Annotated in this window: 62 protein-coding genes (2 of these 62 cut by a window edge); 15 read left to right on the top strand and 47 right to left on the bottom strand. The window is 35.1% G+C overall.

The window, feature by feature from the left end; translation table 11 throughout:
- The 4 genes from Q2T76_RS00905 to Q2T76_RS00920 all read right to left on the bottom strand — a co-directional run.
- Positions 1-553, bottom strand: the beginning of a protein-coding gene (locus Q2T76_RS00905) for a UDP-N-acetylglucosamine 1-carboxyvinyltransferase (protein ID WP_302083228.1). It extends 710 nt beyond the left edge of the window; 553 of the gene's 1263 nt are visible here — the first part of the coding sequence; the start codon lies at positions 551-553; its stop codon lies beyond the left edge, outside the window.
- Between the two features lie 67 nt (positions 554-620).
- Positions 621-2234, bottom strand: a complete 1614-nt coding sequence (locus tag Q2T76_RS00910; RefSeq protein WP_302083230.1) for a CTP synthase — start codon at positions 2232-2234, stop codon at positions 621-623.
- A 163-nt stretch (positions 2235-2397) separates the two neighbouring features.
- Positions 2398-2976, bottom strand: coding sequence for a DNA-directed RNA polymerase subunit delta (gene rpoE / locus Q2T76_RS00915; RefSeq protein ID WP_302083897.1), 579 nt, complete (start codon positions 2974-2976; stop codon positions 2398-2400).
- Between the two features lie 56 nt (positions 2977-3032).
- A complete protein-coding gene (locus Q2T76_RS00920) occupies positions 3033-3467 on the bottom strand; it encodes a DUF1934 domain-containing protein (RefSeq protein ID WP_302083232.1) in 435 nt (144 codons plus the stop codon).
- 52 nt (positions 3468-3519) lie between these two features.
- On the opposite strand from Q2T76_RS00920, the gene Q2T76_RS00925 reads away from it, so the two are divergent.
- The 3 genes from Q2T76_RS00925 (at position 3520) to mscL (ending at position 6170) form a co-directional block, all read left to right on the top strand.
- Complete coding sequence (locus Q2T76_RS00925) at positions 3520-4332, top strand: lipoate--protein ligase family protein (protein ID WP_302083234.1); 813 nt, start codon at positions 3520-3522, stop codon at positions 4330-4332.
- A 13-nt stretch (positions 4333-4345) separates the two neighbouring features.
- Complete coding sequence (locus tag Q2T76_RS00930; RefSeq protein ID WP_302083899.1) at positions 4346-5659, top strand: HD domain-containing protein; 1314 nt, start codon at positions 4346-4348, stop codon at positions 5657-5659.
- A 118-nt stretch (positions 5660-5777) separates the two neighbouring features.
- Positions 5778-6170, top strand: a complete 393-nt coding sequence (gene mscL / locus Q2T76_RS00935; protein ID WP_302083236.1) for a large conductance mechanosensitive channel protein MscL — start codon at positions 5778-5780, stop codon at positions 6168-6170.
- Between the two features lie 24 nt (positions 6171-6194).
- Here the strand turns inward: mscL and Q2T76_RS00940 are convergent, their stop codons facing one another.
- The 4 genes from Q2T76_RS00940 to Q2T76_RS00955 all read right to left on the bottom strand — a co-directional run bounded on the left by Q2T76_RS00940 (position 6195) and on the right by Q2T76_RS00955 (position 10629).
- Complete coding sequence (locus Q2T76_RS00940) at positions 6195-7172, bottom strand: ribose-phosphate diphosphokinase (RefSeq protein ID WP_302083238.1); 978 nt, start codon at positions 7170-7172, stop codon at positions 6195-6197.
- Positions 7173-7184: 12 nt separating this feature from the next.
- On the bottom strand, positions 7185-8576 hold the full coding sequence (glmU, locus tag Q2T76_RS00945; protein ID WP_302083240.1) for a bifunctional UDP-N-acetylglucosamine diphosphorylase/glucosamine-1-phosphate N-acetyltransferase GlmU: 1392 nt from the start codon (positions 8574-8576) through the stop codon (positions 7185-7187).
- A gap of 103 nt (positions 8577-8679) precedes the next feature.
- The gene (purR, locus tag Q2T76_RS00950) at positions 8680-9519 is read right to left on the bottom strand and encodes a pur operon repressor (RefSeq protein ID WP_302083243.1); all 840 of its coding nucleotides are present in this window, start codon (positions 9517-9519) and stop codon (positions 8680-8682) included.
- A 111-nt stretch (positions 9520-9630) separates the two neighbouring features.
- On the bottom strand, positions 9631-10629 hold the full coding sequence (locus Q2T76_RS00955; RefSeq protein ID WP_302083245.1) for an acyltransferase: 999 nt from the start codon (positions 10627-10629) through the stop codon (positions 9631-9633).
- 196 nt (positions 10630-10825) lie between these two features.
- Between Q2T76_RS00955 and Q2T76_RS00960 the strand changes: the two genes are divergently transcribed.
- The 3 genes from Q2T76_RS00960 (at position 10826) to Q2T76_RS00970 (ending at position 11942) form a co-directional block, all read left to right on the top strand.
- On the top strand, positions 10826-11086 hold the full coding sequence (locus Q2T76_RS00960; protein WP_302083247.1) for a hypothetical protein: 261 nt from the start codon (positions 10826-10828) through the stop codon (positions 11084-11086).
- A 21-nt stretch (positions 11087-11107) separates the two neighbouring features.
- Complete coding sequence (locus tag Q2T76_RS00965) at positions 11108-11326, top strand: hypothetical protein (protein WP_302083249.1); 219 nt, start codon at positions 11108-11110, stop codon at positions 11324-11326.
- Positions 11327-11411: 85 nt separating this feature from the next.
- On the top strand, positions 11412-11942 hold the full coding sequence (locus tag Q2T76_RS00970) for a ClbS/DfsB family four-helix bundle protein (RefSeq protein ID WP_302083251.1): 531 nt from the start codon (positions 11412-11414) through the stop codon (positions 11940-11942).
- A 45-nt stretch (positions 11943-11987) separates the two neighbouring features.
- Here the strand turns inward: Q2T76_RS00970 and Q2T76_RS00975 are convergent, their stop codons facing one another.
- The 7 genes from Q2T76_RS00975 to Q2T76_RS01005 all read right to left on the bottom strand — a co-directional run bounded on the left by Q2T76_RS00975 (position 11988) and on the right by Q2T76_RS01005 (position 18364).
- Complete coding sequence (locus Q2T76_RS00975; protein ID WP_302083253.1) at positions 11988-12245, bottom strand: Veg family protein; 258 nt, start codon at positions 12243-12245, stop codon at positions 11988-11990.
- A gap of 71 nt (positions 12246-12316) precedes the next feature.
- Entirely contained in the window at positions 12317-13192 is an 876-nt protein-coding gene (gene rsmA / locus Q2T76_RS00980) for a 16S rRNA (adenine(1518)-N(6)/adenine(1519)-N(6))-dimethyltransferase RsmA (protein WP_302083255.1), read from the bottom strand.
- The gene (gene rnmV / locus Q2T76_RS00985) at positions 13189-13743 is read right to left on the bottom strand and encodes a ribonuclease M5 (RefSeq protein WP_302083257.1); all 555 of its coding nucleotides are present in this window, start codon (positions 13741-13743) and stop codon (positions 13189-13191) included. Before rnmV ends, rsmA begins: the two co-directional genes overlap by 4 nt.
- On the bottom strand, positions 13736-14512 hold the full coding sequence (locus Q2T76_RS00990; protein WP_302083900.1) for a TatD family hydrolase: 777 nt from the start codon (positions 14510-14512) through the stop codon (positions 13736-13738). Before Q2T76_RS00990 ends, rnmV begins: the two co-directional genes overlap by 8 nt.
- 1 nt (position 14513) lies before the next feature.
- Complete coding sequence (metG, locus tag Q2T76_RS00995; RefSeq protein WP_302083259.1) at positions 14514-16523, bottom strand: methionine--tRNA ligase; 2010 nt, start codon at positions 16521-16523, stop codon at positions 14514-14516.
- 72 nt (positions 16524-16595) lie between these two features.
- The gene (locus Q2T76_RS01000) at positions 16596-17429 is read right to left on the bottom strand and encodes a DUF72 domain-containing protein (RefSeq protein WP_302083261.1); all 834 of its coding nucleotides are present in this window, start codon (positions 17427-17429) and stop codon (positions 16596-16598) included.
- A gap of 8 nt (positions 17430-17437) precedes the next feature.
- Positions 17438-18364 (bottom strand): hypothetical protein, encoded by a 927-nt coding sequence (locus Q2T76_RS01005; RefSeq protein ID WP_302083263.1) that lies wholly within the window; start codon positions 18362-18364, stop codon positions 17438-17440.
- 101 nt (positions 18365-18465) lie between these two features.
- On the opposite strand from Q2T76_RS01005, the gene Q2T76_RS01010 reads away from it, so the two are divergent.
- Positions 18466-19362: a DegV family protein gene (locus Q2T76_RS01010; RefSeq protein WP_302083265.1), complete on the top strand. Its 897-nt coding sequence runs from the start codon at positions 18466-18468 to the stop codon at positions 19360-19362.
- A gap of 29 nt (positions 19363-19391) precedes the next feature.
- Here Q2T76_RS01010 and asnB read toward each other — a convergent pair whose 3' ends face one another.
- From asnB to trpS, 10 genes are all read right to left on the bottom strand, one after another.
- A complete protein-coding gene (asnB, locus tag Q2T76_RS01015) occupies positions 19392-21296 on the bottom strand; it encodes an asparagine synthase (glutamine-hydrolyzing) (RefSeq protein WP_302083267.1) in 1905 nt (634 codons plus the stop codon).
- A gap of 97 nt (positions 21297-21393) precedes the next feature.
- Positions 21394-22266, bottom strand: coding sequence for a hypothetical protein (locus Q2T76_RS01020; RefSeq protein WP_302083269.1), 873 nt, complete (start codon positions 22264-22266; stop codon positions 21394-21396).
- Positions 22263-23063 (bottom strand): YgcG family protein, encoded by an 801-nt coding sequence (locus Q2T76_RS01025; protein ID WP_302083271.1) that lies wholly within the window; start codon positions 23061-23063, stop codon positions 22263-22265. Before Q2T76_RS01025 ends, Q2T76_RS01020 begins: the two co-directional genes overlap by 4 nt.
- 2 nt (positions 23064-23065) lie before the next feature.
- The gene (locus Q2T76_RS01030) at positions 23066-23641 is read right to left on the bottom strand and encodes a LemA family protein (protein WP_302083273.1); all 576 of its coding nucleotides are present in this window, start codon (positions 23639-23641) and stop codon (positions 23066-23068) included.
- 30 nt (positions 23642-23671) lie between these two features.
- The gene (gene fetB / locus Q2T76_RS01035; RefSeq protein ID WP_302083275.1) at positions 23672-24433 is read right to left on the bottom strand and encodes an iron export ABC transporter permease subunit FetB; all 762 of its coding nucleotides are present in this window, start codon (positions 24431-24433) and stop codon (positions 23672-23674) included.
- Entirely contained in the window at positions 24433-25083 is a 651-nt protein-coding gene (locus Q2T76_RS01040; protein WP_302083277.1) for an ATP-binding cassette domain-containing protein, read from the bottom strand. Before Q2T76_RS01040 ends, fetB begins: the two co-directional genes overlap by 1 nt.
- An 89-nt stretch (positions 25084-25172) precedes the next feature.
- Positions 25173-25892: a DUF4811 domain-containing protein gene (locus Q2T76_RS01045; protein ID WP_302083279.1), complete on the bottom strand. Its 720-nt coding sequence runs from the start codon at positions 25890-25892 to the stop codon at positions 25173-25175.
- On the bottom strand, positions 25893-27344 hold the full coding sequence (locus Q2T76_RS01050) for an MDR family MFS transporter (protein WP_302083281.1): 1452 nt from the start codon (positions 27342-27344) through the stop codon (positions 25893-25895).
- Positions 27337-27798 carry a MarR family winged helix-turn-helix transcriptional regulator gene (locus Q2T76_RS01055; protein ID WP_302083283.1) on the bottom strand — a complete coding sequence of 154 codons (462 nt, stop codon included), beginning with the start codon at positions 27796-27798 and terminating at the stop codon, positions 27337-27339. Before Q2T76_RS01055 ends, Q2T76_RS01050 begins: the two co-directional genes overlap by 8 nt.
- A 95-nt stretch (positions 27799-27893) precedes the next feature.
- Complete coding sequence (trpS, locus tag Q2T76_RS01060; protein ID WP_302083285.1) at positions 27894-28907, bottom strand: tryptophan--tRNA ligase; 1014 nt, start codon at positions 28905-28907, stop codon at positions 27894-27896.
- Positions 28908-29182: 275 nt separating this feature from the next.
- Between trpS and helD the strand changes: the two genes are divergently transcribed.
- Positions 29183-31444 carry an RNA polymerase recycling motor HelD gene (gene helD, locus Q2T76_RS01065; protein WP_302083287.1) on the top strand — a complete coding sequence of 754 codons (2262 nt, stop codon included), beginning with the start codon at positions 29183-29185 and terminating at the stop codon, positions 31442-31444.
- A 22-nt stretch (positions 31445-31466) separates the two neighbouring features.
- On the opposite strand, the gene Q2T76_RS01070 is transcribed toward helD, so the two are convergent.
- From Q2T76_RS01070 to Q2T76_RS01095, 6 genes are all read right to left on the bottom strand, one after another.
- A complete protein-coding gene (locus Q2T76_RS01070; protein WP_302083289.1) occupies positions 31467-32132 on the bottom strand; it encodes a CPBP family glutamic-type intramembrane protease in 666 nt (221 codons plus the stop codon).
- Positions 32133-32240: 108 nt separating this feature from the next.
- Positions 32241-33098: an aldo/keto reductase gene (locus Q2T76_RS01075; protein ID WP_302083291.1), complete on the bottom strand. Its 858-nt coding sequence runs from the start codon at positions 33096-33098 to the stop codon at positions 32241-32243.
- A gap of 45 nt (positions 33099-33143) precedes the next feature.
- Complete coding sequence (locus Q2T76_RS01080) at positions 33144-33683, bottom strand: DUF1697 domain-containing protein (protein WP_302083294.1); 540 nt, start codon at positions 33681-33683, stop codon at positions 33144-33146.
- Positions 33683-34327, bottom strand: coding sequence for a YdeI/OmpD-associated family protein (locus Q2T76_RS01085; protein ID WP_302083295.1), 645 nt, complete (start codon positions 34325-34327; stop codon positions 33683-33685). The genes Q2T76_RS01080 and Q2T76_RS01085 overlap by 1 nt, the downstream gene beginning before the upstream one ends.
- Before the next feature lie 124 nt (positions 34328-34451).
- Positions 34452-36233: an ABC transporter ATP-binding protein gene (locus Q2T76_RS01090; RefSeq protein WP_302083297.1), complete on the bottom strand. Its 1782-nt coding sequence runs from the start codon at positions 36231-36233 to the stop codon at positions 34452-34454.
- The gene (locus tag Q2T76_RS01095; protein ID WP_302083299.1) at positions 36233-37945 is read right to left on the bottom strand and encodes an ABC transporter ATP-binding protein; all 1713 of its coding nucleotides are present in this window, start codon (positions 37943-37945) and stop codon (positions 36233-36235) included. The genes Q2T76_RS01090 and Q2T76_RS01095 overlap by 1 nt, the downstream gene beginning before the upstream one ends.
- A 278-nt stretch (positions 37946-38223) precedes the next feature.
- On the opposite strand from Q2T76_RS01095, the gene Q2T76_RS01100 reads away from it, so the two are divergent.
- Entirely contained in the window at positions 38224-39165 is a 942-nt protein-coding gene (locus tag Q2T76_RS01100; RefSeq protein ID WP_302083301.1) for a glycosyltransferase family 2 protein, read from the top strand.
- A gap of 11 nt (positions 39166-39176) precedes the next feature.
- Here the strand turns inward: Q2T76_RS01100 and Q2T76_RS01105 are convergent, their stop codons facing one another.
- Positions 39177-39458, bottom strand: a complete 282-nt coding sequence (locus Q2T76_RS01105; protein ID WP_302083303.1) for a hypothetical protein — start codon at positions 39456-39458, stop codon at positions 39177-39179.
- Positions 39459-39469: 11 nt separating this feature from the next.
- A complete protein-coding gene (locus tag Q2T76_RS01110; RefSeq protein WP_302083305.1) occupies positions 39470-39838 on the bottom strand; it encodes an iron chaperone in 369 nt (122 codons plus the stop codon).
- Between the two features lie 118 nt (positions 39839-39956).
- Between Q2T76_RS01110 and dhaS the strand changes: the two genes are divergently transcribed.
- The gene (gene dhaS, locus Q2T76_RS01115; protein ID WP_302083307.1) at positions 39957-40505 is read left to right on the top strand and encodes a dihydroxyacetone kinase transcriptional activator DhaS; all 549 of its coding nucleotides are present in this window, start codon (positions 39957-39959) and stop codon (positions 40503-40505) included.
- Here the strand turns inward: dhaS and Q2T76_RS01120 are convergent, their stop codons facing one another.
- The 5 genes from Q2T76_RS01120 to dhaK all read right to left on the bottom strand — a co-directional run bounded on the left by Q2T76_RS01120 (position 40506) and on the right by dhaK (position 44265).
- A complete protein-coding gene (locus Q2T76_RS01120; RefSeq protein WP_302083309.1) occupies positions 40506-41489 on the bottom strand; it encodes a dihydroxyacetone kinase subunit DhaK in 984 nt (327 codons plus the stop codon).
- A 72-nt stretch (positions 41490-41561) separates the two neighbouring features.
- Positions 41562-42281, bottom strand: a complete 720-nt coding sequence (locus Q2T76_RS01125; protein ID WP_302083311.1) for an MIP/aquaporin family protein — start codon at positions 42279-42281, stop codon at positions 41562-41564.
- A gap of 18 nt (positions 42282-42299) precedes the next feature.
- A complete protein-coding gene (gene dhaM / locus Q2T76_RS01130; protein ID WP_302083313.1) occupies positions 42300-42671 on the bottom strand; it encodes a dihydroxyacetone kinase phosphoryl donor subunit DhaM in 372 nt (123 codons plus the stop codon).
- A 15-nt stretch (positions 42672-42686) separates the two neighbouring features.
- Positions 42687-43265, bottom strand: a complete 579-nt coding sequence (dhaL, locus tag Q2T76_RS01135) for a dihydroxyacetone kinase subunit DhaL (protein WP_302083315.1) — start codon at positions 43263-43265, stop codon at positions 42687-42689.
- Positions 43255-44265 (bottom strand): dihydroxyacetone kinase subunit DhaK, encoded by a 1011-nt coding sequence (dhaK, locus tag Q2T76_RS01140; RefSeq protein WP_302083317.1) that lies wholly within the window; start codon positions 44263-44265, stop codon positions 43255-43257. The genes dhaL and dhaK overlap by 11 nt, the downstream gene beginning before the upstream one ends.
- Positions 44266-44452: 187 nt before the next feature.
- Here dhaK and Q2T76_RS01145 point away from each other — a divergent pair, with 187 nt between their 5' ends.
- Positions 44453-45007 carry a cysteine hydrolase family protein gene (locus tag Q2T76_RS01145; RefSeq protein WP_302083319.1) on the top strand — a complete coding sequence of 185 codons (555 nt, stop codon included), beginning with the start codon at positions 44453-44455 and terminating at the stop codon, positions 45005-45007.
- Positions 45008-45032: 25 nt separating this feature from the next.
- Here Q2T76_RS01145 and Q2T76_RS01150 read toward each other — a convergent pair whose 3' ends face one another.
- The 3 genes from Q2T76_RS01150 to Q2T76_RS01160 all read right to left on the bottom strand — a co-directional run bounded on the left by Q2T76_RS01150 (position 45033) and on the right by Q2T76_RS01160 (position 48980).
- Positions 45033-45779, bottom strand: a complete 747-nt coding sequence (locus tag Q2T76_RS01150; protein ID WP_302083321.1) for an SDR family NAD(P)-dependent oxidoreductase — start codon at positions 45777-45779, stop codon at positions 45033-45035.
- Between the two features lie 113 nt (positions 45780-45892).
- Positions 45893-48136, bottom strand: a complete 2244-nt coding sequence (locus Q2T76_RS01155; protein ID WP_302083323.1) for an excinuclease ABC subunit UvrA — start codon at positions 48134-48136, stop codon at positions 45893-45895.
- A 421-nt stretch (positions 48137-48557) separates the two neighbouring features.
- Positions 48558-48980: a MarR family winged helix-turn-helix transcriptional regulator gene (locus Q2T76_RS01160; RefSeq protein ID WP_302083325.1), complete on the bottom strand. Its 423-nt coding sequence runs from the start codon at positions 48978-48980 to the stop codon at positions 48558-48560.
- A gap of 111 nt (positions 48981-49091) precedes the next feature.
- Between Q2T76_RS01160 and alsS the strand changes: the two genes are divergently transcribed.
- Together alsS and budA are read left to right on the top strand one after the other, a co-directional pair.
- Complete coding sequence (gene alsS, locus Q2T76_RS01165; RefSeq protein WP_302083327.1) at positions 49092-50768, top strand: acetolactate synthase AlsS; 1677 nt, start codon at positions 49092-49094, stop codon at positions 50766-50768.
- Between the two features lie 15 nt (positions 50769-50783).
- On the top strand, positions 50784-51497 hold the full coding sequence (budA, locus tag Q2T76_RS01170) for an acetolactate decarboxylase (protein ID WP_302083329.1): 714 nt from the start codon (positions 50784-50786) through the stop codon (positions 51495-51497).
- A 13-nt stretch (positions 51498-51510) separates the two neighbouring features.
- On the opposite strand, the gene Q2T76_RS01175 is transcribed toward budA, so the two are convergent.
- The 3 genes from Q2T76_RS01175 to Q2T76_RS01185 are packed head-to-tail and all read right to left on the bottom strand — an operon-like array spanning position 51511 to position 53280.
- Positions 51511-52242, bottom strand: coding sequence for a DUF975 family protein (locus Q2T76_RS01175; protein WP_302083331.1), 732 nt, complete (start codon positions 52240-52242; stop codon positions 51511-51513).
- A gap of 31 nt (positions 52243-52273) precedes the next feature.
- Positions 52274-52735: a hypothetical protein gene (locus tag Q2T76_RS01180; protein ID WP_302083333.1), complete on the bottom strand. Its 462-nt coding sequence runs from the start codon at positions 52733-52735 to the stop codon at positions 52274-52276.
- Complete coding sequence (locus Q2T76_RS01185) at positions 52732-53280, bottom strand: DUF805 domain-containing protein (protein WP_302083335.1); 549 nt, start codon at positions 53278-53280, stop codon at positions 52732-52734. The genes Q2T76_RS01180 and Q2T76_RS01185 overlap by 4 nt, the downstream gene beginning before the upstream one ends.
- Before the next feature lie 126 nt (positions 53281-53406).
- Between Q2T76_RS01185 and Q2T76_RS01190 the strand changes: the two genes are divergently transcribed.
- Positions 53407-54258: a YitT family protein gene (locus tag Q2T76_RS01190; RefSeq protein WP_302083336.1), complete on the top strand. Its 852-nt coding sequence runs from the start codon at positions 53407-53409 to the stop codon at positions 54256-54258.
- A 49-nt stretch (positions 54259-54307) separates the two neighbouring features.
- Here the strand turns inward: Q2T76_RS01190 and Q2T76_RS01195 are convergent, their stop codons facing one another.
- On the bottom strand, positions 54308-55504 hold the full coding sequence (locus Q2T76_RS01195; protein ID WP_302083338.1) for an MFS transporter: 1197 nt from the start codon (positions 55502-55504) through the stop codon (positions 54308-54310).
- A 106-nt stretch (positions 55505-55610) separates the two neighbouring features.
- On the opposite strand from Q2T76_RS01195, the gene Q2T76_RS01200 reads away from it, so the two are divergent.
- Positions 55611-56231, top strand: a complete 621-nt coding sequence (locus Q2T76_RS01200; RefSeq protein ID WP_302083340.1) for a GyrI-like domain-containing protein — start codon at positions 55611-55613, stop codon at positions 56229-56231.
- A 97-nt stretch (positions 56232-56328) separates the two neighbouring features.
- Here Q2T76_RS01200 and ald read toward each other — a convergent pair whose 3' ends face one another.
- Positions 56329-57426, bottom strand: a complete 1098-nt coding sequence (ald, locus tag Q2T76_RS01205; protein ID WP_302083343.1) for an alanine dehydrogenase — start codon at positions 57424-57426, stop codon at positions 56329-56331.
- Positions 57427-57645: 219 nt separating this feature from the next.
- On the bottom strand, positions 57646-57671 hold the end of the coding sequence (locus Q2T76_RS01210; protein ID WP_302083345.1) for an APC family permease. 1330 nt of this gene lie beyond the right edge of the window; the window shows 26 of its 1356 coding nt (coding positions 1331-1356); its start codon lies off the right edge, out of view; its stop codon occupies positions 57646-57648.

Raw genomic sequence — 57671 nt, forward strand, 5'->3', positions numbered from 1 at the left:
TTTCAATTACTGTTGTTCCTTTAGCACGTACGGCCGCTAAAATAATATTGATAGTAGCTCCAACTGAAACCATATCTAAGAAAATCTTTGCTCCATGCAAACCATCTTTGGCTTCAATAACAATGTTTCCGTTTTTGTTTTCAACGGTTGCACCTAATGCTTCAAATCCTTTAATATGTTGATCAATTGGACGTGGTCCAATATCGTCTCCACCCGGAAGACCAACCACTGCCTTATTGAAGCGACCTAACAAAGCCCCCATAAAATAATATGACGCTCTTAATGAAGTCACTTTGTCATGAGGCAATGGTCCAAACTCCATTTTAGTTGGATCAATTGTCAAAATATCTTCATGGAACTCAGAGGTAACATTCATGTCACTTAAAATATCCATTAAGTTATAAACGTCACGAATTCGTGGAACACTGTCTAGAACTACTTTGGAATCAGACAAAATGGCAGCAGGAATAATCGCCACAGTACTGTTCTTGGCTCCACCGATTGTTACTTCTCCTGAAATTGTTTTCCCACCATGAATAATAATTTTTTGCATTTTCTAACTCAACTTAATAATATATTCTTCTCTAATTTAATATACCTATTTTTAGGACAACATACAATTAAAATTCTGAACTCTCAAGATTTGATGAAGCTCCAATGAAGGCTTTGAATAATCCTTCAGGACGACTTGGTCTTGATAAGAATTCTGGATGATATTGTGCCGCAACAAAGAATTTGTTATTTGGAATTTCTACGATTTCAACTAAACGGTCATCTGGTGACACACCAGAGAAAACAAATCCTTTGTCTTCAAATACTTGACGATAGTCGTTATTGAATTCATAACGATGACGATGACGTTCATTAATTTCATCTTGATTGTCATACAATGCTTTAGCTTTTGATCCATCTTTTAGCTTACATGGATATAGACCTAATCGTAAAGTTCCACCGATATTTTCTACACCATGTTGATCAGCCATCAAGTCAATAATCTTGTCCTCAGCATTCTCATCAACTTCACCACTAGTTGCATCCTTTAAGCCCACCACATCACGGGCAAATTCGATACATGCCATTTGCATACCTAGACAAATTCCCAAGAATGGTAAGTCGTTTTCTCTAGCATAGCGAATTGATTCAATCATACCTTCAAGACCACGATCACCAAATCCACCGGGAACGATTAATCCGTCGGTATCTTTAAGAATCTCAGCAACGTTATCTTTGTTAATATCTTCAGCTTTTACTTTAGTAATTTTAATATCTGAATTGTAGTAGAATCCAGCATGCTTCAAAGCTTCGGTTACAGAAATATAGGCATCTTGCAACTCAACATATTTTCCAACCAGGGTGATATTGGTAGTATGTTTCAAGTTCAACACACGTTGTTCCAAATTCTCCCAATCCTTCATGTCAGCTTTTGGAGTATCCAGATGCAAGTAATCACAGACAATATCGTCCATATCTTGTTTTTCAAGGTTCAATGGAATTGAATAAAGAGTATCTACGTCACGTGATTCGATAACTGCTTTTGGAGAAACATCACAGAAGGCAGCAATCTTTTCTTTCATTGATTCAGGAACTTCTTTTTCAGTTCTTACTACCAAAATATTAGGTTGAATACCTAATCCACGTAATTCTTTTACAGAATGTTGAGTTGGTTTAGTTTTCATTTCATCTGCTGCACGCAAGTATGGTAATAACGTTGTATGAATATAAATACAGTTATCACTACCTACTTCCGCTTTCATCTGACGAATTGCTTCTAGATATGGAAGTGATTCGATGTCACCAACTGTTCCACCAATTTCAGTAATAATTACATCCGAATCAGTGGTTGTGGCAGCACGCATGATTTTTTCTTTAATCATGTTGGTAATGTGAGGAATTACCTGAACAGTTGCTCCTTGGTAATCTCCACGACGTTCTTTTTTGATAACTTCTGAATAAATTTTTCCAGTCGTAACGTTGGAATATTTGTTCAAGTTGTTATCGATAAATCTTTCATAATGGCCCAAATCCAAATCGGTTTCAGTACCATCATCGGTTACAAATACTTCACCATGTTGATATGGTGACATAGTTCCAGGGTCGACATTTATATAGGGATCAAATTTTTGAACAGTAATTTTCAATCCTCTATTTTTCAATAATCTTCCTAATGAAGCTGCTACAATACCTTTTCCTAAGGATGAAACAACTCCTCCAGTAACAAAAATGTATTTAGTCATAATATCGATCCTTCCTTTATCTTAGTAAGGTGGCGTTTAGCTACTAACATAAAACAAGCTCCCTATTCAAAATGAACAGGGAGCTTGTTTACTTAAGCCTCTCATAAGAGCCCAAACAATATAATACGTGGGAATGAGTAATTCGTCAAATAAAATTTATTATTTATTCGTCGTCATCGTCTTCTTCATCCAAATCGATGTCTTCTTCTTCGTCATCATCGAATTCAGATAATTGCCCTTCAATTCCGTCTGGAAGATCGTCGCTCTTGTCGTCGTCATCTTCGTCGTCTAATGTTAGGTCGGTACTAGTAAACTTAGATAAGTCAGGACTATCACTGCTACCAACAGCTACATCATCGTCTTCGTCGTCTTCATCATCGTAGTCAACAACATCATCGTCTTCAGTTTCATCGTTCAAGAAGGCGTTAACTTTTGATCCTGTATTGATTGAAGGTTCGTCACCAACATCTTCAGGATGGTTAACTTCTTCATCAATTGAATCAACAGCATACCATTTACGTAATGCCCATACGTTGTCGCCTAATGAGATGAAACTACCATCATTATTTAAATCCGTATAGAATTGTGGAAGTTGTTCTCTAACATCCACATCTTTTTTCTCCAAGAATTCTTGGATCATATTTACCAAATCAGGAAAAGCAATAGCTTCTTCTTTTTGTTCAAGGATTGCGTATGCAACCTCAATCATTGATAATTCATCTTTGATTTGACCATCAAACATATCTAGTTTCACGGGTCCACGTCCTTTCAAACAGCCTTCTAATAATAGTAACCTATTTATACCGAAAAAATCAATCGTAAGTTATATTCTCCCAGCAATTCTTGCTGATTAAATAGTCGATAATTAATTTCAACTTGTCCTGATTCAAAATTTGAATCAATTTCAAATTTAATATCTTGTGTTTCAGCGACCATATTCGTTGTTCCATAGACAGTCTTATATAAGACTTCTTTTTCTTGTCCCTCTTGAAAATAAAAGTCGGACATATTCTGTCGGTCTTTGGATGAACGATTTAACAAAACTCCACCTTCGTTTAGTAAATCAAAGCGAATCAAAAAATCGCCTTCTGAATTACTATCCCAGAATTCGATCACGATTCGATCATCGTTTATCTGCATAGTCCCAGAATTTTCGATTAGATGGTTATTCACTTGTTCATCTTGAACTATCTTAGTTGTTAATTTTACTTGAATTTCTTGAGAACGACTCATTTCACTAAAACTTTCTTATATAATATAATTAGTTAACTATTAGGAGAATATTGTGTCAAATACTTTATTATTATACGACCAAGACTACAAACAACCAAATAAAATATATTTACCTTTTGCGGAAACCAATGCGCTCCTAAAAACTTTAGGTGAACAGCCAATAATTCATTTTTGGACGATGGACCAGACGGTTATTTTAGGAATGAGCGATCAACGTCTACCAAATTTGCCCGCTGGTTTATCATATCTGACTGAGCAAATTTATCCTTATTTCGTTCGCAATTCTGGTGGCTTAGCCGTTGTTTGCGACAGTGAAGTTTTAAATATCTCACTTTTCTTGCCGCGAAAAAAATATGATTTATCTATAAATGAAGCTTATCAATTGATGGCCGACTTAATCCAAGATACTTTCCCCGACAAGAAGATGGATGTCAAAGAAATCCCTGATTCTTATTGTCCTGGAGATTTTGATCTTAGTATTGATGGTAAGAAATTCGCGGGTATTTCTCAACGTCGAACAACTAACGGAATCGTCGTGATGATCTATTTAAGTATTACTGGCAATCAGGACAACAGAAGTAATCTGATTAAACATTTCTATGAAGTAAGTAACAATCCACCTAGTCAAAACTTTTCTTATCCAGAAGTTGACCCACAGGTAATGGATAACTTGGATCAGTTACTAGATGAGAAATTGAGCGTTGAGGAAGTAAAAGAAAAGATTCTCACTACATTAAGTCCTCAATATCAATTCGACTCACAGCAAGTTTCCTTGTATACTCAAACTAATGAGTATCAAGATTATTTAACTGCAGCACTCGAAGATTTGGCAATTCGCAACGAAAAAATTATTGATCAGAGGTAACACAATGGATAATATTATTTATTTGCCCCGTGAAAAAGTCTTTCGTGACCCGGTTCACAATTATATTCACATTGAACACCAAGTCATTCTTGATTTGATTAATACCAAAGAATTTCAGCGTTTACGAAGAATTAAGCAATTAGGAACTTCTTCTTTCACTTTTCATGGTGCTGAGCATACTCGTTTTGCTCACAGTTTGGGTGTCTACGAAATTACTCGTCAAATCTGTAACAATTTTCAAAGAAATTATCCTACCAAAACTGACGGTGATGGTTTGTGGAATGATGACGAACGTCTAGTAGCTCTCTGTGCTGCATTGTTACACGACGTTGGTCATGGTCCTTACTCACATTCATTTGAACATATTTTTCAAACTGATCATGAAAAATGGACCCAGAAAATCATTACTGGAAGAACTGATATTAACTCAGTTTTAACCAATGTTGCTCCTGATTTTCCACAAAGAGTCGCCAGCGTGATTGAAAAAACTTATCCAAATCCACAAGTCGTCCAGATGATTTCTAGTCAATTAGATGCCGATCGCATGGACTATTTACTTAGAGATGCTTACAATACAGGCACAAATTATGGAATGTTTGATTTAACCAGAATCTTACGAGTAATGCGCCCTTATAGAGATGGCATTGCCTTTGAAGCTGACGGTATGCACGCGGTTGAAGATTATATTTTATCCAGATTTCAAATGTATCAACAAATCTATTTCCACCCTGTTTCTCGAGGAATGGAAGTTGTGCTTACTAACTTATTGAAGTGTGCTAACTGCCTCTATGAAGAAGGCCAGATGGAAGGCTTTGATATGCCAAGTCTATTGATTCCATTCTTTGAAAAGAATGTTTCGATTGATGACTATCTAAAATTAGATGACGGTGTTTTGAATACATATTTCAACGTCTGGAGTAATCATCCTGATGAAACTCTTCGTGATTTAGCCAAAAGATTCTTAAATCGTCGCCCACTTAAATCTGTGAAATTCGACGATTCAAATAAGGAATTAGTGCCATTGATGGAGGACTTGGTTGAAAAATGTGGCTTCGATAAGGATTATTACACTGCTATCAATAGTAGTTCCGACGTGCCTTACGATGCCTTTAACGAACCAAAGACACCAATTGAAATTCTTCAAGAAGATGGACGTTTGGATGAACTATCGACCCTTAGCACTTTAGTTGCTTCAATTTCTGACAAAATTGAAATTGATGAACGCTTGTATTTCCCAAAGAAAATGTTGACTGCAACCCGTAACAGCATTTTTGACGAATATTACGATGAATTCCAATCACATATTAATAATGAAGAATTAGTTTAAAAAGTTCACAAAAGTGAACTTTTTTTATTTAACACCGCGAAGCTATTTTGCTATAATAATTTGCAGTGATTATTTTGCTATTATTCAAATGGTAATTATTTCTTAGGAGGAAAGTATAATGAAGGGATTTTTAAACGAATTTAAAGAGTTTATTTCAAAAGGTAGTGTCGTTGACTTGGCAGTTGGTGTTATTGTTGGTGGTGTTTTCAAGGACTTAACTAGTTCATTAGTTACCAACCTTATTAATCCGCTAATCGGAATTTTTCTTGGTCAAGTTGATCTATCCTCAATCGTTTGGAAAATTGGTGATGCTAATTTCAAAATTGGTGCCTTCATCAACTCAATCATCGAATTTCTTATTATCATGTTCGTTATCTTCCTTATTGTTAAGGCAATCAATAAGATGCGCTCAATTGGTAAGAAGAACGAAGAAGAGGAACAAGCAAACGTTAAAACAACTGATGATTATCTAATCGAAATTCGTGATTTATTAAAAGAAAATCAAAAATAAAAAAGACATCTTTCGATGTCTTTTTTATTTACTCTTAAATCTTGTTGCAAATAACGGACTTACTGGTTCATTGTTGTGAATTCGTAAAATCGCGTCCCCAATTAAAGGTCCAACTGAAATTTGAACCATTTTATCAATTTGTTTTTCTTCTGGTAAGTTAATTGAATCAGTTACAATCAATTGTTTGATTGGTGATTCAGTAATACGCTTGATGGCTGGTCCAGAAAGAACTGGATGTGTACAACATGCATAAACTTCTTTAGCTCCAGCATCAATCAACGCTTGTGATGCCAATGTTAGTGTTCCAGCAGTATCAATCATATCATCGATAATAATTGCACGTTTACCAGAAACATCCCCAATGATATTCATAACCTCAGCTACGTTAGCTTTGGGACGACGTTTGTCGATAATAGCAATCGGTGTCTTCAAGAACTCGGCTAGTTTTCTAGCACGAGTAACTCCACCATGATCGGGTGAAACAACTACTGCATCTTCTTCTAAACCTTGCTTCAAGAAATAGTCTGCCAATAATCCGGCTCCCATCAAATGGTCAACTGGAATATCGAAGAATCCTTGAATTTGAGCAGCATGTAAATCAAGTGCTAAGACACGGTCGACACCATCACGTTCCAACATATTAGCGACCAACTTAGCGGTGATTGGTTCACGTGAACGAGCTTTACGATCTTGTCGAGCATATCCATAATATGGAATAACTACGTTAATCATTGAAGCTGAAGCACGACGTAAAGCATCAACCATGATAAGAAGTTCCATCAAATTATCGTTGACGGGGTCTGAAGTTGATTGAACTAAAAATACTTCAGCACCACGAATACTTTCTTCAATATTAATTTGAATTTCACCATCACTGAATTTAGTAACTGATGATTTACCTAATTCGACACCCATTGATTGGGCAATCTTTTCAGCCAAAGGTTTGTTTGAGTTAAGAGCAAAAATTTTTAAGGGGCGAGTTTCGTTATTTGTCTTTTTCATAATATCTCCAAATTATTTATTCCATTCTTCACTGTCAGAAACTGATAGTCGTTGCCAGAAATCTTCCTTGTTAGTCTGTCTTTGTCTAGCAATTGCCATAGCATGATAAGGAACATCGTCAGTAATTGTTGATCCGGCCGCAATAAAGGCGTGGTCAGAAACTTTAACGGGACTAACAATATTAGAATTACTACCAATAAAGGTATGACTGCCAATTTCACTGTGGAATTTCTGCACACCGTCGAAGTTAACAAAAACCACTCCACAACCGACATTGATATCACTACCTAGGGTTGCATCACCAACATACGTTAGATGACCAATCTTAGTACGTGGACCTACTTGAACGTTCTTCAATTCACAGAAGTTTCCGATGTGAACATCTTCACCTAATTCTGTTGCTGGCCGTAAGTGACTATTGGGTCCGCAATTACTTCCATCTGCCATTTTTGATTCTTCGATTGTTGAACTTATAATTTTGATATTATTACCGATTTGTGAATCTTCAATTCGACTACCACTACCAATTAAACAGTTTGAGCCGATTGTTGTTTTACCAAAAATCTTTGTATTTGGTTCGACTACCGTATCACTACCAATTTCAACATCAATATCAATGTATGTATTAGTTGGATCAACGATGGTGACACCATTTCGCATGTGCTGTTCATTGATTCTTCGTTGCATCATAGCCTGTGTTCGACTCAAAGCCACTCGGTCATTAACACCCATAGATTCATCAAAATTATCCATTTGATAAGCGGCAATTTTTCCACCGACTTTTTTAATAATTTCGACAACATCAGGTAAGTAATACTCACTTTGAGCATTATTATTACCAACTTCATGTAGTCTTTGGAATAGTGTTTGATTATCGAAGCAATATACCCCAGTGTTAATCTCTTCAACTAGAGCTTCTTGTTCATTCGTATCTTTTTGTTCGACAATTTTGTCGACTTGTCCATCAGCTCCACGAATCACACGTCCATAACCAAATGGTTCAGAAGTCTTAGCAGTTAAGACTGTAACCTGTGCTTTTTGTTCCTCATGAAAACTGAAAAGTTTATCTAAAGTTTCTTTAGTAAATAATGGTGTATCACCACTAATCACTAAAGTAGTTCCAGTTTTTTCTTTCAAAAGATCTTCAGCCTGTAAAACCGCATGTCCAGTTCCTAATTGTTCCTCTTGAACTGCATAGTCACTGCGATCTCCCAAAACTGATTCAATTTGTTCATGGCCTTCTCCAACGATTGTAACCACTTTTTCAGGACTCAATGCTTCAACCTGAGTTAAAACATAATCAACCATTGGCTTTCCACAAACCGGGTGTAAAACCTTGTATAATTTGGATTTCATTCGCGTACCTTTACCGGCAGCTAAAATGATGACAAATCGATCATTCATGTAAAATATCTCCTAACATCAAAAAGGCTCGTTTTGATCAAATCTTTCCTTATAAATAATACCTTAGAAAGACATTTCTCTCAACAACGAGCCTTCAATTTAACTATGAAAAATTATCAGCGTTGACATTATCAAGGTAGTTACCTTTTTCAACCTGTAATTCTTGTTTTTCTGTATCAATTTTTTTAACTTTGATTAATGAAGTTGTCTTGAAATCTAAGTTCTTCACTTCTTGTGGTGATTCAGCAAATACAGTGACACCAACTAATTCGGAATTAAATTCCTTAATCATTCCGTCCATTCCGCTGACAGTTCCCCCACCTTTCATAAAGTCATCAACGACTAGAACACGTGAGTTTTCGGCCAAACTACGTTTGGAAAGCTCCATTTTTTCAATTCGACTTGAAGAACCAGAGACGTAATTGACACTAACAGTTGAACCTTCAGTGATTTTTGAATCGCGGCGAACAATGACAAAAGGAACATTTAGATACATTGCAACACTTTGAGCAATCGGAATTCCTTTCGTAGCGACAGTCATAACCGCATCAACATTATCATTGGCATATTGAGTGGCAATAATTGCCCCAATTTTTCTCAATGTTTCTGGTGATCCCAAGATATCTGAAAGGTAAACATAACCACCTGGCAATAATCTTCTTGAATCAGAAACTGTTTCTACCATTTGATTAATAAAATCTTGAGCAACTTCTTTATTTACGGCTGGAGTATAAATAACCCCACCACCGGCACCTGGTAGTGTTTCTAAAAAGCCAATGCCTCGTTTTAAGAAAGTCTTCTTCACAATTCCTAAATCTTCGCTAATTGAAGACTTCGCTGAATCATAGCGTTTTGCAAAGTAAGTCAGTGGAATCAAAGTATGTGGATTACTTAAAAGATAATTTGTAATATCAATTAATCGTTCGCTTCTTCGTATTTTCATCAAAATCCCTCACAGATTATGTCTTTTGATGACAATTATAAACTAATTTTACGAACATTTCACTCATAAATTAGTATTTATTCACGAAAAATCGAATAAAAAATCTTGCCCTTAGTAGGCAAGATCCAACCATTTGAATTCATTTAGTTTACGAAGTTTTAGTAATACAATCCCTAATGCCAATGACTCGAAGAAAACTAATGAAAAGTTTACTGTTCCTGTCACGTTTAGGAATGATTGATTTAAAAACATAAATGAAAATTGAGTTAAATACATCACCGAACTGATTTTTCTCATTTCAAAGGCGTAAGGAATATCCATCTTGATTGTTAACAATAGACTGAAAATAAAGTAGCAAATTACTGGGTAGATGAATAACTGATCGGTGGAGATTAAAAATCCCCGTTTCATATATAGTTCCACACCCCAAAGCATCAACGAAACCATTAATCCTAACCAATACACACCACGGTTAGAACGGATGCTATCTACTTTATCGCGAGCAATGATATCACCTACAGCAAAATAAATTGGTCCCATTAATAGTGTTACAGGTGGTGCTAAAACATCTTTAATATAGAAAACAATTGGATTGTTAACTTTCATAGTAAATGTCGCAACTGCCAAAAAGATTAATGCGGCTAAGAATGTTTTAAACCAAACGGCAAATTTTTTAAAGACTACAAAGTATAATACCGCAGCGATGATACATGCAGCTAAATACCATGATCCGCTGTACGTTGATTGTGTAGCAATATCGACTAGGAATTTGAACACATTACTTTCATCGAACACACCGGTCGTATTGCTGAACCAGGATTCCCAAACCCATTTCCAGTTAAAGAGTAACCAGAAAATAAAAATCAAGCCGATTCGTTTTGTATAGCTAGCGACTATTTCGTTAGTTTGAGTTTTATCTTTTTGAATCTTCTTACTAAGAAAGAATCCCGACGCCACAAAAAATAATGGGAATGCTAGACGTCCAATTCCTTGGAATAGTACGTCATTTATCATTGGATTAACATCTGAAAAAGCAGATGAGTTAATTCCAACAATAAAAATAGCCCCAATAAATTTCATTAAATCAATTCCGTCGTAATTTCTCTCCATAATTCTACACTCTCCTAAATATAATTTAACTCAATATTCATGAGTGCAAAGCTAACCATAAGCAAAATTTAATCATCTTAAAGAATAATTAATGATTTTACTTGACAATAGACCGTCGGTCTATTAATATAAAACTATAATCAAAAGTATAATCAAAAGTATAAAAATCGAATAAATTTAAGAATTGAGGATAATTATGAAATATATGGACGTTTTAGATAAAGTAAGTCAACAAAGTAACCAATCTACTGCTACTTGTGAGAAAGTTATTGATGCTTATCAAAAATACTGTGAAGTTGAAATTAAGCGACCCTTCAAAGAAGAAGTTGATGAACCAATGATTGATTGGATTACTGCTTCAACTAAAGAAAAACGTGACGATGTGACTGTTATTTTGCAAACTTTGGTAAAAGAAGTTAGAGCTACCATCAAGAACCACATTCCTTTTGTTAAATAATTTTTGAATGAGGAAAATGATATGAGTAAGTACGATTTATTGTGGCAAGAGATTCAAAAAGATGGTCGCCCAACATTTCGACTTTCCTTTTCAGGTATTGAAGAGTTAGGACACGTTCCCATCGATCATTCTTTTTTAAATGCTAAAAAAGAACTTCGTGATTATGGCTACGAAGTTGGAAAAATATCAATGAAAGACCAAACTGTAGTTTTTAATAAAATTGATCTTATTAAAGAATAATTAATGATTTTATTGGTAAACTTTGGTAAAAGAAGCTAGAATTAGTCTTAAGTTATCAAATAATTTGCAGAAGAGGTTATTGATTATGCCCCGACCAAAAACGAAAGAAGAATTAATCACCGCCAGCAATACCGGATTTGAGAAACTATTTGCTTTATTAGATTCCGCATCGCCAGAATCCCTTAATGGTGAATTTCATTTTGATTCCGAAAAAAATAAAGAAGCTCATTGGCAACGCGATAAAAACATTAAAGATGCTTTGTGTCATCTATACGAATGGCAAGAATTACTTATTAATTTTGTTACTGCCAATCAAAAAGGCATGGAAACTTCGTTCTTACCAGCAGGTTATAATTGGAAAACTTACGGTCAAATGAACATTGAGTTTCGAGATAAGCATCAAAAAACAACTTATGACGAAGCCGTTCAACTCCTTAAAAATAGTCATCGCGAATGTATGAATTTATTAAGTGATTTTTCAAACGACGAGCTCTTCTCCAAAGGAGTTTATAAATGGACTGGCGGAACTACATTAGGTAGCTATTTCACTTCCTCGACTTCAAGTCATTATGATTGGGCCACCAAGAAAATTCGCAAATATTTGAAATCCTTATAACAAAAAAAAGACTTCGTGTAAACGAAGTCTTTTTTATTATCTATTCTATTGTTCTGTAGCAACTTGATCACTTTCAAAAGTGATATCAATTGATTTTGTTAATAGATCAGCATAGCTATATGAAACACGTTCAAAAGCATTTTCGTCTTGATCTAAATCAACTACAAAGACTGAATGAAAAGTTTCAGCAAGTTTACCTTTACGGCGAATAACTTTTTTTCTTCCAGCTTGGGCTACAACTGTAAGGTTTTCTCCGATATGTTCATCAAGAGTATCCTTGATTTTAGCTAAAGATGTTGGCATATTATCACTCCCTCATGAGAAATATCTTAACATAAATTTAATAATTAAGCAATACCTCATCAGAAGTAATGTTACTTACCTAACAGATCAAACATTTCCTTAAATTTTTCGATTGGTAATTGTTCTGCTCTAGTGTTTTCTGGGATATCTAATTGCGCTAGAACTCCTCTAACTCTCTCTTTGACTGCATCAGTTCTGCCGAGCATATTCAATAAGTTATTCCACAAACTTTTTCTCTTTTGAGCAAAACATGAACGAACAAATTTATTGAATTCCTTGAAATTTTCAATCTGATATTTATTAGTTGTCATTTTTGTTAGGCTAACAACTGCTGAATCGATCTTTGGTTGAGGAAAGAAAGCTTTCTTTCCAATGATAATAGAAATTTTCGCATCCATTCGACTTTGCACACCAATACTTAGTGACCCATATTCGCGATGACCAGGAGTTGCCGTTACTCGTTCGGCAACTTCTTTTTGCATCATTAAAACTAAATTATCAAAAACAATTTCTTCATCAAGTAACTGTAAAAGAATTGGTGTCGTGATGTAATATGGCAAATTGGCTACCACTTTCACTGCTCCAGTGATTTGTTTTTCATTGATAAATTCTTTCAAATCAACTTTTAAGATATCTTGATTAATAATTTCAACATTTTGATAGTCCATTAAAGTATCAGCTAAAACTGGCAATAATGATTCATCAATTTCAAAAGCATAGACCATCTTTGCGCGTTGAGCGAGTTTCTCAGTTAAAGCTCCAATACCGGGTCCAATCTCAATAACTGTATCCGTGTCGGTTAGTTCAGCCGCATCACAAATTTGATCAATTGCTGTTTCACTAGTCAAAAAGTTTTGACCAAGTTGTTTCTTAGCTCTTAATTTGAATTTTTTAATGATTGCATTGGTTTTAATTGGATTAGCAATGCTCAATTTATTTTCGGTCATTTGGACTCCTGTGAAATAGCTTCTTTTAATTCTTCAATCGTAATATTGAATCGATTTACCTTGCTCAAGAATTGTTTTGAGTTTCCGTAGCCAATATGTAGTTTATCGCCCACTTCCTCACGCAACTTCTTGGATTCTGGATAACCAATTAGTTTTAAATCAATTAATTGTGAGCGTTCAATTTGAACAGAATTTTTCTTCGGTGTAGCAACATGATTAAGTGCATCAATCAAATCTTCTTTTGTAGCGTGCTCAACTCCCAAACTATGTCCTGAATGTTTAGGTACAGCTTTAGTCCGAGGTAAAAAAGCTTGCTTAGCATCCGGGATTTGCTCAATTATTTTCTGGCGGATTTTATTTCCATTAAAATCGGGATCGGTTAGTACAATCACCCCTCGATTTTTTTGTGCCAACTTAATCTGTTCAATCACTTCTTCGTCAATTGCGGAGCCTTTAGTTTCAATCGTATCAATTCCTTTGAAAAAGCTTCGCAAATGAATGGTGTCAGACTTGCCTTCGACCACGATTATTTCGTTAATTTCTTTATCCATTGATTTTAAAAATCTCACATGTATTTTGATAGGTTTGCTTAGCAATTTGTTCAATTGGTTCGTCACGTAACTTAGCAACGGCTTCTAGCACGTAACGCGTATAAGCCGGTTGATTTTGCTTGCCACGATATGGTTCTGGCGTTAAGTATGGTGCATCGGTTTCGAGCAACATTTTATCTAGCGGTGTTTGTTGTGCTGATTCATGCACTTCATGAGCATTCTTAAATGACACCACGCCACTATATGAAACATAAAACCCTAACGCTAAGAACTTCTGCAACCACTCTGGACTTCCATTAAAACTATGCATAATAACTGTTACATTGGTTAAGTCAGTTGTTTGAAAAATCTGATAAGCATCTTCATAGGCATCACGGCAATGAATTGAAACAGGCAATTTTAATTCATTAGCCAGTTCCAATTGTTTTTTAAAAGTTGCTTGTTGAATATCTTTACTTGGTGCATCATCCCAATGATAATCAAGACCAATCTCACCAATTGCTACTGCTTTTTCATTCTTAAGATTATCAATTAAATATTGTTGTGCTTGTTCATCATATTGGTCGGCAAACTCGGGATGCCAGCCAATAATGGCATACATATTATCGTGATTGTTAGCAAGCTTAACAGCCTGTTGATTCATCTCTAAGTTTGAACCAACATTGGCAATTTTATCAACATCAAGTTCTTTAGCATTCATGTTGTACTGCTCAAGGTCATCAAGAAATGGTGCATCATTTAAATGTGTATGCGAATCAAATAGCTTTATTTTATTCAACTTCTGCTCCATTTTCATGTGAATCTTCAACAACTACTAATTGAACTTTGCCATCTTTTTCGGATGAAAGTAACATTCCATTACTCATTTCACCACGAATCTTTCTTGGTTTTAAGTTCACTACTGCGACAACTTTTTTACCAACCAATTCTTCAAAGTTAGGATAGAACTCAGCAATTCCTGACAAGATTTGTCTAGTCTCACCCGAACCATCATCCAGTTGGAATTTCAAAAGCTTGTCTGCTTTTTCAACTTTAGCAACTTCTTTAATTTGAACTACTTTTAACTTAATTTTCGCAAAATCATCAAATTCGATTTCATCTGTTGAATTGGTTTGTTGATCTTGAGCTTTTTTAGCAGCTGACTTACTGATTTTTGCACCTCCTGATTTAGCTTGTTCTCTGGCCATTTCATCCTTAATATAGGCTACTTCTTCTTTAAGATCTAAACGAGGGAAAATTGGCTCACCTTTAGCAATTACTTTCTTACCAACCACGGTATTACCAAATTCAAGTTGATTATCAGTATCTAAATCTAATCCTAACTGAGTAAAAATCTTTTCAGGAGTTTGAGTCATGACTGGTGAAATCATTAGACCAACCAGTCTCAATACTTCAACTAAGTGTCCTAAAACTGAAGACAATTGTTCTTTGTTAGCTTCATCTTTTGCCAAAACCCAAGGTTCCGTTTCGTCGATGTATTTGTTAGCACGAGATATTAACTTCCAAACACCATCTAAAGCACTTGGAAACTGGAATTTATCCATTTGAACATGGTAGTCAGTAATCATGTCTGTTGCCATTTGTTCTAATTCTTTATCGAATTGTGTAAGAGTGGCAACTGATTGAATTTCTCCTCCATCATACTTATTAACCATTGTTATTGTACGATTTAACAAATTCCCTAAATCATTGGCAAGATCATAGTTGATTTTTTCAACAAAGTCTTCCGGAGTAAATGTACCATCATTACCAAATGGCATTGCACGCATCAAATAGTAACGTAATGCATCTAACCCGTAACGATTAACAATCATCTCAGGATAGACAACATTACCCTTCGACTTAGACATTTTGCCATCTTTCATTAATAGCCAACCGTGTCCAAAAACTTGTTTTGGTAGTGGTAAATCTAAAGCCATCAAAATAATTGGCCAATAAATAGTATGGAAACGAACAATTTCTTTTCCCACAAATTGCACATTGGCAGGCCAGTATTTCTGGAATAGTTCATCATTATCACTAGTGTATCCGAGCGCAGTAATATAGTTTAATAAGGCATCCACCCACACATAAACCACGTGTTTAGGATCACTAGGGATTTGAACTCCCCAGTTAAAACTTGTTCGTGACATTGCCAGGTCTTCAAGTCCAGGCTTGATAAAGTTATTAATCATTTCATTCATTCGAGAAGCTGGTTGAATGAATTCGGGATTGTCTTGATAATAGCGCAACAAGCGATCAGCATACTTACTCATCTTGAAGAAGTAGGTTGGTTCGGTAACTAATTGTACTTCGTGTCCTGATGGAGCCTTACCGCCAATAACCTTGCCTTGATCATCTTTGTAGACTTCAGCCAGTTGAGATTCAGTGAAATACTCTTCATCAGAAACTGAATACCAACCCGAATATTCTCCTAAATAGACATCCCCTTGATCAATCAATGTTTGAACAATTTTTTGAACAGCAACGATATGTTCTTCATCGGTAGTACGAATGAATTTGTCATTGGAAATGTCGAGTTTTTTCCAAAGTTCTTTGATATCCTTGGCCATTCCATCAACATATTCTTGAGGTGACATATTTTTTTCGGCAGCTTTTTGCTCAATTTTTAGTCCATGTTCATCAGTTCCCGTCAAAAAGAACACGTCAAATCCTTGATTACGTTTGTAACGTGCTAGGGTATCAGCGGCAATTGTCGTATATGAATTACCAATTGTTAGTTTTCCTGATGGATAATAAATTGGTGTGGTTACATAAAAAGTTGGTTTTGTTTCCGTCATAATTTTCTCCCGAGATAATAGTCGATTAAAATCGCTAATAATAATGAAATTATAGCATATTAACCAGCTTTATTAATGATTCTCATCCAATAAATTCAGTTGTTCATTTTGCATCATTCGATTCTTTATGCCAATAATTTTTTGAAATTCAATTGCGTTTTTGTTGGCGTGCAATCCACCATTATTGTTAAAAATAACCACAACTTTTTTTACTTTTTTAGAAACTTCTAACACTGCTTGCCCCAACTGTTTCAATTCTTCAGTTGAATAATCATAATTGGTTCTCGCCCCTGTTTCAAAACCAAGTTTCGTATTCCAACCAGCAGTATTACGACCGTGAAATCTGAAAAAGGCTAGTGAGTCATTAGTAATCGTCACGTCAAAAGGTACACGACTTTCGGTTACCTGTGGTTCATCAACAATTGCTAAAGTAACTTGATATTCTTTCATCAAATTAACCATTCGGTCATGATATTGTTCGTTATACCATCTTTGATTACGAAACTCGACTATTAAAGAAAAATCCTTTAGATAATCAAATATTCTTCGCAGGTATAAAATGTTTTCTTTTGACACATCAAAATAGCCTGGAAATTGTAATAAAATTCCAGTTAACTTATTCTTCAAAGGTGCCAGAGCTTGCTTCAAACTCTGGCACTCTTTTTCTATCTGTATTTCTGTTGCTTCACTCTGTTTGGTAATAACCTTACTGGCTTTAATGATAAATCGAAAGTCTTCATCGACATCATCATGCCACTTTTGCGTTACAGTTTCGTTTTTAATTCCATAAAAGAAACTATCAACTTCAACACATTCATAGAATTGCGAGTATTCCGGCAAAGTTATTTTTTTCTTATCCAGTAAGTCTGGATGTTGTGCCCAATTAGTTAAACCTACGGTTATCATCTATTCACCTATCGAATAATATAATCAATTTGATACTTGTCTAAAAGATCTGCCACTTTCATTTGGTATGTATTTTGGAAAAATTCAGGGGTTGTTTCTTGTTGTGTGAATTCAATGACTCCCGAATTTTGTAAATTACTTTTAGTTTCTAAAATATAAGGTCGCTGATTTTTTTGATTAACAAATTCTGTATGAACTAATTCAAAAATCTGATTTACTGCCAATCTCAATTGTCGCTGACTTAATACCGGAGTGACGGTTACAAACTGGTTGTGCAATAAATCAATATATCCGTACTTCTGAATTGATTCATCGAAATCTTTGAATAACTGAACCAAAGCACTGTGATATTGAGTCTTATTGGTAACTTCTGAGATGGATTCATTTATGGTTTGTGCTAGTTCATAGGCTTGTGGATATTTCTGATCAAAATATTGATTGTCCAACATGATAAGTGTCCGGTAAAGAATTAATTTCTCATCATCTACTGCTTGTCCATCGGCTGCCAATAACTCGCTAGTTCCTTGATTGAGTGAATCTTGAATTTCTTCATCACGAACTTTTTCAGCTTGCTCCCACTCGGAAATCAAGCGGTGATCAATCACTTCTTTTAGAGCCATTGCCGTAGTTTGTGCTTGCTGATTGAAACTGGCATCACTACTAAATAAATTGAACTCCATTTTAGAATAGTCACCAAAGTCTAATTTAATATGCAATAACTCGTGAATAAGCATATACTCAATATTAGGGGAATTGGTAATTTGAATTGTAATCACTTCACCGCTCACGCTGTGCTGTGATTGATTTAAATTCAAAAAACTATCTGTTTTTTCATTATCAACTTCAATTTCAATTTCTTTATCAGACAAGTCAATAATTTGTTGGTAGAGCTGATTAGCTCTGGTGGAAAAACTGTTAATATCAATCTTCTTCATTTTATTTCCTCTTTTTCTAGGAAAATTATATCATCTAGATTATAATTTTAACTATTATATATGGGGTAAACTAATTTTTATCTTTAAAAGGCGGTAACCAAATGTCTAAAATTGCAATTATAACTGATAGTTCATCATACCTAACAATTGATCAAGCTAAGGAACATAATATCGAAGTTCTTTCGATTCCAATTATCTGGAATGATCAAGAATACCGTGATATTATCGATCTTTCTTTTGATGATTTCTATAAAAAATTATCAACCGAGGAAAAACTTCCTTCAACTTCGACTCCTTCAATAGGAGCTCTTGATGAAAAAATCAACGAATTAAGAGATGCTGGCTACAATGAAATCATTGGAATATTTATTTCCAGTGGTATCAGTTCATTCGTCGCTAATGCAACTGTCTACGCACAAGAAAGAGAAGACGTGAATTTCAAAGTCTTCGATTCTCATGTGACTTGTGCTGGATTAGCTAATATGGCATTACTTGCCTCAAAAATGGTAGCAGACGATCATACTAGTGATGAAATCTTTGAAGCGCTGGCTAAACTTCGTGAAACGACTAATGTTCGTTTGATAGTTGATGATTTGAAACATCTCTCAAGAACTGGTCGTTTGAGTAATGCCGCAAGTTTCATTGGTGGCATTTTGAACATCAAACCAATTATTGGCATGGATGTTCAAGAAGCTGGTAAGGGTGAACTATCCGTTATCGAAAAAGAGCGTACTTATCTCAAAGCCTTCAAAAAAGTCCAACAAGATGTTGGTGAACAAATAAAAGATAAAGACTACACCGTTAGAGCAACTGTGATTGATGCTCACGATATTGAGAAGAGTAACGAATGGGTGGAAACTTTTGAAAAAGACTATCCTGACATGATTGTTGATACCAGTATCATTGGACCAGTTGTTGGTGTTCATACTGGTCAAGGTGCAATCTGTGTCATCTGGGGGCAAGATTGGGAAGAACTTGCCAATAGTTACAACAAATAAAAAAGCGTATCTAGTATACGCTTTTTTTATTATCCTAATTTTAAGTAATCTTCAACATTTATGAAATAAACTTTGTACCATGTTAAGAATGTGAAAATAGTCCAAATCTTACGACGACCATCCACTCGACCCGCTTTGTTATCATCCAACAAAGCGATAATTTTATCTTGATCAAAGAATTCTGAAACAAATCCTTCGCTGAATAAGTCTTTAACTTTTTGATAGTATTTATCGTCTCTTAACCACTGCTTGATTGGCACTGGGAATCCCAATTTTGGACGATCTGCCCACGCTTGTGGCAAATGTTTACCAGCAGCTTTTCTAAAGGCATACTTCGTATCATTTTTATTCATTAAATACTTAGTAGGTACTTGAGCAGCTGTTTCGGCAACCTTAGGATCTAAGAATGGAACTCGTAATTCCAAACTATGGGCCATTGACATCTTATCAGCTTTTTGAAGAATATCATTGAGCATGAAGTGGTGAAAGTCGATATATTGCATTTGTTTAACATTATCTAGCTTGCTAACTTTCTTGAAATCGGCTTGATAATTATCTTGAATAGTAGCATCGTTTCGATAATCCGCAGTTAGATATTGATTAACTTCATCAGATTGAAAAATACTTGGATCATGCAAATCATAAATCACTGATTGACCAGTATAGAATTTATTAGGACTGGCAAGATTCGTATACATATGAACTTGTCCAGGAAAATGTGGCATCTTTTTAATAACACTTGCTAGACCGTTTTTAAGTCCAGTTGGCAAATGAGTTAACCCAGAAGTTACTGACTTAATTGCTCCATTATGTGAATGCATTCCATAGTTGACATAGCCTGCAAATAATTCATCGGCACCTTCACCGGATAAAGCAACGGTTACTTTCTCACGAGCAAATTTCGTCAAAAACCAAAGTGGAACACATGAAGGATTACCGTCTGGTTCATCAAGATAGTATTGAATTTTATCGAAAGCTTCGAAGACGTCATCGCCACTAACCCGAGTTTCATTGAAGTTAAGGTCCAAGCTGTTAGCTAACTCTTTTGCAGCTGTTACTTCGTCATAAACTTCATTATCAAAACCAACACTAAATACTTCCTTTGGCTTCAAAACACTTGTTACGTAGCTACTGTCAACACCTTCAGATAGAAATGATCCCACAGGCACATCAGCAACATTGTGCAACTTGATTGATTCAGTTACTGATTCATCAATTTTTTTAACTTCTTCTTCAAATGACAAGTTTGAAGGATTGAATTCCACATCCCAATACTTCTCAATCTTCAAATCACCAGCTTCATAAGTGAAATAGTGACCTTCTGGAAAACGATACACTCCCTTGAAGAAAGTCTCATGCAAGTCATTATATTGATTCATCAAAAATGATTTGAGTGAGTCTTTATTTAATTCAGGATGAAAATCTGGATGAGCCATGAAGGTTTTTATTTCACTACTGAACATGAAAGTTCCATCATCTAAAATTGTGTAATACATTGGTTTGATACCAAAGAAATCGCGAGCACCAAAAAGCGTTTGTTTCTCTAAGTCATAGACTACAAAAACAAACATTCCACGAATCTTTTTAAGAACATCTTTGCCCCACTGTTCAAACCCATGCAAGATTGTTTCCGTGTCCGAATCAGTCTGGAAGGTATGACCCATCTCGACCAATTCTTTACGAACTGTTTGGTAATTATAGATTTCACCATTAAAAAAGATCAACTTACTGTGATCTTCATTGTAGATTGGTTGGTCACCTTTTGTTAAATCAATAATTGACAAGCGACGAAATCCCAGCGCCACTTGGTCATCAATATATTCACCGGAACCACTTGGTCCACGATGCTTAATGATATCCATTTGCTTATTTAAAACAGTTTTTTTCTTAGAAACTTCTAAATCCCCACCGACATAGCCAACAATTCCACACATATTCTTTTTCTCCACTTAAAATATAACTTAAATTATATTTTATCACGTTTTTAGGATCCAAACTATATCTCCGAATAAAAAGAGAGTGACATTATTGTCACTCTCCAATCTTCGAAAGTAAGAATCCTTCACGAACACTTGCTTTAATGGTAATAATTTTTGAAGGTTGTGCAAATTCTATTATTTCATTCATAATTGTCAATCCACCATTGATAACATCAACTGTTCCTGGTGGAATAACATCTAATTCTTTTAGTTCATTAACACTAAGTTGTTGTAGCTCAGTAATCTTGTCATTTATTTCTTGAGTGGGTACAAAATCATTTTGATTCAACAATTTGAATAGGACAATACTTGCGCCACCGAGCATTACCATCGGTTGATTAAAGTTCTTCAACCAGGTTAGCTTTTCTAACTGTTTCCGAATTTTTTGTTTTGCAGTTTGTTGCTCTGGCTTAGACACAGGAATATTACTAAAGAATTCATTAGTTACATTGACTCCACCAAAGTTAATACTGGTTTCACCAATCATTTCTTTATTAGTGACAGCAATTAACTCACTCGAGCCACCACCAATATCAGCAATAATTAAATCTGATAAATTGAGTTTGTGTTCTACTGCTAGGAAATCAAAGTACGCTTCTTGATCAGGTGGAATTATTTCAATTTCAACGCCAGTTTGCTGTTTGATTTCATCAATGAACTCCGACTTATTCTCGGCACTTCTTAATGCTGCCGTAGCAATAGCATAAACTTGTGCTTCTGGAACTTTTTCTAAGAAGTTATTAATGATTTGAACAATTTTTTCCGTGGTTTCTTGATTAATAATTCTTTTTTGACCAAGATCTTGAATTAATCTTTGCGGGATTCGCTCCAGCATCAATTCTTCAAAATCTTTTCCTTTAATCAAAAATTCTGCTGTTCTAATCGCATTGGAGCCAAATTCGATGATTGCAATTTTATTTTTCAAATTGAGGAACCTCCACCACCGGAACTTCCTCCACCGAAACCACCAAAGCCACCGCCACTTGAGCCACCGCTACTACCGCCAGAACTCCCAAAGCCACCACCGAAGTAGCCACCATAGAACATTCCTTGACGACGTCGACGTCTACCTCCGGGACCGGAGCCGCCACCAAAACCACCAAACAATGTAAGTATGATAATTCCCGCAAATATCCAAAAAGCATACTTGCCATCAATGCCATTATCTTCAACTTTTTCTCGATTCTTTTCTTTAGTGACTTTATAACCATATTCCTTGTCGACTAAAGTTGTCACAGCATTAAATACATGGCGTAAGGCATTATTGATTCTCGCCTTATCGTTTGATTTCAAATCATCTTTATACTTCTGAAGAATTTCACCAGTCTGAGCATCGGTTAATCCGCCTTCTAACCCATAGCCAACTTCGATTCTGACATTACGTTCACCATTATTTAGGGCGTACAAAATTAAGACACCATTATCTTCATCAGCATTACCAATACCCCATTTTTCAAACATGTCAGGGGCATATGAATCAATACTGTCACCATCGGTTGACTTAATTGCAGCCATAACAACTTGTGGCTGTTTCTTGGTGTCTTGATAATTTTCGGAAGTCGTTTCAACCAAATTTTTGGTTTTATCATCTAACAAATTGATTTCGTCATAATAATAAGCATTAGGTTTGTCAGGGATACTTGCTTTGGCATCCTTAATTCCAAAACCCAAACTCATCACGAGCATCATCAAAAATGCTAGCAGAAATGTCTTCTTTTTCATGATTAATTATTGAAATCCACTTTAGGATTTTCTTTAGCCTTATCACTAGCTTTGAAATATTCTTTTTGATGGAAACCATACATATTTGCAAAGATATTCTTAGGGAAGGTTACTACTGACTTATTGAAGTCACTAACTTTCTCATTGTATCTCTTACGTTCAGTAGCAATTCGATTTTCTGAACCTTCTAATTGAGTCATTAAAGTTGAGACATTCTTATTAGAATTCAATTCAGGATAATCTTCACGAATCACATTAATCAAAGTACCCACTGATTGATCTAACTGAGCACTAGCATCAGCTTTTTTGGCTGTGCTTGAAGCATTACTATAATTTTGACGAGCTTTAGCAATATCGCCAAAGACATCTTTTTCTTGTTTCATGCTTCCTTTGACAGAATTAACTAAGTTAGGAATCAAATCATAGCGACGATTCATAACGTTTTCTACCTGACTAGCTTGAGATTTCACATCTTGATTACTTTTGGCCAAGCTGTTATATGATGAAATTGAATAAATAACAATAACTGCCACTACAACCCCAACTGCTATCCAGATATTTCTCTTTGTTTTATTCATAATTTTTCTCCTACGAAATGTTGTACCTTATTATAATACAAGTTGGCTTTTTTCGTTATAAAACTTCTTGTAAGCAAAGTAACATGAAATTACTGAGGCAATACTGGTAGCCGATAAGAGCATGAAAGTTACCATAATTTGATATTTGATAGCTTTGACTGGATCAACTCCCGCAAAAATAAGTCCTGACATCATTCCGGGTAGACTAACCAATCCAACAGTTTTTGCTGAATCAATCGTAGGTGACATCCCTGTTTTGATACTATCTCTAAGAATATCCATCGAAGCTAATTTAGTAGTTGCTCCTAAAGCTAACTTTTCTAAAACTTGTTGGTGACGGTCTTTAAAAGTTGCAATCATATTCTTGTAGCAAAGACCAATTGCTACCATTGAATTACTGGCAATCATTCCTGAAATTGGCACCATTTGTTGAGGAATGAACTTGATTGAACCAGAGGCAACCAATACTCCAATCGTCACACCAGTACTCAAGACAATCGCTAATAATGAAATACCAAAGAGGTCAGGAATTCCCTTACCTCTTTTTTTAGCATTCCAAGCGGCATTAGTCACAATTACCGTCATCATTGCCAGAGTTAAAATCACATTGTTTGAACCAATCACATATTTTAAAACATATCCCACAACAAATAGTTGGATCACGGCTCTGACGACACCAATAATAATATCTTTATCAATCCCCAATTTTTCTTTGAAACCAAAATATAATGACACTAACACCAAAACAAATGATAGTGCTAGCGATAAGTTATTAACTGCTAAATTTTGCATTATTTATCCTCCACAATTCGACCATCTTCGACTTTAATTATCTTTCTAGAATCATCCAGCTCTTCTTGGTCATGGGTGATTGCTAAAATTGTTATGCCTTCATTCTTATTTAAGTCCATTACCAGACTATGGATTATGTTTTTATTCGTTTTATCCAGGCCAGTAGTGACCTCATCCAAAATCAAGACATCCGGTGTAAAGATAAGGTTACGAAGCAAAGCAATTCTTTGTTTTTGCCCACCGGAAAGATCAATTACTTTTTGATTTAAGAAACTCTCGTCCAAATTGGCTAATTTCAATTTTTGAACCATCAATTCTGAATCCGGTTCTTGTTCGCGAACTTTAAATGGAAATGCTAGATTATCAAAAACAGTTTCACCGAATAAAGTTGGCTGCTGAAAACAATATGAAACCTGTTTACGATAATCAGTAGCCTCGTAATCATCGATATTCTTATTGCGATACAATATCTCTCCACTAGTGGGACTAATCATGTCGGCTACTAACTTCATCAAGGTGCTTTTACCAGAACCAGAAGTTCCCGAGAAAGTTAGATAGTCACCCTCGTTAATAGTCAGATTAATATCTTTTAAAATTTTTGTGTCATTAACTGTGTAATTTATGTTATTTAGTTTAATAATTTCTGTCATTTTTCTTCTCCATTTTATTATTTTAATTTACCATAAATTGGAACAATTCTAAATAACAAAAAAAGCCCGACTTTTAAGTCGGACTTTTTTTATTTGATACTTTTAATTAATTCTTCCATTTTCATCATCTGGAACTGCTTAGTTGCATCCTTAACAACACGATCTTTTTGAACATCGGTCATTTGTGGATTTTGCATCATCGCAGCCATAACAGCTTTTTGAACATAAACTTTTCCGTCAGCTTTTAATTGAGCTTGGTAAGTTTTGCTCTTCATTTTCTTTTGTAAGACTTTGGCTTGATTTGTCGAAAGTACGAGCCAATCTTTGTTGACATAAAAAATATTCTTGCGAGCAATCAAAGTATGATCATTACCTGAGATACCAAACATGAATCTCATGAAATCATTTTTGTAAACACGATAAGTTGATTTTTGAACTAGCTGATTAGCATCAGTCGTCTTCACAACTTTATTGTCGACATATGACTCTGCCACAGTGTGCTTAGGCTTTTTTTGATTAGTATCTGTACGATAGATATAGACATTCTCTTTGCCTTTTGTACCAACTTGCTTGTATAACAACATATTCATACCTTTTTTAGGTGAGGCAGAAACGATATCAACAGTTCTATTTTCAACTACTTCTTTCATCCCCAAGTGATTGTGATCATTTAACATCATTAATGAAATGTTAGCAATAATCAAAACTAAGAAAATCCCCCCGAGAATATTACTCAAAGTTTTGTTTTGAAGATATACGAAACTAATAAAAGCTAAGAGAACAAATATTATTAAAGTGAAAATTATCATTTATTTAGCCTCCTTAGCAACTTTTTTATTCTTTAGTGTGAAAGTTAACCCTAAAGCAATTACACAGAAGAGAATTGCCACAATAAAGGCAGCGTGATAACCAGTTAATGTTGCATTAATCGCATCATTTTTATAGACCAAAGGAAGTTCTTTAAGCAGATGCTTAGCAGGCATATTATTAGTAGTAACGTTTGATAACACACTGATCAAGATAGCTGTTCCCATGGAAGAGAATACTTGTCTCGTAGTGTTATTTACCGCAGTACCATGACTGATTAAATTATTAGGCAATGAATTCATACCTGAAGTAGTAACAGGCATCATAACCATTGAAATACCAAACATTCTTACCGCGTACAAAACAGTTAAATATAGAGTTGAAGAATCTTTGGTTAAGAAAATAAATGGAATTGTACCTACTGTTAATAATGTCATACCAGTAATAGCTAGACGTTTAACACCAAATCTATCAAATGCTCGACCAGTAATAGGACTCATAATACCCATCATGACAGCTCCACCAAGTAAAGCTAATCCTGAATGGAAGGCCGATAATCCCTTAACGATTTGAAGGTACATTGGTAAAATCATTTCTACCCCGACCATTGCCATATTCGTAACTGATGATAGCGCTGCGGCAATGGTAAATTCACGGGAAGTAAATACTCGTAATTGTAAGAATGGTTTGTCCATCTTAAGTTGACGGTATCCAAAAATAACAATCAATACCAATCCAACTAAGATAGGAATAAGAACTTGCATTGATGACCAACCTTTGTCACCAACGGTTGAGAAACCATATAATAATGCTCCAAAACCAATTGTTGATAAGATGAATGACATCACATCAAGTTTTTCTTTATTAGTAGGAAGTACATTTTTCATGAAGAAAAATGCTCCAATGATTACTAGTGACACAATTGGAATAATCATTCCGAACAAATCACGCCATGATAAGTTATCGATTACCCATCCGGAAAGAGTTGGTCCAATTGCGGGTGCCAAACCAATAACAAGTCCAGCCATCCCCATGGCAACACCGCGTTTCTCGGCAGGGAAAATTGATAGCATAATTGTTTGTAGAAGTGGCATTGATAATCCAACACCCAAGGCTTGAACCAAACGTCCAATTAACATTATTGTGAAGTTGTCAGCAACAAAACAAATGATTGTTCCAATAAGAAATGTACTCATGGCTGATAGATATAACCACTTTGATTTGAAACGATTAATCAACCAAGCGCTGACCGGAATCATAACCCCATTCACCATCATGAATCCGGTGGTTAACCATTGAATTGTTGAAGTTGAAACATCAAATTCTTTCATTAGGGTTGGAAATGCGGTTGAAAGAATTGTTTGATTCAATACGGTACAAAACGTACCTATTAGAAGTAAGGCAACCATAAAAGTTCGGTTGTATGCCTTACCATCGATATCTGTATTACTCATTATTTTTACGTCCCCTCCATTTTGTTAACATATTATCTACTCTTAGTTTCTCGGAATTGAGAGCTGCTTTGTCCAGAAGTTCTTCAATTTCTTGACGTTCTTCTAAACTCAAATCCTCTAAGAGTTCGTTATCCCAAAAACTCAAAATCTCATTAAAATGCTTCGTGCACTTCGTTCCCGCTTCAGTTAATCTGACCTTTTTAAGACGCTTATTTTCCAGATTAACTTCCCTAGTAATCAGCTTCTTGGCTTCCAAGTCTTTTAGCGAACGAGCTACACTAGCCTCATCAAACTGAACAATGTCTCTAATTTCTTCTTGACTAATTCCTGGGTGGTGTTCTGCTACACCCATGATTGCCAATTCAATAATTTTAAAATTGTCATCCTTTGCGACTTGCTTTAAAAACATTGCTTTTTGACGAGCCAAATAAAAAATCCTTTGTCCTAATTCCACAAGCTTCTCCTTTTTTTGAAAACAGGATTATTTTACTCTTACTCTTGAAAAAATCAAGTGTTATTTATCGAAAATAAAAAACCCTTGCGGGTTCTTTAAAAATAGTTGACACCAATAGCTTCTCGCACTTCTTGCAATGTTTGATTTGCAACAACATTAGCTTTTTGACTACCTTGTTTTAACATTTCATAAATTGCTGGGACATCTTGAGCAAATTCTTCACGACGTTTTCTAATTGGTTCAAATTCGGCTTGGAGAATTTCATTCAAGTAACGTTTAACCTTCACATCACCTAAACCACCAGCCTGATATTGTTCTTTCAATTTGGCAACTTCTTCCTTATCAGGTGCGAAGACATCTAGATAGGTGAAGACGGTATTCCCTTCAACTTGTCCGGGATCTTCAACGCGAATGTGATTAGGATCAGTATACATTGACATGACTTTCTTTTGTAATTCATCAGCTGAGTCGGCCAAATAAATCGCATTATTCAAGGATTTACTCATCTTGGCATTACCATCTAAACCTGGCAAGCGGCCTTGTCCTTTAGGAGGAAAAATTCCTTGTGGTTCAACAAGTACATCTTGATTATAGGTATGGTTAAATGAACGAACAATTTCTCGAGTCTGCTCAAGCATTGGTTCTTGGTCATCACCAACCGGAACGAGGTCTGCTTTAAAGGCCGTAATATCTGCTGCCTGACTAACAGGATAAGTTAAGAATCCGGCAGGAATACTTTGTCCGAATTCTTTTTGTTGAATTTCATTTTTGACGGTTGGATTTCTTTCCAAGCGTGACACTGTAACTAAATCTAAATAATACATAGTTAGTTCGCTAAGTGCTGGAATTTGTGACTGCACAAAGATTGTTGATTTTTCTGGATCAAGCCCCACAGCCAAATAATCTAACGCCACTTCAACAATACTTTTTTGGATTTTTTCTGGATTCTTAGCATTATCAGTCAATGCCTGCATGTCAGCAATCATGATATTAGTATCATAAATACCTTCATCTTGCATTTTTACACGATTCTTCAATGAACCAATGTAATGTCCAATATGTAATCTTCCTGTCGGACGATCACCTGTCAAAATTGTCTTCTTTGTCATTTGTATTCTCCCTTTCAATCAAAAAACGCCCTATTACTTAATGTAATAGGACGCTATTGCGTGGTGCCACCTGTTTTCGTAGAATTATCTACCTCTCATGGTTATAAAGCACCACCTATATCCAATTCCCAATTCAACAACGATAAGATTTTCAGCAAATATCTCATTCTCTGTAACAATTAATTGAATTAGTACTCTAAAAAAACTATAATATTCTCACTGAATTAATAACTAGCATACCGACTACCAAATCTTTTGTCAATCATGGAGGGAAAATGATTAAAACTAAAGCCCAAGAACAAAAACGTGTCGACACTGTTGCTAAAATTATTGATGAACAACTTGTTGAAACTCAAACCAAGATAGATGATGCAAAAAAGCGGACGAAAGAAATTGAAACCACTTATGGTGCCAATACTCGTGTTAATACTTTAGAAGTCGACGATCAAATGGAAACCAATGCTTCTGTTCAGCAGCAAAAGCAATTAATCTCTATGGCTTTAGAAAACGAAACAGTCTTGAATCATAAAGACCGGCAATTAAAATCTCTGCAGGGATCTCCTTATTTTGGAAAAATCGAACTAACTGAAGATGGGCAAGACCAGACTTTTTACATTGGGACAAGCACCCTTCAAGACAACAACAATGATTTCTTAATTCACGATTGGCGTGCTCCCATCTCCAGTCTTTATTACAACGGAACACTTGGTAAGGTTAAATACGAATTACCTAAAGAAACTAAAGAAGTTGAACTAACTTTAAAAAGACAATTCAATATCGTAGATAACAAAATCAAAAATATGTTTGATACCAACGAAACCGTTGGTGATGAAATTCTACAAAATGCCCTTGGATCAAAAAGTAGCGAGTATATGAAAAATATCGTCGCTACTATTCAACAAGAACAGAACACAATCATCCGTGACACTACCTCCGACGTCCTTATCGTCCAAGGTGCTGCTGGCTCTGGTAAAACTTCTGCAATTCTTCAACGTGTGGCCTATTTGCTCTACCATAGTCGCAGTCAGTTAAACTCCGACAATATGATTCTCTTTTCACCTAATAAATTATTTAGTAATTATATTTCTCAAGTTTTGCCAAGTCTTGGTGAGAATAATATGCGTCAAGTTACCTTAGATGATTTCTTATCTCGGCGTTTGTATGGCGTGAAAGTTCAATCACTATTTGAACGTTTTGAAAAAGACCTCCACAGTCTTCCCGAAACCACTAAAGAAATTCGTAATCATAAGGAAAGTAAGTCATTCTTTTTAGATGTTAAACAATATTTTAGTGACAATAATCTAAAACTAAATTTTGAAGATATCTACTTTGAAGATGAGATTTTCTTTAGTCATGAACATATTCAAAGTATTTTTGATTCTTTAAATACACGTCTACCTATTGGCACCCGTTATCTTCAAACTAAAAATCAATTAATTAAAGAACTGAAAAAACGCATTAAGCTTGATGCCATGGACGAGTGGGTTCAAGACGAAATTGATAATCTAGACGACTTAACCTTTCAACAATTATTGAAGGATAATCAAATCGAAGACTCCGAGAAACAACGTGAATTCTTATCACAAAAATTTCTCAAAGAGCGTTATCGAACAATTTACAATGGTATTTTTAATGACTTCTATTGGAATCCTTATAAAGCTTATGCCAGCTTCTTAGAAGCTAATCAACCAAACTCCATCTCTTCAACTGCTTGGAAAATGATGATTGATAATCTTAACGATAATATTGAAGCTCATAAAATTGATTTGAGTGATGCCATCTTGGTGTTATTGATTCGTGATTTAATTACGCAAACCGGCACAAATTATAGTATTCAACAAATTTTTGTTGATGAAATGCAGGACTACCCAACTAGTGTCTTTGAATATTTGAAATTTGCTTTTCCTAACAGTAAATTCACATTACTAGGTGACTTCTCACAAGATATTTTTGCTTCAACTTATGTAGAAAACAATCGGTTAGATAGCTTACAAGATATTTTTTCTGACAAAAAATGCCAGTTAATTACATTGAACCAGAGCTATCGTTCCACTGCAGACATCACCGACTTTGCTAAAGCCATCTTGCCTCATGGACAAAAAATCAAAACATTCTCCCGCAGTGGTAACCTTGTCCAGCTTAAACAATTTGTTGATGAGGATACTTATATTCAATCATTGCCTGAACTTTATCATGAATTAACGAATCAAAATGATACTGTTGCTATACTGACTACTTCAAATGTTCGAGCAAAATATCTTTACGATCAACTAAAAGAGCACATTGATGTTTCCTTAATCAGTGATCAAAATCGTAAGTTGAAATCCGGATTATTAATTTTGCCAATTTATCTTGCCAAAGGACTAGAATTCGATGCGGTAATTGCTGACAATATTAATCAAGACTTTAAAGAAAACCAACTTGATATTCTATATACTATTTTTACTAGAGCCATGCACGATTTAATAGTTACCAGTGTTGGCGATTTTTCTCCAGTGCTTGATAAAATCGATTCGAAACTATACAAAAAAAGCTAGCCGCAGCTAGCTTTTTTTATTTTTAAACGATAATTGCTCCTAAGACATTACTGAAAATAATCAATAGTAAGGTCACTTTGAAGTCACGAGTTCGACGGTAAATGATAGTGTAAACCATTCCCAATAGGAAATACAAAATAAATTCTTGATAAGTGGTTGTCAAACTAATAATCGCTAGAACAATTCCACTCATAATCATTCCTAGAACGTATGAGGTTCCAGTGCGTTTACGCCAGAAGTAATTATATAAGAATACTTGAGAAACCATCGTTTGTTGATATGACAAAATTAGCACGTTAGCTGCCATATTGAACAAGAGAACTCTTTGATCACCACTCATGTAATAATCATTATAGAATTTTGGCAAGTAACCTTTAATTTGTAAGACCGTAACTCCAATTCGAACCAGTCCAATCAATACGACAACTAGCATAATCACGCCGAATTTTTGTGAAACCGTATCACGAAAATAAATTTTCGGTTCTCTAAGAATAATTTCTTCAGTTCCTTGGCGATGTGACATAATCCAAGAACTTACGATTCCAAATACTGCAAATACAGCTGCTATTTTTACATTTAACCCACTCTGGTCAACTGACGATTCTTTTAAAAAGGCAGTAATTCCAGCGAACAATAGCCAGAACACGTAACGCGATACTGTAATTCCTTTTGATTCAACACTATTCATAATAAATATACCTACTTTAGAAACCATTATACTTAAAGTATGTCAGTTGTTGGTCTTATCTTTATAGAAAATTAAAAAAAGAACTAATCGTTATTAGTTCTTTTTTAGTTAGTCAATTTTCTTTTGGGCTGATGCTTTAAGAAATTCCTCGTCATCAGGACTGGTAGCGAACCTTTCACCAGTTTCTAACTGTTTGATTTGATTCATTTCGTCGTTTGACAATTCAAAGTCAAAAATATCAATATTTTCAGCTAGTCTTTGTTGATGAACTGATTTTGGAAAGACAATCGTATCACGTTGAATGTGCCAGCGAAGAATAACTTGAGCCACACTCTTATTATGATTTTCGGCAATTGTGGTTAAGACTTCGTTAGTCAAAATTGTGTTCTTTCCTTGTCCTAATGGACCCCAGGCTTCATGAGCAATGCCATTAGCTTTTAAGAAAGTACGTAACTCATCTTGTTGGAAGTATGGATGAGTTTCAACTTGATCAACTGCTGGAACAACTTCTGTTTGACTCATCAAATCTTCCAGATGGTGAATTTGGAAGTTGGAAACACCAATAGCTTTGATACGTCCAGCTTTATAAAGTTCTTCCATAGCTTTATAAGACTCTACATAGTTAGCAGTTGGCCAATGAATTAAGTATAGATCTAAATAATCTAAATCTAGTTTCTTCATTGTCTTTTCAAATGCTGCTTTAGTCTCTTCGTATCCGTGTTCTGAATTCCATAGCTTAGAAGTAATGAACAAGTCTTTACGATCAATTCCAGATTCTTTAATTGCTTCACCAAGCCACTCTTCGTTGCCATAATAAGCTGCTGTATCAATATGACGATACCCTGCTTCAAAAGCCCACTTGATAGCTTCCATGAATTCGGATTTTTCTTTCATTTTGTAGACACCTAATCCAAATTGCGGAATTTCAACACCATTATTTAATTTTACATTTGGTACATTTGTCATAATTGTTACCTCCAACATGAATCATATTATATTACGCCAAAAAACTCACTTATTTTGAATTAGTTCAGCAATTTTCTTCGTTGTATTAAAATTTCTAATCGTAATGTATTGATACTGCTCAGTACCGACAATCTTTGACCAGCGACTTCTACTGAAAGTCTTCAGTGGTGCCGTCCAAAAAATGAAGTTCTTGAAGTAATCAACCTGCTCAAATTCAGGTTTTCCTTTGCCAATTTCTGCAATCATTTTCTCACCAGTATAAGGAGCAATGACAAAAATGAGATTATTCTTATCTTCTTTATTGACACCAAACCACTCTGGCAAATTCTCCATCATTTCCAGATAGTCATTCGCGCTGATACAGTGAGCTAAAACATCACAATCAAATTCTTGTAGGATTACATCGTGAACTAACTGTTGAATTTCTTTTTCTGGGTAAGTAGATTCTAAAATAATATTTCCGGTATTTAGATACGTTGAAACATTTTCAAACTTGGTTGCAAGGACTTCTTTCAACTCTGCCATTGGCACTTTGTTCTTACCACCAACATTGATTCCTCGCAATAATACGATATATTTTGTCATCATTTCTTTCCTTGACGATACAAATTAATCGTCTTATATCCTTGCTTTAAAATATCTGTCATTTCTTCAAGATGTTTTTGTTGAGTTGTCTCAGTCTTTGCACTATACACATATCTTGCCCAATCTTTTTGATATCCTGGAGTTAATTCATCAAACAACTTTCGAGTCTTATCATCAAGTTGTTTCATTAATTCAGGAATAAACTTCTTGTAGTCATCCACTCGTCCATCTTTTTTGTATACTTCATGTTTTGCGGTTTTTTTCAAAGCCACTAAAGTGAAGTTATCATCGTATTTCACCATTCGGTTGAATTTGAGAAGACTTCCTTTAGGGTATCCAGCGTCATCCACTTCCAGCATTGGAAAAATTTCATCACGATGTACGTACGAATCATATAGTTTGTTACCTTTTTTGGCGTAGGCAAATGCTAGCAATCCACCTTCCTTAATTAAATCTTCCGTCTGCTCGAAATAGTCTTTCATTTCACCAATATTTTTTACAAAAATGATCATTAATTCCGTTAATTCAAGTTGATCGATTTTTGCCTTCAAATCTTTTACTAAAGAATCATTAATTGAATTAATGACAATTGGATTTTGATATTTTTCTAGTTTTAATTTCTCAACTACTGTCTTTTCAGCCATGGGTTTTCCCTAAAAATTTTTCTTTCATTATAGCATGTGGCTGGCAATCTTCTAAAATGTAATAACCATCTCTGTCCAAATAAAAAAGAGCAACTTCTCCCGAAGCCACTCTTCTTTTTTTATTCTATTCGAAGACAAATTGATTATTATACAATTCAGCATAAAAGCCATTTTCTTTCATTAATTCTTCGTGGTTTCCTTCTTCGATGATTTCACCATACTTAAGCACAATAATACGATCTGCATTTAAGATAGTTTTCAATCGATGGGCAATAACAAAACTTGTTCGTCCTTTAATCACGTTATTCATTGCTTTTTGAATTCTTGCTTCCGTAACTGTATCAACGTTACTTGTTGCTTCATCAAGAATTAACAATGATGGGTCAGTCAAAATAGTTCTGGCAATACTAATCAATTGTTTTTGACCAGTACTGAAAATATTGTTTTCTTCACTTACCTTAGTGTCATAGCCCTTTTCCAAGGTTTCTACAAAGCTATGGATATGTGCTTGCTTAGCAGCTGCAATGACTTCTTCATCTGTTGCATCTGGCTTACCAAAAGCAATATTTTCACGAATTGTACCACTGAACAGAACTGATTCTTGTAGAACAATTCCGACATGTGATCTTAATGACCCTAAATCAAGGTCACGAATATCAACATCATCGAACTTCACTGAACCTTTATTTACATCATAGAAACGATTCATTAGGTTCATAACAGTTGTTTTTCCTGATCCAGTAGGACCAACCAGAGCAATCATTTGTCCTTTATCAACTTGGATATTAACATCCTTTAAGATTGGTTTGTCAGGTAAATATTGGAAGTCAACATTCTCCAACTTAATATCTTTTTCAACACCATCTATTTGAATTCCGTTAGGAGGATTTACCTCTTCGGTTTCATCAAGCATTTCATCAACACGTCTAGCACCGGTGATAGCTAGCTGAATCATACTGTATGAAGATGCAAGTTGAGCAATTTGATTATAGAACTGCTGTGAATATTGAACGAAAGTTACCACTAATCCTAGCGCAACTGTCTTATCAATATCACCATGAACTGCCAAATAACTACCAAAGAAAATAACAATCGCCGTATTCACTAAGGACATCCCTTGCATAACTGGGAAAATCATTCCTGAGTAAATTTGACCTTTCAAGGTTGCTTTACGAACCTGTTCATTATGAACCTTGAAACCTTCGACTGTTTCTTCTTGTAGAGAATTAGTGATAATTATTTTTTGACCAGTGATTCTTTCATTGATATAACCGTTAAGCTTACCAACTTCATCTTGCTGAATATCAACATACTTACGAGCTTTGACAATAATGAAAGCTGCCAAGATGATTGACACTGGTACACTCGCAATCGTCACCCATGCTAGTTGTGCATTCTTATCGAACATCATAATCAATAACCCAATTAAAAGAGCAATTCCGGTCATTAATTGTGATAGAACTTGGTTCATCGCATTATAGATGTTATCCAAATCAGATGTAAATCTACTTAAGATATCACCGTCAGACTTGCGATCAAAGAATGCTACGGTCAATTTTTGAAGTTTTGAGAACAATCCAGTTCTCATCTCATTAGTTGACTTAGCGATTGAGATAGATAGAACAATTGATTGAATAAAGTTTGCTAACGCATTAAATACGTAGTAAAGAAGTAGTGACCAAATCACACCGATAAATAAGTCCCAGGCGTGATCTGCTCCTGGCGCATGAGTCATTTTGATTCCTGCATAACTCACCAACTTGTTCAAAGCATCACCAATAAATACTGGTGCTTGAACTTGTAAGTACACAGCAATAACTGTCATCACAAGTGCGACAAGGAAAGATAACTTATATTGTTTTAAATAACGATAGAAAAATTTCATCGAGTCTCTAAATTCATGCATTATTTATCTCTCCTTCCTTTTTGAGTTTCAAAGATTTCTGAGTAAATATCATTACCTTCGACTAACTCTTTATGAGTACCAACACCAACTAATTCACCATCATTCATAACCAAAATCTTGTCAGCATTTACCACTGAGGAAATTTTTTCAGCAATGATGAACTTAGTAGTTCCAGTCATCTTATCAAGAGCTTCTTTAACTAGTTTTTCGGATTTAGCATCCAAAGCACTAGTTGAATCGTCTAATATCAATACCTTAGGAGTTCCAATAACACCACGGGCAATTGATAGACGTTGTTTTTGTCCACCAGAGAAGTTAGCACTACGCTCTTCAACGATGTCATCATATTTTTCTGGTCTTTCTTCGATAAATTCTTCAGCTTGAGAAATCTTAGCAGCACGTTGCATATCTTCCACGGTTGCATCAGATTTTCCTTGCTTCAAATTATCAGCAATTGTTCCAGAGAACAAAATAGCTTTTTGTAGAACCATGGCAACAGATGAATGAAGATTATGTTCATTTAGTTGCTTAACATCTTTACCACCAATCTTGATTGAACCTTTTTGAGGATCAAACAATCTTGGAATTAATTGGGCTAGAGTTGATTTACCAGAACCAGTTGCGCCAACAATTCCGACCATTTCACCAGGCTCAACTGAGAATGAAATATTCTTAAGTGTATCTTGGTCTTCACCAAAATATCTGAAACTGACATTATCGAATTCAACTGATCCATCTAAATCATAGTCAGGAGCATCGACAAAAGTAATATCAGGTTGTGTGTTCATAATTTCATTGATACGTTTGATCGAGATAGCAGCACGTGAAGCTCCCATCATCATCATTCCACCCATGATGATAGACATCATGATTTGCATCAAGTAGTTCATAAATGAAGCAATAGCAGCAACTGCTTGTGGATCACTATCAACTAAATTACCAACAAAGTAAATTGAAGCTACAACTGCTAAGTTAGCTACCAACATAAATGCTGGAATCATGATTGAGAATAAAATTCCAACTGAAGCTGTATGTTTTTCTAGTTCATCACTAGTTTCTTTAAATTTCTTATCTTGATTTTCTTCTTGCACGAAAGACTTAACAATTCGAACACCCATTAAGTTTTCTTTAGCAAGATTATTGGTGCGATCAATTAATCGTTGAATGGCCCCAAAATGTTTTCCCATTCTTCCAAATGATAGGAAAGTAATCACAAAAACCAAAATAACTAAGACAACGATAATCCACCAAAGACTAGGAATCGAGTTCATGGCTAAGACAAAACTTCCTATAAATAAGAAAGGAATTCTAATGATAGTTTGTAGAACCATCATTATTAAGTTTTGAACTTGGTTCATATCGTTAGTTAGACGAACAGCTAAATTACCAGCAGAGAATTTTTCGATATTTCCAAATGAGAATGTTTGAATTTTCTTAAAAGCAGTCTCACGAATATCAGCAATCATTCCTTGAGCTGTACTTGCGGAAGCTATTGTATTAATAACTCCTGCTATTAGTCCAATCGTAGCAATTACTAGAAGATAAATTCCATAATGATTAACATCATTTTGGTCTTCCTTCATGATTGCCTCCAAAATATTCTGTAGTAATTTAGGTTGCCATAAAGTAGCAACGACAGAACAAGCTGTTGCAATAATAGATACTAATAAAATACCTATGTATGGTTTGACATGTTGCTTTAATAAAGACACCAAATCAACTCTCTTTCCTATAGATTTGACACTTTGTATCAGAGTTACTATTCTAATACCGCATATCACATTTATCAACACATATTTTCAATAAAACAGAATTATTTCGTGATAATTGAAATTATGTAATAACAATATGAATAGCATTTTATAATTATATACTGTGTGTGTCAAGGTAATATGTGTGAAAAATGAAAAAATTATCAATAAATTCAACCATTAATATTTATGAAAAATGCTATACTATAGCTAGTGTACATATAAGTAGAGGAGACACCATGAAACTTTCTGTAATTGTTCCTTGTTATAACGAGGAACCAACAATTCCCATCTTTTATGAAGAATTACAAAAAATTCAAACTCAAATTAAATATCAATTAGAATATATTTTTGTTAACGATGGTTCAAAAGATAAAACCCTAGCTGAACTACGTAAGCTCGCTAGTGAACATGACAATGTTCGCTACATTTCCTTTTCGAGAAACTTTGGCAAAGAATCTGCACTCTATGCTGGATTACAAGCCTCAACTGGTGAACTAGTGACAGTTATGGATGTCGACTTACAAGACCCACCAGAGTTAATTCCCGAAATGATTGACTTAATTGAAAACGATGACTACGATTGTGTAGCAACTCGCCGTGAAAATCGCGACGGTGAACCTATTATCCGTAGTTTCTTCGCTAGAAAGTTCTATCAAATAATTAACAAGATATCTGATACAAAAATGGTCAATGGTGCTCGTGATTACCGTTTAATGACTCGCCAAATGGTTGACTCAATTCTTGAATTGTCCGAAACAAATCGTTTTTCTAAAGGATTATTCAGTTGGGTAGGTTTCAAGACAAAATTTATTTCATTTACTAATCGTGAACGCGTTGCCGGCGAAACATCTTGGTCTTTTTGGAAACTCTTAAAATACGCTATTAATGGTATTTCTGATTTTTCAAGTGCTCCATTACATCTCGCTACTTGGAGTGGTGGTTTATTTTCAACTTTAGCCGGTATTGGAATTATTTGGATTATTATTCGAAAAATTCTCTCACCGGAAATTGCTATTAGTGGTTGGTCATCAATCATCGCCTTGATTCTTTTCATTGGTGGAATTCAATTACTCTGCTTAGGAATTTTAGGCGAGTATATTGGTAAAATTTTTAACGAAACTAAAAACCGTCCCATCTATATTGTTAAAGAAACAGAAAAAAGCAATCCTGAAAAATAGGATTGCTTTTTTTAAATGATAAATGATAGCCCGATAACTGCTAAACCTAGAAGAAAGATAATCATTCCGGTAGCTCGTAATTTAGTTTTATTCTGGTTTTGTTTAATCAATGCTTCAACAATGTCGCCTCTTAGTTTAAAACTGACCAGGTAACCGACGAAGCTGACACTGATTCCAAATAAGATTAATGCATTTTTTTCTTGTTCAATATTTTGTGAGTAGCCTAAAATTCCAATTAAAATAAGTTCTAAAATTAAAATTGAAAAAATAGCTGACTTACTTATCCATTTCACTCTTTATTTCCCTACTTCCACCAAAATGTTGTGATATCTTTTTTATTCTCTATATTCCAATCAATCATTTTTGCCAATAAATCGTAATTAACTTCTGTATCGAATGGAATTTTGAACAGCTTGATTCCACTTTCATAGCCACTAACTTTGATTTCATCACGGAATGAATCAATTGCTTTTTCTGTTGCCACAGAAAAATGATTCTTGGCCACACTAAATCCAATTATGAATGTCTCATGATCGGTAAACATTGGTTGTTTCCAAGCGACTCTGGTTTCAAGTTGTGGATACTTTTCTAACACCCATTCAAGAACTTTTGCCAACTGTTGGGCATGATCTTGGTTATCAAGTTTTAATAAATACTCATCAAAATTATTCATGAATTCACCCCTTATTTGGACTATTATACCGTTTCTCACTTGTACAAACTAGCAATATCAACTATATTAAGTCTCATAAGTATTTTAACCTGAAACCAATTTGAACAGGCGGTCTAACTTGTCCTACATAACCCAAAAGAAAATCGCAAACTCATGTAAAAACTTAATAGTGACAACTTCTGTTGATGATGTTAATGTGACCGAAATTATGAAGAACATTCATATGCGCCGACAGACTTTCTATAATTTCTTCCTAGACAAATATGATGCCATTGTCTGGATTTATAATGATGAATTAACTGAAATTATTGATGACAACTTAGATTATGAAAAATGGCAAAACATTATGAAGTTGTTATGTAAGTATTTTTTTAATAACAGACTTTTCTTTCAAAAAGTTTTACACCACACCACTCAAGTTGACTTGGCGCATAAGACAATCGAAAAACATTTCCAAAATTTAGTTCAATTAATTTTTAATGATAAAAATTGCCAGCTGGATTCCGAAAGATTAACCTTCAATATCGAATTTCTCGCTGATTCATTGTTAGTTCAGCTGGATTCTTGGATATCTACTGATAATCCTCGCTCAGTTGAAAAAGAAGTAATATTACTAACTTCTTTCTTAGAAGACACAGTTGCTGGATTTAAAATCAATCATAAATAGCTATTTCCAAGCAAAGCCACCACATTCTTGGGTCAAATATTCAATCCATTTCTTATCCTTGATTTTTAACAATGTAATTGAAACACCAGCCATATTATAGGAACTTAAATAACAACCTGATTTCACTAAAATCGGGTTGATTTTTTTTAGTTTGAGCAATTTTACAACGTCATTGGTGAAGATTAGATTCTCCATCATCGTCAGATTACCAAGATTATTTACTAAAATCATCATATCTTCATCTTCTGAGGGTTCACTGATTTGAAATAGTTTGTTTACTAACTCTCTACCTAATAACTCAGAAGATATGAACTCTTCGCGTCTATAACCTGTCTCACCATGAATCCCTACACCATAAAAGATTTGATTTTCTTCTAAATCAAAAGACGGTTTGTTCTCGGCTGGCAATTCTACTCCAGTCATTGCAACCCCAAGTGTATATAAATTGTCATTAATGATTCTGCCTAATTCTAATAATTTATCCGCATCTAATCCTTGGCCTGCAGCTGCACCTAAAATTTTGTGAATTAGTACCGTTCCAGCAACACCACGTTTTCTAATATCTTTTGTTTGCGGATCAACAGAAGCATCATCATCAATAATAAGTATCTGGACATTGTATCCTGCGGTTTTTAATTGTTTAGCTGCTAATTTAAACTGAGTAATATCTACTTCGAAATTTTTTACAATAAAAATAATGGCTTTCTTTTTATCAAAAAGTTCAGTGGTTCCTACAATTTGTTCAGCAACTGGTGGAACGAAGGGTTCACCAACAATTGCCGCATCCAAGAGATTCTCACCGACATATCCAATATCTAAAGGCTCATGTCCACTACCACCCCCGGAAATCAACACAACCTTTCGCTGATTATCATATATAACACTATTGAACTCCATCGAAACAGTTAATTCAGGATGAACTTCATTGAGTCCTAAAAGCATTTCTTTAACAACATTTTCTGACTCATTAATTAGTTTCTTCAATTGCAAAACCTCAGTATTTCGTTTTTCCTAATTTTATCAAAAAAAGCATCCAAACAGTAGGATGCTTTTTCATTAAGGGATTAAGTTATATAAACCTGCTCCTAATATTCCTCCAACAATTGGTCCAAATACTGGAACCCAACTGTATGCCCAATCAGATTGGCCTTTATTAGCAATAGGTAAAATTTGATGAATTAATCTTGGTCCTAAATCTCTAGCAGGGTTGATAGCATAACCAGTTTCTCCACCTAGTGAGAAACCAATTGCTGTAATCAATACACCGACTGCCATCGGATTAAGTCCATCAGTAAATTGGCCTCTGGTAAATGCTAGTAAGCCAAATACTAAAACAAATGTACCAATTGCTTCAGCAACAAAGTTAGCACCATAACTTCTAATTGCTGGACCTGTTGCAAATGAACCCAGAATTGCACCCTGATCTTCTGTTTCTTTCCAGTGAGGTAGGTATTGTAACCAAACCAAAATTGCTCCGACCATGGCTCCTAATGTTTGCGCAATGATATATGGAACTACATAGGCCCATTCAATATTCCCAGCTATTGCCATCCCAATTGTGACTGCGGGATTCAAGTGTGCAGGACTTAGAAAGGCTGATGCATAAACACCAATTACTACTGCAAGTCCCCATCCTAAAGCGATTGCAATCCATCCTGCGCCTTCAGCTTTAGATTTCTTCAAACTAACTGCGGCAACTACACCGTCACCAAGTAATACCAAAATCATGGTACCAATAAATTCACCTAACAATTGCAAAAACAAACTATCATTCATAATAAATTCTCCGTCATTCTATTTAATAATAAGTGGTTCTAATTCTTTTTTGATTTGTTCAATTGGCACATTTACTTGCAATAAAGCGGCTGCAGAATATGCGCTTTCTATAAACGCTGTGTTAAAAATATGCAGTTTCTTATCAGATAATTCTTCAGCCAATTCAAGATTCATTTTTGAACTACCTAAGTCGTAAAAGACTAGTAGTTCTTCACCTTCATTGTTTTCAATGGCTGCACTGATTTTTTCGATACTGGTTCCTACATCATTATCTTCAGTACCACCAGCAGTTGTAATTGGGACATCTTTTGCTACTTGTTCAATTAATCTATTCACACCAAATACCACTTCCGAAACATGTGATACTAATAAAATTCCGTACTTCGTCATTATTTATTCCTCAACTTATTTAGTAACTTCAATTAATGTTTTGAATAACATTCCTGATGATGCTGCGCCCGGATCAATGTGTCCAATTGATCTTTCACCCAGATATGATGAACGTCCTTTTTTTCCTTGCATATCTTTAGTTGATTCCACAAAACTGTCGACTTTTTCAGCAGTTAGTTGCCCATTTTTTAAGACTTCTGAAGTAGGAATCCAAACATCAAGCATTGTTTTATCAGCGGCACTTGCACCACCACGTTTAGCAATTCCAGCAGTACCAGCGGCAATTAATTCTGCTAAATCTTCACTATTTTGAGCAGCTTTTGCCATCTCGAGAAAGGCAGTTCCATAAAGTGGTCCCGATGCTCCACCAACTTTTGTCATCAAAGCCATGGCAATGACTTTGAAACTGTCAGCTATTTCAGTTGGATTCTTTTCTTCCAAATTTTCAATAACAGCAATCATTCCACGGTCCATGTTGTTCCCGTGATCACCATCACCGATTGCATCGTCTAGGTCACTTAAATATTCTTTGTTAGTTGCTATTTCTTTAGCAAAAAGTTGCATCCATTTTTGAATTTGTTTACTATCTAACATTTGTGTCACCCCATCCAATTGTATTAGCCGAATCATTCAATTCCTTCAACCATTCATCATCTGTCAACTCTAATAATGTCAAGGAAACTCCAGCCATCTCAAGTGAAGTTACATATGAACCAACTTTTGTGAAAAGAACATTTGCTTTCTTTTCTTCTAGTTTATTCAAAACATCATTCATGAAGACATATTGTTCCATCAACGGTGTTGCACCTAAACCATTAGTCAAAACGGCAAATTTTTTACCTGATAATCCATCATATGAAGCATCTAATTTAGTAATTAATTCCTCGACTAATTTTTTAGATTCAACTAGTTTTTCGCGTTTATATCCTGGTTCTCCATGAATACCAACACCATATTCAATTTCGTCATCAGCAATTTCAAAACCTGGTTTTCCAACTTCAGGTACAGTTGCAGGTTTTAGAGCCACCCCGATAGTTTTTGTCTGTTCAATTACTTTTTTACCAAGAGTAGCTAAGTCTTCTAATGACATACCATTTTCAGCAGCTGATCCAATGATCTTTTCAACAAGAATTGTTCCAGCTACACCACGTTTCCCTTGTGTATAGGTACTATCTTCAACTGCAATATCATCATCAACAATAACTTGTTCAACCTTAATATCTTCCATTTCAGCCATATCTTTGGCAATGTCAAAGTTCATCACATCACCAGAATAATTCTTAACAATTAAAAGCACTCCCATTCCTTGGTCGCTTTCCTTAATTGCTGCTAAAACTTCATCAGGAGTTGGAGAAGTGAACACTTGTCCACAAACTGCCGCATCAAGCATACCTTTACCAACGAAACCAGCATGCAATGGTTCATGTCCACTACCACCACCAGATACAATTCCTACTTTTTTCTTTTTGTCGCCGTCATTTCTAGCTACAACGTACGTTCCTTCAATTTGTTTCAAGTAGTTTGGATATGAGCGAACAAGCCCATTGACCATTTCTGGAATAATATCACTCGGATTGTTAATAATTTTTTTCATAGTTTTGATGTCCTTTCGTATTTGTTGTCTTTATTGTAAATTGTAAGCGCTTTATTTGAAAGGGACAGAACTCGGATTCTGTCCCCTTATTTATTAATTGATTTGCCAGTGTCCAAAATCAGATTCTTTGCTTGTACAAACTAACAATATCAACTATATTCAAACTATAAACTTTAGGAGAAAATTTATGGATGCAAATAAAGAAGCTCTACTAATTATTGATTACACCAATGATTTCGTTGCCGATGATGGTGCTTTGACTTGTGGCAAGCCCGGTCAAGAAATTGAAGATTACATTGTTAATCTGGCTGACAATATGAAAGAAAATGCGTTTATTTACTTACCTACAGATATTCATGTCAAAGATGATCCTTTCCATCCTGAAACCAAATTATTCCCAATTCATAATCAAGAAAACACTTGGGGTCGTGAACTCTATGGTAAGTTAGCTCCTTGGTACCAAGCTAACAAATCCAATACCGTTCAATTGATGGATAAGACTCGTTACAGTTCATTTGCTGGTACTAATCTTGATATTTTATTAAGAGAACGTCATGTTGATACGGTGCATTTAGTCGGAGTTTGTTCTGATATTTGTGTGTTGCATACTGCAGTTGATGCTTACAATCTTGGTTACAAGATTGTAATTCATGAAAAAGGAATTGCTACCTTTACTGATAACGGTCAAGAATGGTCGCTCAATCATTTCAAAAACTCATTAGGAGCCACAATAAAAGAGTAAGCAGATTGCTTACTCTTTTTTATCTCTATGACATTGTCCAGCCACCATCAACTGGCAAGGCAACTCCGGTAACGTAACTAGCCATATCACTAGCTAGATATAATGCTGCTTTAGCAACATCATCTGGTTGAGCAAATTTTTTCAATGGAATTGGTGCTAAGAATCCATTTCTCATATTGTCATCTTCTAGTACTTCTTTAGTAAGTCCTGTTTCACCAGTACCTGGACAGATTGCGTTGGCTCTAATGCCATCTTTGGCGTAATCAACGGCAACAGCTTTGGTGAGTGAAATTACACCACCTTTTGAGGCCCCATAGGCTACAGCTTGAGGGAATCCAATGATTCCACCAGCAGAAGCAGTGTTGAGAATTACCCCTTTGGTTTTCTTTAAATGGGGAAGTGCATATTTTGTACCTAAGAAAACCGACTTCAAATCAATATTGATGACTTTGTCCCATTGTTCTTCGGTAACTTCTTCAGCAGTTCCGGGGATGAAAATTCCAGCATTATTGAAGATAATATCTAGTTTTCCAAATTTTGTTACAGCTTCATTTACAAAACCTTCTACATCTTTAGCACTAGAAACATCGGCTTTTATAGCAATGGCTTCTCCACCTTGATCATTAATTTCTTTAACAACCGCTTGGAGCTTGTCTAGATCATAATCTACGGCAACAACTTTTGCCCCGTGTTGAGCAAACAACTTACTGGTGGCTTCACCAAAACCTGAAGCAGCACCCGTAACAATAGCAACTTTATTCTTCAAATGCATTCAAAAACCCTCCCTTGTGTATTAGTTCACAAAAAAATTATACATCAAGTATTCATTAAATACACTTGAATTAGCTTCTACCTACAAAAAAAGCAAACCCTAAGGTTTGCTTTTTAGATATAGTTTTTGGTTATCGAATTTTTAGCATTCTTAATTCCAGAAACTTGTCCTTCATAAACAATTTGACCACCATGTGAGCCACCATCTGGACCGATATCAATAATCCAATCGGCTGAACGCATAACGTCGGTATTGTGCTCAATAACGATAACTGTATTTTTCTTAGCTACTAAGTCATTGATAATTCGAATGATATTCTCAACATCTGAGGTATGTAAGCCGGTTGTTGGCTCATCGAGAATATAGATATTACCTTTTTTATTCAATTCGTTAGCTATCTTCAAACGTTGTCCTTCACCACCTGACAATGTATCTAATGATTGTCCCAGTGATAGATATCCTAAACCTACATTCAATAAATTGTCTAAATTAGTATTAATCTTTTTGTCATCAAAGAATTCTCTAGCTTGTTCAACTGATAAGCTCATCACTTCGACAATGTTTTTTCCATTTAATTGATATCCCAGAACTTCTTTAGCATATCGTGAGCCACGACAAGTTGGGCATTCAATTTCGGCATTATCCATAAATGATAGATTCAACTCAATGACACCTTTTCCATTACATTCTGGACAAGCCCCCTTGGAATTGTAACTGAATAAGCTATCTTTAACGTCGTTTGCTTGAGCAAATAGTTTACGAATTTGGTTCATAATCCCTGTGTAGGTAGCTGAATTAGAACGACTGTTAGCATGCAAAGCGTTTTGGGAAATTTCAATTGCTTCTGGGCGTTCACTAGCAAACACTTGATCAACTAGCGTACTTTTCCCAGATCCAGCAACTCCGGTAACCACCGTAAATAGTCCCTCAGGAACTTTCAATTGAACGTTTTGTAAATTGTGTAAAGAACTAACTTTACTCTCAATAAAGTTCTCAGCAGTTCTTGGGTTATCATTCATTGGCAATTGTGACTGCAAGTAGTTACCAGTCAATGTGTCTGAAGTTAGTAAACCTTGATAGTCACCGGTGTACATAATTTCGCCACCATGAGCTCCAGCTTTGGGACCAACATCAATCACATAATCGGCAATTTTAATAACATCTGGATCATGTTCAACTACGATTACCGTATTGCCTTTATCACGTAACTTCAATAGTAGGTCGTTTAAGCGGTAAACATCCCTTGGATGTAATCCGGTACTTGGTTCATCAAGAATATAGGTCAAGTCTGTCAAACTGTTAGACAGATACTTAACTGTCTTAACACGTTGAGATTCCCCACCTGATAAGGATGTCGTCTCTCGGGTTAAACTCAGATAATCTAATCCAATGCCAATTAAATCATTCACACGTTTTTGAATATCAGCGATAATTGGTTTCATTGCTTCATCTTTAAAATCATCTAAGGTCGCAACTAATTCATCTAGTTGCATGTCAGTCAAATCAAAGATATTAAAACCATTAATCTTTGAATTCAAAACTTCTTGATTGAATCTTTTACCTTCACAAACATCACATTCAGTCATTATTGCAAACTTATCAATATTTTTTTGATTTGAAGATGTGGTTTCTTTTCCAGAATTAACATTAATTCGTAGAAATAAATCCTCGACTCCTTCAAAAACAAATTCACGATTTAACTTATTATCATCACTTTTGGGAATTGTAACTCCTCCATGAAGCAATAATTTCATTTCAGAATCAGAAAAATCCTTAATCGGTTTTTCAATATCAAATAATCGTGAACTAGTAAGCATCGTCATATAATAGGAATTAGCGCCATATCCCGGTAATTGAATTCCACCTTCAGAAATTGATTTATCATAATCAAAGGCTGATTCACGATTCAAAACATAACTACGGCCAATTCCTTGGCACTTGAGACACATTCCCACAGGATCGTTGAAAGAGAATGCATTGGCGGCATCACCATATCTAGGCTCACCAAATCGGGAAAATAAAACTCTAAAAAGTGGATTAATATCACTGATAGTTCCTAAAGTAGAACGAGCGTTTCCACCAAGTTGCTTCTGATCAATTGTAATTACCGTTGATAAATTCTTGATATCATAAACATCTGGACGTTTATAATGAGGTAAAAACATTCTCGCAAAACTACTATATGTACTATTAAGTTGTCTACCAGCTTCTTGAGCAATGGTGTCAAAAACAATTGATGACTTTCCTGAGCCAGATACTCCGGTAAATACCACTAACTTGTGTTTAGGAATATTCAAACTGACATTCTTCAAATTGTTCTCATTATCATTGATTATCTCTATAAATTGACTTGTCATAGCTTTCCTTCCCAATTCATATTTTTGCGGCGCGAATTATTATTATAAGAAATTATTAGTCAAAAAACAAGCAAAATTTTATGTATAAAAACACTATAATATCAGTCATTTATCCACATAAACTTGTGAGCATATTTCGTGCAATTTTTTCAATTTGGACTTAGAATATAGTTGTAAATAAGAGAGACAAGAAAGGGAGGTGATTCCGATGGGCTCCGAAATCGAAATCACAGAAAATAGTAACTCCAGTCATAATTTCTCTAGAAAAAACCGCTGAAATCACAGCGAACAAGAAAAACAGAATATCATCTTATAACTGGACTTACTAGTTACAATTGAATAAGTACCATCGAACAACCGTAAATTTTAGTCGGTTGTTTTTCTTTTGGCAAAATAAAAAAGACTAGCAATCAGCTAATCTTTATTCACCCGTAATTGTTTTAACAACTGTTTGAATTCCTTCAACTAATTGAGAGTCTTCATCCACACCTGTTGTGGCAAATTTTTCTGCCCACCATTGTTTTCTAATCTCACGAATTTTAGGAGCGACTTTCTTTCCTTCGGCTCCTAAAGTTAACTTCACAGTTCGACCAGATCCGGATTCTTTTTGGATATAATCCATGTCTTGCATTTTATTAATCTCACGAGTAGCTAAGGCTTTATCAATCACTAACCCATCACAAATTTCCTTTTGAATAATTCCTGGATTATCGTCCACCATTAATAAGATGCACGAAGCCGTTGGATTCAAATGATACTTCTGATATTTAACGTTCATATCTTTATAAAATTTCCGGTGTAATACGGAAATATTCTGGGCTAATTTACCTAAGTCATTCATCATCGATTAATCTCCTAATATACTTATTATAATATATTTTTATTGTTGACAAATCAACTAAACCGGTTATGATATTAGTAAGTTGATAAATCAACATAGCTAAGGAGAATTTCTATGGAAAATAAAAAAACTGGTGCTCAAGCACTTGTAGAAACCATGGTTAATCATGGAATTGAATATGTTTTTGGTTTACCTGGTGCCAAAATCGACCGTTTATTTGATGTTATTGAACATCAAAACATCAAAAACGCTCCTAAATTAATCGTCACTCGTCATGAACAAAATGCTGCTTTCATGGCTGGAGCAATTGGTAGAATCACTGGCAAACCCGGTGTCGTTGCTGTAACTTCAGGTCCTGGTGTAGCTAATTTAGCTACTGGTCTAGTTACTGCTACCTCTGAAGGTGATCCAATCGTGGCTATCGGTGGACAAGTTACTCGTGATGACTTAGTTCGTCGTAGTCATCAAAGTATCGCTAACCGAGAATTGTTGACCTCGGTTACTAAAATGAGTGCTGAAGTTGAAGATGGCAACAACCTTTCCGAAACTTTTGCCAATGCTTATCAAATTGCCAAAGCTCCTAAGGGTGGTGCTAGTTTTATTTCCATTCCTCAAGACGTTATGGATGGTGAAGTAACTCGCCAAAACATCACTTCTGTTCAAGATGTTGCACAAGGTGTACCTGCAAGAGAACAATTAAAGGAATTCGCTGATCGTATTAAGAACGCCGAAATGCCCGTAATTCTTGCCGGTATGCGTGCCTCTGAACCAAAAGCTACCATGGCATTACGTAAACTGTTAAAACAAATCAACATCCCAGTTGTAGAAACTTTCCAGGGTGCTGGAATTATTTCTCATGAACTAATCGATAATTTCTACGGACGTGTTGGTCTATTTAGAAATCAAACCGGTGACATTCTCCTTAAGAAGAGTGATTTAGTTATCACTATCGGTTATGACCCAATTGAATATGAAGCTCGTAATTGGAACCAAGATCGCGACGGTTCAATTATTAACTTGGACAGTATCTTGCCAGAAATCTCAACTGACTATCAACCAGATTTGATTTTACGTGGAGATTTAGCTGATACATTAGATGCCTTAGTTGAACAATTCACTGACAAGTTCAACCTAGCTCCTGAAACAACTGATTACTTAAATAAAGTTAGAGAAGACCATCAATTAAAAGATATTCCACCAGTTTCAGATGATGAAAACTTGGTTCATCCATTGTCTGTAATCCAAGCTCTTCAAGAACGTGTTACTGATGACACAACCGTTACCGTTGATGTCGGTAGTAACTATATTTGGATGGCTCGTCACTTTAAGAGTTATGAACCAAGAAAATTACTCTTCAGTAATGGTATGCAAACACTTGGTGTTGCATTGCCTTGGGCAATCTCAGCAGCTCTTCTTAACCCAGGCAAGAAAGTTATTTCTGTTTCCGGTGATGCTGGATTCATGTACTCAAGTCAAGAATTAGCAACTGCAGTTGAACATAAATTAAATATCATTCACTTAGTTTGGAACGACGGTTATTACGATATGGTTAAGTTCCAAGCCGAAGCAAAATACGGTCAAGCTGCTGGTGTTAAAGTTGGTGGAGTTGATTTCGCTAAATATGCTGAAAGTTTTGGTGCTAAAGGAATTAAAGTTTCTAAAGATTATGATATTGCCAGTGCTTTAGATGAGGCCTTTGCCACAGAAGGACCTGTTGTAATTGATATTCCAATCGATTACCGTAATAATATTGAATTAAGTAAACAGATGATTGCTGATTCATTCTATTAAAAAGAAGGTATAACGATGGAGAATACAAATACTTTGTATCAACATGGAACATTAGAATTGTTAGTTGACGGATTATTAGATGGAACCATGACCATGAAAGAATTGTTGAGTCATGGCAATACTGGAATTGGAACTGGTGAAGGTCTCGATGGCGAGCTAATCATTCTTGATGGTGTTGCTTATCAAGTTGATAGTCATGGCAAGGTTAACGTTGTAAATGACAGCTTCACAATGCCTTTTGCCACTGTACATCAAGCTGACTTCAAAGACTTCATCGACGTAAGCAACTTGTTGATGTCTGATTTTGAAAAAGAAATTGTTAATCAAGCGAATGCTAACAATACTTTCTTCGCAGTTTTAACAACTGGAACCTTCAAGAGTATTAAAACTCGTGCGGTTGCTAAATCAAAAAAACCGTATCCTACATTAGTAGAAACGGCTGAGAAACAAAGTGTCTTCGAACGTGAAAACACCACTGGAACATTATTGACCTACTATTCACCAGAATTGTTTAATGGTGTTGGCGTTAGTGGTTGTCATAGTCACTTCTTAGCTGACGACCATCAATTCGGTGGCCATGTTCTAGACTTTGAACTAGAACAAGGAAATTCTCAATTACAAATTCTTGATACTTTAATTCAACATTTACCAACTGATTCAACTGATTACATGCAACATAATTTTGACAATAGTCAGACTGCTGAAGCAATTGAAAAAGCAGAGAAATAAAAAAAGCTGAAGCTTAAGCTTCGGCTTTTTTGTTGTCTTGATTTTCAACTAAATCGTTAAAGAATGCCATTTGAGTAGCACTCATATATGGTGTGAACCATAACAAACCGATTCCTAATGTAATAAGACAGAGAATGAACCAGCCAATGAAACTCAAATGAAGAACGAATAGATCCCATTTGTGGCCATTCATTAGTTTTCTACTTTGAGTAACATAGTCCATTACACTATATTGATCAGCTGTTCCTTCTTCTTTAGCTTTCTTGTATAGATAGTAAGCTTGAGAATAGCTATATGCCTTGATGATTCCAGGGATTACAAATAGTAAACTCCATAACCAAACCCAGATTGTTTCCAAAATCATGATTAAGAAAATTTTCACGAAATCTTGCCCGTTGAAAATTTTGAAAGGTGCTTTGATTGGTGAAAATTCTAAATCTTTATTCTTCAACCAATCAATAAACTGAAAGTTAACACCGATCTCTAGTAATCCAGTTACGACGCTAACGATTAAAGAAATTATGAAAATTACAAACATTGCTTGTATTAACAAACCAGCTATAAAAGTTGTATCTTGTGGATCAATAAATGCCAAGGATGCAGTCATTCCAGTTATAACACTTTGATAAATAAAACTTACAAGATATGTGATTATCATAGGAATCAAAGACATGATAATGGCACTACCCCAATTGCCTCTGAATGTTTCTTTTACTTCTTGTTTTAATTCTGCTCTTGTTTTCATTTAAAATAGTCTCCCTCAAATCCGAACGGTACTACTTAGTAGCTTTGCTTGCAGCTTTTGTTGTTTTAGCTTTAGCTGCTGTTGATTTTGTTGTAGTCTTAGTTGTTTTAGCAGCTGCCTTTGCAGGTTTTGCTGTTCTAAAATTCAAGTAGTTAATGAAGAATACAGCTAAAATCAAGACAGTTGCAGGAATGATCAAGAAGAACATCAATACTAATGGTAATAATGAACCAATGATTGATAGGATAATTCCTAATCCTTCACCTTTACCAACTGATTTTGTTGATAAAACATAAATTGATAATACTGTGATAACAACACTTAAACACCCTAAAACTGACCAGTACATGATAGTTCCAAAGCCTGATGAATAAATGTTTAGTAATGGTTTCCAACCTGAAGTATCAGCTGCCCAGTTGCTAAATCCGAAAATATATACAATTACTTGAATAATTGCTAACCAAAAAATTCCTTTAATAAGTGATTTGTTCATTTTTTACTCTCCTGTTTTTTGCTTGGCATTAGTGAAACAATAAAGAAAAATATTGCTACTCCCCAATCAGCCAAGTCTAATAATGTACGTGCGGGAAGCAATGATGACAAGAATCCGGTCATATATGCTGGATCAGTTGTCGCCATTGAATCAAACATCCCACTAGTTATTGCCCCAATTAATGCCGGTATTACTAATAGTGGAGCAATGTATCTCACTAATAGTAGTAAACACCACCAAGGTGATAATCCGGTATCTCTAGTTCTTCTTACCAATAATGAAATCCTTGGTATGAAAGTTGCTAAGCTCCATAACGCGAGCAAGATTAAGAATATTACGACAACAATCATTATGCTCCCAAATATACTCATACTTGCATCATCTTGGCTAGTTGCTATTACAACGACTAGAGAAATAATAAATACTATCACTAAAAATGCAGTAATAATTGCATTACATAAGACAGTCCACCAATAATCAGCAACTGTCGATTTGCCTTTGAAATTTACATAGTTCTTCCAAAAATTTGCATAAGCTTTTAACATTTTTATCCTCCTTCCCCAAATATGATGTACTTTATTTTATCATATTTATCTAATGGTAAGAAGGTTTTCTGAAAATTGGTTGTCTTATTTCGTGCTATTCAGAAATTTTTTTGTCATAATAAAAGTATGAATATAAAAAATTTGACTCAAAACAAAATAATTAAAAAGATATTTGAATTAATTCTTATTATCGTTGGACTTGAACTAATTGCCATGAGTGTGACCATGTTCTTTGCACCACATTCAATTGCGGCAGGAGGCGCAACCGGTGTTTCTATTCTCTTCAATGAATTGTTTAAGATTCCACTTGCGGCAACCCTCTTCGTTTTTAACGTTATCATGCTGGTTCTTTCATATATCTTTTTGGACAAAGTCACTACTGCAAAAATCACTTTTGGAAGTGTGACACTACCAATATTGATTGCTCTTACTCCTAATATCATGGTAATTAAGAACATTCTCTTATCAGATATTATTGGAAGTATTATTTTTGGTGTAGGATTATCAATCCTTTATCGCCACGATACTCCTAGTGGTGGAACCACGGTACCACCAATGATTTTCAAAAAATACTTTCACATTCGAAACGCCAATAGTCTATTCGTAATTGATGCCATAGTTTGCCTGGGAAATATTTTTGTCTCCGGATTTGAGACTTTCTTCTTGGCAATTCTATCTGTGGGAATCTCAACAATTGTTATTAATTATATTGAAACAGGTGTAATTAAGAAACAAGTTATCTATGTAATGAGCGAAACAAAGATTGAAGAAATTAAACAAGCTTTGGCCTATGATATTGAAGCAGGTGGAACAGTCTTTAATGTCCAAGGAATGTATTCGAATGACCACAAACAAATGTTAATGATTGTTACTGAGACACAAAACTACGGACATTTTCTAAACATTATCCAAGGAATCGATCCCGATGCTTTCATTCTCGCCGACACTATGGCCGAAGTTCATAACGGCAATATATAGAGCGTGACAAGTAAAGTATAAAAAAGAGCTGAATTTAATCAGCTCTTTTTTATTGCTCAACTTCTGAGCGTGTATTATCACGCTCTTTTCTTATCATCTTATTTAATAGAACTACCACAAAAATTGCCAATACTGCAAAAACAGCACTCCCGAAACCAATTGATCTCAATCCGAATTCATGAACGGCCCAGCTTCCAGCTCCCGATCCTAGAGAAATTCCAAAGTTGAAAAAGACTGGGTTTAATGAGGAGGCTAACACCATTGATTGTGGATAAGAACGTTCCGCTACATCAAAGAAATGAATTTGAATTGATGATCCAGTCATATTAAAGGTTAGTTCCGCCGCTAAAATGACTATCATAGCTAAAACAACATTTCCTAAGGTGTAATAAAAAAGAAGGAAGAAAATGACTTGGATGCCAAATATATAAGGAATTTTCTTTAGTCCATCATGATCAGCTAACCACCCAGCTATTTGACTACTTATAATTGAAAGCACTCCGATAATCGATAGTGTCAGACTTAATTCAGTAGCACTGAATTTCAATATTCCAGTAAATACTGGTGTCAAAAATGTATTAAATAAGTTACTTGCGGCAGCGTTGAAGATTGGTAAGATAACACCGACAATAATTAATGGATCTTTTAACAAATCTAATTGCTTAAAAATACTTTCATCACCAGCTGATTGCAAGTCTTTAGGTAAGGATATTGAGGCTAAGAACAGTGTGATTAAAGATAGTCCGATAATCACCCAGAAAGAATAGTGCCAGTCGGCAATGTGAGCAATATAGGTCCCCATAGGTAATCCGGCAACGGTAGCAATACTGAAGCCAGAGAAAATCCAAGCAATCATAAAAGCTCTTTTCTTCGGCGGAGCAATCGCATTACCATAGGTTAACGAAATCGACAATAATGCCCCTGAAACAGCAGCAGTGATAATTCTTGATATTAATAGAATAGTAAAATTAGTCGACAACGCACTCATTAAGTTACCCAAGATGTAAATAATCATTAAGGTAAAAAAGGCGTTGAAATATTTATGTTTTCCTATAATGATAGAAACAAATGGTGTACAGATTGCATAGACAAAAGCAAAAATTGTCACTAACAATCCCACAACTGATAGAGGCTCATGGAAGTCTTGCGAAATATTACTAATAATTCCTGAGATTAGAAATTCACTACAACCTAATGTAAATGAAATCAACACTAGGACAATGAATCGAAATTTAAATGACTTCATGTTTACCCTCCCTTTTTCAAACTAAATAATTATAAAACAAAACATGCCCATCAGGCAATTCACTAATCTCAAAAAATCAGATATAATTCTCAAAAGGAGTAAATTTATGAAATTTGAATGGCGTAAAGAAGAAAAAGAAATCTATCTACCAAAGGGAATTCAAGTACTCGACTTGCCCGAATATAATTACATCACCATTACTGGAACAGGGAATCCAAATCAACCGGATTTTTCCGAACATATCCAAGCTCTCTATCCAATTGCTTATGGAATTCGGATGGCTTTAAAGAAAGGCCAACTAGGAAATCCGTTTGAATACACCGTCTATCCGCTGGAAGGTGTCTGGACTACAAGCGATGGTTCCAAAAATGAAACTTTAAATAAAGATGCTTTAGTTTACAAAATCATGATTCGTCAACCAGTTCTTGCTACTGAAGAATTATTTGATGAAATCAAAGAAAATGTTATTGCTAAGAAATCCAATCAATACTTCACCGATGTAAAATGGGAAAGTTATCAAGATGGCAAAGTGATTGAAGCAATGCATACTGGTCCTTTTGACACCGAAATTGAAACCTTCCAAAAAATGCATGACTTTATGGAAGAAAACAATTTAGAGCGAACAACACTCATGGGTGACTATCAACATCGAGAAATATATTTGTCTGATTTTCGTAAAGTTACTCCAGATAAACTCAAAACCGTTCTCCGATATAAACTCAAATAAAAAGAACACTCAATGTGTTCTTTTTTACTTTATATATAAGATGGTATTGCTATATGAATTAAAAAAACATCTCTTATTGAGATGTTTTAAATTTTATCTATTTAAATTCTACATATGGTAGATCTAAACTGTCGGCAACAGCTTTTTCAGTCAAGTTGCCTTGGTAAGTGTTAATTCCTGTCAACACTGTGTTGTTCTTAGCAGCTTCTTTAACTCCCAAGTTAGCAATTTGTACTGCATATGGAATTGTAGCAGCACTCAATGCTTGAGTACCTGTTCTTGGAGCTGCACCAGGAATATTAGGAACTGTATAATGTGTAACACCATACATTTCATATGTTGGTTCATCATGACTAGTAATCTTAGTTGATGTTTCAAAGATTCCACCTTGATCAATTGGAATATCAACCACAACAGATCCTGGTTCCATACTCTTAATCATTTCTTCAGTAACTAATTTTGGAGCTGCAGCACCTGGAATTAATACGGCACCAACAACTAAATCAGCTTTTTCAACTGCATCGGCAATATTTTGTGGATTTGACATTAATGTTTGTACTTTACCATCAAAGATATCTTCGATTTCAGCCAAACGTTTAGCATTGATATCAAGTAAAGTTACATTAGCACCCATACCAACAGCAATCTTAGCAGCGTTGACACCAACGACACCACCACCAATGATAACTACTTCTCCACGTTTAACACCCGGCACTCCCGATAGAATAATTCCTTTACCACCATGGTTTTGTTCTAGGAAATGAGCCCCTATTTGAACTGACATTCTACCAGCAATTTCACTCATTGGTGTTAATAATGGCAAGCTGCCATCTTTACCAACCATGGTTTCATAACCAATTCCGGTAACTTTTGCCTTAAGAAGGGCATCGGTTAAGCCCTTACCAGCAGCTAAATGTAAGTAGGTATAGATTATTAAGTCTTCTCTGAAGTAGTGATATTCTTCTGGCAATGGTTCTTTAACTTTGATTATCATTTCTGCAGACCAAGCTTCATCAGCAGAAGTAATCTTAGCTCCAGCTTTTTCATATTCGGCATCTGTGTAACCAGAACCAACACCAGCATTTGCTTCAACTAAAACAGTATGTCCAGCTTTAACTAAATTAAACACACCTGCTGGAGTACTACCGACACGTTCTTCTTCATTCTTAATTTCCTTAGGAATACCAATAATCATAACAAACTCCTCCAAACTTATTTTTGTTGAAATCGCTTACATCGTTAAGCTATCACACAATTTTTAACTTAGCAATGCATCATTAACAACTTTGTCACATACAAGTAAATTTTCGTTACTTTGTGAAAATATTATAAATTAACTATCCCAGTAATACAATTAATTACCTTTTACCCCATATTAAAATGTGAAAAAAATAATTTAATTTTTTGGTCTATATTAATATTCAACATGTCTAATCGAAT

Origin of the sequence: Lactobacillus sp. YT155 (genome assembly GCF_030504545.1) — a bacterium.
GTDB lineage: Bacteria > Bacillota > Bacilli > Lactobacillales > Lactobacillaceae > BQUT01.

Coding starts and splice junctions, on each gene's coding strand:
- Q2T76_RS00910 (WP_302083230.1), bottom strand. CDS start 2,234: ATGACTAAATACATTTTTGTTACTGGAGGAGTTGTTTCATCCTTAGGA.
- rpoE (WP_302083897.1), bottom strand. CDS start 2,976: ATGTTTGATGGTCAAATCAAAGATGAATTATCAATGATTGAGGTTGCA.
- Q2T76_RS00920 (WP_302083232.1), bottom strand. CDS start 3,467: ATGAGTCGTTCTCAAGAAATTCAAGTAAAATTAACAACTAAGATAGTT.
- mscL (WP_302083236.1), top strand. CDS start 5,778: ATGAAGGGATTTTTAAACGAATTTAAAGAGTTTATTTCAAAAGGTAGT.
- Q2T76_RS00940 (WP_302083238.1), bottom strand. CDS start 7,172: ATGAAAAAGACAAATAACGAAACTCGCCCCTTAAAAATTTTTGCTCTT.
- glmU (WP_302083240.1), bottom strand. CDS start 8,576: ATGAATGATCGATTTGTCATCATTTTAGCTGCCGGTAAAGGTACGCGA.
- purR (WP_302083243.1), bottom strand. CDS start 9,519: ATGAAAATACGAAGAAGCGAACGATTAATTGATATTACAAATTATCTT.
- Q2T76_RS00955 (WP_302083245.1), bottom strand. CDS start 10,629: ATGGAGAGAAATTACGACGGAATTGATTTAATGAAATTTATTGGGGCT.
- Q2T76_RS00960 (WP_302083247.1), top strand. CDS start 10,826: ATGAAATATATGGACGTTTTAGATAAAGTAAGTCAACAAAGTAACCAA.
- Q2T76_RS00965 (WP_302083249.1), top strand. CDS start 11,108: ATGAGTAAGTACGATTTATTGTGGCAAGAGATTCAAAAAGATGGTCGC.
- Q2T76_RS00970 (WP_302083251.1), top strand. CDS start 11,412: ATGCCCCGACCAAAAACGAAAGAAGAATTAATCACCGCCAGCAATACC.
- Q2T76_RS00975 (WP_302083253.1), bottom strand. CDS start 12,245: ATGCCAACATCTTTAGCTAAAATCAAGGATACTCTTGATGAACATATC.
- rsmA (WP_302083255.1), bottom strand. CDS start 13,192: ATGACCGAAAATAAATTGAGCATTGCTAATCCAATTAAAACCAATGCA.
- rnmV (WP_302083257.1), bottom strand. CDS start 13,743: ATGGATAAAGAAATTAACGAAATAATCGTGGTCGAAGGCAAGTCTGAC.
- metG (WP_302083259.1), bottom strand. CDS start 16,523: ATGACGGAAACAAAACCAACTTTTTATGTAACCACACCAATTTATTAT.
- Q2T76_RS01000 (WP_302083261.1), bottom strand. CDS start 17,429: ATGATAACCGTAGGTTTAACTAATTGGGCACAACATCCAGACTTACTG.
- Q2T76_RS01005 (WP_302083263.1), bottom strand. CDS start 18,364: ATGAAGAAGATTGATATTAACAGTTTTTCCACCAGAGCTAATCAGCTC.
- Q2T76_RS01010 (WP_302083265.1), top strand. CDS start 18,466: ATGTCTAAAATTGCAATTATAACTGATAGTTCATCATACCTAACAATT.
- asnB (WP_302083267.1), bottom strand. CDS start 21,296: ATGTGTGGAATTGTTGGCTATGTCGGTGGGGATTTAGAAGTTTCTAAG.
- Q2T76_RS01025 (WP_302083271.1), bottom strand. CDS start 23,063: ATGAAAAAGAAGACATTTCTGCTAGCATTTTTGATGATGCTCGTGATG.
- Q2T76_RS01030 (WP_302083273.1), bottom strand. CDS start 23,641: ATGAATAAAACAAAGAGAAATATCTGGATAGCAGTTGGGGTTGTAGTG.
- fetB (WP_302083275.1), bottom strand. CDS start 24,433: ATGCAAAATTTAGCAGTTAATAACTTATCGCTAGCACTATCATTTGTT.
- Q2T76_RS01040 (WP_302083277.1), bottom strand. CDS start 25,083: ATGACAGAAATTATTAAACTAAATAACATAAATTACACAGTTAATGAC.
- Q2T76_RS01045 (WP_302083279.1), bottom strand. CDS start 25,892: ATGATAATTTTCACTTTAATAATATTTGTTCTCTTAGCTTTTATTAGT.
- Q2T76_RS01050 (WP_302083281.1), bottom strand. CDS start 27,344: ATGAGTAATACAGATATCGATGGTAAGGCATACAACCGAACTTTTATG.
- trpS (WP_302083285.1), bottom strand. CDS start 28,907: ATGACAAAGAAGACAATTTTGACAGGTGATCGTCCGACAGGAAGATTA.
- helD (WP_302083287.1), top strand. CDS start 29,183: ATGATTAAAACTAAAGCCCAAGAACAAAAACGTGTCGACACTGTTGCT.
- Q2T76_RS01070 (WP_302083289.1), bottom strand. CDS start 32,132: ATGAATAGTGTTGAATCAAAAGGAATTACAGTATCGCGTTACGTGTTC.
- Q2T76_RS01075 (WP_302083291.1), bottom strand. CDS start 33,098: ATGACAAATGTACCAAATGTAAAATTAAATAATGGTGTTGAAATTCCG.
- Q2T76_RS01080 (WP_302083294.1), bottom strand. CDS start 33,683: ATGACAAAATATATCGTATTATTGCGAGGAATCAATGTTGGTGGTAAG.
- Q2T76_RS01085 (WP_302083295.1), bottom strand. CDS start 34,327: ATGGCTGAAAAGACAGTAGTTGAGAAATTAAAACTAGAAAAATATCAA.
- Q2T76_RS01090 (WP_302083297.1), bottom strand. CDS start 36,233: ATGCATGAATTTAGAGACTCGATGAAATTTTTCTATCGTTATTTAAAA.
- Q2T76_RS01100 (WP_302083301.1), top strand. CDS start 38,224: ATGAAACTTTCTGTAATTGTTCCTTGTTATAACGAGGAACCAACAATT.
- Q2T76_RS01110 (WP_302083305.1), bottom strand. CDS start 39,838: ATGAATAATTTTGATGAGTATTTATTAAAACTTGATAACCAAGATCAT.
- Q2T76_RS01125 (WP_302083311.1), bottom strand. CDS start 42,281: ATGAATGATAGTTTGTTTTTGCAATTGTTAGGTGAATTTATTGGTACC.
- dhaM (WP_302083313.1), bottom strand. CDS start 42,671: ATGACGAAGTACGGAATTTTATTAGTATCACATGTTTCGGAAGTGGTA.
- dhaL (WP_302083315.1), bottom strand. CDS start 43,265: ATGTTAGATAGTAAACAAATTCAAAAATGGATGCAACTTTTTGCTAAA.
- dhaK (WP_302083317.1), bottom strand. CDS start 44,265: ATGAAAAAAATTATTAACAATCCGAGTGATATTATTCCAGAAATGGTC.
- Q2T76_RS01145 (WP_302083319.1), top strand. CDS start 44,453: ATGGATGCAAATAAAGAAGCTCTACTAATTATTGATTACACCAATGAT.
- Q2T76_RS01150 (WP_302083321.1), bottom strand. CDS start 45,779: ATGCATTTGAAGAATAAAGTTGCTATTGTTACGGGTGCTGCTTCAGGT.
- Q2T76_RS01155 (WP_302083323.1), bottom strand. CDS start 48,136: ATGACAAGTCAATTTATAGAGATAATCAATGATAATGAGAACAATTTG.
- Q2T76_RS01160 (WP_302083325.1), bottom strand. CDS start 48,980: ATGATGAATGACTTAGGTAAATTAGCCCAGAATATTTCCGTATTACAC.
- alsS (WP_302083327.1), top strand. CDS start 49,092: ATGGAAAATAAAAAAACTGGTGCTCAAGCACTTGTAGAAACCATGGTT.
- budA (WP_302083329.1), top strand. CDS start 50,784: ATGGAGAATACAAATACTTTGTATCAACATGGAACATTAGAATTGTTA.
- Q2T76_RS01175 (WP_302083331.1), bottom strand. CDS start 52,242: ATGAAAACAAGAGCAGAATTAAAACAAGAAGTAAAAGAAACATTCAGA.
- Q2T76_RS01180 (WP_302083333.1), bottom strand. CDS start 52,735: ATGAACAAATCACTTATTAAAGGAATTTTTTGGTTAGCAATTATTCAA.
- Q2T76_RS01185 (WP_302083335.1), bottom strand. CDS start 53,280: ATGTTAAAAGCTTATGCAAATTTTTGGAAGAACTATGTAAATTTCAAA.
- Q2T76_RS01190 (WP_302083336.1), top strand. CDS start 53,407: ATGAATATAAAAAATTTGACTCAAAACAAAATAATTAAAAAGATATTT.
- Q2T76_RS01195 (WP_302083338.1), bottom strand. CDS start 55,504: ATGAAGTCATTTAAATTTCGATTCATTGTCCTAGTGTTGATTTCATTT.
- Q2T76_RS01200 (WP_302083340.1), top strand. CDS start 55,611: ATGAAATTTGAATGGCGTAAAGAAGAAAAAGAAATCTATCTACCAAAG.
- ald (WP_302083343.1), bottom strand. CDS start 57,426: ATGATTATTGGTATTCCTAAGGAAATTAAGAATGAAGAAGAACGTGTC.